Annotated in this window: 49 protein-coding genes, 1 tRNA gene and 3 rRNA genes (2 of these 53 cut by a window edge); 8 read left to right on the top strand and 45 right to left on the bottom strand. The window is 65.5% G+C overall.

Going from position 1 to position 57,671, the window contains the following annotated elements; translation table 11 throughout:
* The 4 genes from B841_RS06680 to B841_RS06665 form a co-directional block, all read left to right on the top strand.
* Positions 1-1,133: the 3' portion of a bifunctional alpha/beta hydrolase/OsmC family protein gene (locus B841_RS06680; RefSeq protein WP_041632163.1), read on the top strand. The gene continues 25 nt to the left of window position 1, outside the view; only the last 1,133 of its 1,158 coding nucleotides appear in the window; the start codon falls outside the window, past its left edge; the stop codon is at positions 1,131-1,133.
* The gene (locus B841_RS06675) at positions 1,133-1,537 is read left to right on the top strand and encodes a YchJ family protein (protein ID WP_020934723.1); all 405 of its coding nucleotides are present in this window, start codon (positions 1,133-1,135) and stop codon (positions 1,535-1,537) included. The genes B841_RS06680 and B841_RS06675 overlap by 1 nt, the downstream gene beginning before the upstream one ends.
* 85 nt (positions 1,538-1,622) lie before the next feature.
* Positions 1,623-1,699, top strand: a tRNA-Pro gene (locus B841_RS06670).
* 88 nt (positions 1,700-1,787) lie between these two features.
* Positions 1,788-2,834 (top strand): hypothetical protein, encoded by a 1,047-nt coding sequence (locus B841_RS06665; RefSeq protein WP_020934722.1) that lies wholly within the window; start codon positions 1,788-1,790, stop codon positions 2,832-2,834.
* Between the two features lie 93 nt (positions 2,835-2,927).
* Here the strand turns inward: B841_RS06665 and B841_RS06660 are convergent, their stop codons facing one another.
* Positions 2,928-3,806, bottom strand: coding sequence for a sucrase ferredoxin (locus B841_RS06660; protein WP_020934721.1), 879 nt, complete (start codon positions 3,804-3,806; stop codon positions 2,928-2,930).
* A gap of 58 nt (positions 3,807-3,864) precedes the next feature.
* Complete coding sequence (locus B841_RS06655) at positions 3,865-5,901, bottom strand: ABC1 kinase family protein (RefSeq protein WP_020934720.1); 2,037 nt, start codon at positions 5,899-5,901, stop codon at positions 3,865-3,867.
* Positions 5,902-5,976: 75 nt separating this feature from the next.
* On the opposite strand from B841_RS06655, the gene B841_RS13340 reads away from it, so the two are divergent.
* Positions 5,977-6,480, top strand: a complete 504-nt coding sequence (locus tag B841_RS13340) for a MarR family winged helix-turn-helix transcriptional regulator (protein ID WP_020934719.1) — start codon at positions 5,977-5,979, stop codon at positions 6,478-6,480.
* 1 nt (position 6,481) lies between these two features.
* On the opposite strand, the gene B841_RS06645 is transcribed toward B841_RS13340, so the two are convergent.
* From B841_RS06645 to B841_RS06630, 4 genes are read right to left on the bottom strand one after another with little or no spacing between them, the layout of a single operon-like run.
* Complete coding sequence (locus tag B841_RS06645) at positions 6,482-7,543, bottom strand: diacylglycerol/lipid kinase family protein (RefSeq protein WP_084481993.1); 1,062 nt, start codon at positions 7,541-7,543, stop codon at positions 6,482-6,484.
* Between the two features lie 19 nt (positions 7,544-7,562).
* Positions 7,563-8,534, bottom strand: a complete 972-nt coding sequence (locus B841_RS06640) for an alpha/beta hydrolase family esterase (RefSeq protein ID WP_020934717.1) — start codon at positions 8,532-8,534, stop codon at positions 7,563-7,565.
* The gene (locus B841_RS06635) at positions 8,531-10,288 is read right to left on the bottom strand and encodes an ABC transporter ATP-binding protein (RefSeq protein ID WP_041632158.1); all 1,758 of its coding nucleotides are present in this window, start codon (positions 10,286-10,288) and stop codon (positions 8,531-8,533) included. Before B841_RS06635 ends, B841_RS06640 begins: the two co-directional genes overlap by 4 nt.
* Positions 10,288-11,748, bottom strand: coding sequence for an ABC transporter transmembrane domain-containing protein (locus B841_RS06630; RefSeq protein WP_020934715.1), 1,461 nt, complete (start codon positions 11,746-11,748; stop codon positions 10,288-10,290). Before B841_RS06630 ends, B841_RS06635 begins: the two co-directional genes overlap by 1 nt.
* 36 nt (positions 11,749-11,784) lie before the next feature.
* On the opposite strand from B841_RS06630, the gene B841_RS06625 reads away from it, so the two are divergent.
* On the top strand, positions 11,785-12,597 hold the full coding sequence (locus tag B841_RS06625) for a class I SAM-dependent methyltransferase (RefSeq protein WP_020934714.1): 813 nt from the start codon (positions 11,785-11,787) through the stop codon (positions 12,595-12,597).
* Positions 12,598-12,607: 10 nt separating this feature from the next.
* Positions 12,608-12,964, top strand: coding sequence for a hypothetical protein (locus B841_RS06620; RefSeq protein WP_020934713.1), 357 nt, complete (start codon positions 12,608-12,610; stop codon positions 12,962-12,964).
* 31 nt (positions 12,965-12,995) lie between these two features.
* Here B841_RS06620 and der read toward each other — a convergent pair whose 3' ends face one another.
* The 35 genes from der to B841_RS06450 form a co-directional block, all read right to left on the bottom strand.
* Entirely contained in the window at positions 12,996-14,582 is a 1,587-nt protein-coding gene (der, locus tag B841_RS06615) for a ribosome biogenesis GTPase Der (protein WP_020934712.1), read from the bottom strand.
* Positions 14,579-15,259 (bottom strand): (d)CMP kinase, encoded by a 681-nt coding sequence (cmk, locus tag B841_RS06610; protein WP_041632156.1) that lies wholly within the window; start codon positions 15,257-15,259, stop codon positions 14,579-14,581. The genes der and cmk overlap by 4 nt, the downstream gene beginning before the upstream one ends.
* Positions 15,260-15,282: 23 nt before the next feature.
* The gene (locus B841_RS06605; RefSeq protein ID WP_041631798.1) at positions 15,283-16,215 is read right to left on the bottom strand and encodes a pseudouridine synthase; all 933 of its coding nucleotides are present in this window, start codon (positions 16,213-16,215) and stop codon (positions 15,283-15,285) included.
* A gap of 108 nt (positions 16,216-16,323) precedes the next feature.
* The gene (gene scpB / locus B841_RS06600; protein ID WP_020934709.1) at positions 16,324-16,884 is read right to left on the bottom strand and encodes an SMC-Scp complex subunit ScpB; all 561 of its coding nucleotides are present in this window, start codon (positions 16,882-16,884) and stop codon (positions 16,324-16,326) included.
* Positions 16,885-16,933: 49 nt separating this feature from the next.
* Positions 16,934-17,734: a segregation and condensation protein A gene (locus tag B841_RS06595; protein WP_020934708.1), complete on the bottom strand. Its 801-nt coding sequence runs from the start codon at positions 17,732-17,734 to the stop codon at positions 16,934-16,936.
* Positions 17,731-18,612 (bottom strand): ParA family protein, encoded by an 882-nt coding sequence (locus B841_RS06590; protein WP_041631797.1) that lies wholly within the window; start codon positions 18,610-18,612, stop codon positions 17,731-17,733. Before B841_RS06590 ends, B841_RS06595 begins: the two co-directional genes overlap by 4 nt.
* Before the next feature lie 119 nt (positions 18,613-18,731).
* Positions 18,732-19,793, bottom strand: coding sequence for a hypothetical protein (locus B841_RS06585; protein WP_020934706.1), 1,062 nt, complete (start codon positions 19,791-19,793; stop codon positions 18,732-18,734).
* 49 nt (positions 19,794-19,842) lie between these two features.
* Entirely contained in the window at positions 19,843-20,763 is a 921-nt protein-coding gene (gene xerD, locus B841_RS06580; RefSeq protein WP_020934705.1) for a site-specific tyrosine recombinase XerD, read from the bottom strand.
* The gene (locus B841_RS06575; RefSeq protein WP_020934704.1) at positions 20,760-21,422 is read right to left on the bottom strand and encodes an NUDIX domain-containing protein; all 663 of its coding nucleotides are present in this window, start codon (positions 21,420-21,422) and stop codon (positions 20,760-20,762) included. Before B841_RS06575 ends, xerD begins: the two co-directional genes overlap by 4 nt.
* A 10-nt stretch (positions 21,423-21,432) precedes the next feature.
* Positions 21,433-22,401, bottom strand: coding sequence for a copper transporter (locus B841_RS06570; protein ID WP_020934703.1), 969 nt, complete (start codon positions 22,399-22,401; stop codon positions 21,433-21,435).
* Positions 22,402-22,414: 13 nt separating this feature from the next.
* Positions 22,415-23,614, bottom strand: coding sequence for a putative cytokinetic ring protein SteA (steA, locus tag B841_RS06565; RefSeq protein ID WP_020934702.1), 1,200 nt, complete (start codon positions 23,612-23,614; stop codon positions 22,415-22,417).
* A 70-nt stretch (positions 23,615-23,684) separates the two neighbouring features.
* Entirely contained in the window at positions 23,685-25,412 is a 1,728-nt protein-coding gene (gene recN, locus B841_RS06560; protein WP_020934701.1) for a DNA repair protein RecN, read from the bottom strand.
* 10 nt (positions 25,413-25,422) lie between these two features.
* The gene (locus B841_RS06555; RefSeq protein ID WP_020934700.1) at positions 25,423-26,379 is read right to left on the bottom strand and encodes an NAD kinase; all 957 of its coding nucleotides are present in this window, start codon (positions 26,377-26,379) and stop codon (positions 25,423-25,425) included.
* Between the two features lie 2 nt (positions 26,380-26,381).
* Positions 26,382-27,206, bottom strand: coding sequence for a TlyA family RNA methyltransferase (locus tag B841_RS06550; protein WP_041631796.1), 825 nt, complete (start codon positions 27,204-27,206; stop codon positions 26,382-26,384).
* Positions 27,207-27,239: 33 nt separating this feature from the next.
* Positions 27,240-27,407, bottom strand: coding sequence for a hypothetical protein (locus tag B841_RS13985; protein ID WP_020934698.1), 168 nt, complete (start codon positions 27,405-27,407; stop codon positions 27,240-27,242).
* Complete coding sequence (locus tag B841_RS06545) at positions 27,407-28,393, bottom strand: HAD-IIA family hydrolase (RefSeq protein WP_020934697.1); 987 nt, start codon at positions 28,391-28,393, stop codon at positions 27,407-27,409. Before B841_RS06545 ends, B841_RS13985 begins: the two co-directional genes overlap by 1 nt.
* Positions 28,394-28,403: 10 nt before the next feature.
* On the bottom strand, positions 28,404-29,402 hold the full coding sequence (locus tag B841_RS06540) for a hypothetical protein (protein ID WP_020934696.1): 999 nt from the start codon (positions 29,400-29,402) through the stop codon (positions 28,404-28,406).
* A 183-nt stretch (positions 29,403-29,585) separates the two neighbouring features.
* Positions 29,586-29,703 (bottom strand): 5S ribosomal RNA (rrf, locus tag B841_RS06535).
* Between the two features lie 167 nt (positions 29,704-29,870).
* Positions 29,871-32,949: ribosomal RNA gene (locus B841_RS06530) — 23S ribosomal RNA — on the bottom strand.
* Between the two features lie 408 nt (positions 32,950-33,357).
* Positions 33,358-34,881 (bottom strand): 16S ribosomal RNA (locus B841_RS06525).
* Together the 16S, 23S and 5S rRNA genes form the textbook arrangement of a ribosomal RNA operon.
* Positions 34,882-35,697: 816 nt before the next feature.
* Positions 35,698-36,969: a tyrosine--tRNA ligase gene (gene tyrS, locus B841_RS06520; protein WP_020934695.1), complete on the bottom strand. Its 1,272-nt coding sequence runs from the start codon at positions 36,967-36,969 to the stop codon at positions 35,698-35,700.
* Positions 36,970-36,980: 11 nt separating this feature from the next.
* Positions 36,981-37,172, bottom strand: a complete 192-nt coding sequence (locus B841_RS06515; RefSeq protein WP_020934694.1) for a Trm112 family protein — start codon at positions 37,170-37,172, stop codon at positions 36,981-36,983.
* 364 nt (positions 37,173-37,536) lie between these two features.
* Positions 37,537-38,976: an argininosuccinate lyase gene (argH, locus tag B841_RS06510; RefSeq protein WP_020934693.1), complete on the bottom strand. Its 1,440-nt coding sequence runs from the start codon at positions 38,974-38,976 to the stop codon at positions 37,537-37,539.
* Between the two features lie 3 nt (positions 38,977-38,979).
* The gene (locus tag B841_RS06505) at positions 38,980-40,179 is read right to left on the bottom strand and encodes an argininosuccinate synthase (protein WP_020934692.1); all 1,200 of its coding nucleotides are present in this window, start codon (positions 40,177-40,179) and stop codon (positions 38,980-38,982) included.
* A 93-nt stretch (positions 40,180-40,272) separates the two neighbouring features.
* A complete protein-coding gene (locus B841_RS06500; RefSeq protein ID WP_020934691.1) occupies positions 40,273-40,749 on the bottom strand; it encodes an arginine repressor in 477 nt (158 codons plus the stop codon).
* Complete coding sequence (argF, locus tag B841_RS06495; RefSeq protein WP_020934690.1) at positions 40,750-41,712, bottom strand: ornithine carbamoyltransferase; 963 nt, start codon at positions 41,710-41,712, stop codon at positions 40,750-40,752.
* Positions 41,713-41,746: 34 nt separating this feature from the next.
* Entirely contained in the window at positions 41,747-42,934 is a 1,188-nt protein-coding gene (locus B841_RS06490) for an acetylornithine transaminase (protein ID WP_020934689.1), read from the bottom strand.
* Positions 42,931-43,872: an acetylglutamate kinase gene (argB, locus tag B841_RS06485; protein ID WP_020934688.1), complete on the bottom strand. Its 942-nt coding sequence runs from the start codon at positions 43,870-43,872 to the stop codon at positions 42,931-42,933. The genes B841_RS06490 and argB overlap by 4 nt, the downstream gene beginning before the upstream one ends.
* A gap of 30 nt (positions 43,873-43,902) precedes the next feature.
* Positions 43,903-45,060, bottom strand: coding sequence for a bifunctional glutamate N-acetyltransferase/amino-acid acetyltransferase ArgJ (gene argJ / locus B841_RS06480; RefSeq protein ID WP_020934687.1), 1,158 nt, complete (start codon positions 45,058-45,060; stop codon positions 43,903-43,905).
* Between the two features lie 19 nt (positions 45,061-45,079).
* Positions 45,080-46,123, bottom strand: coding sequence for an N-acetyl-gamma-glutamyl-phosphate reductase (gene argC / locus B841_RS06475; RefSeq protein WP_020934686.1), 1,044 nt, complete (start codon positions 46,121-46,123; stop codon positions 45,080-45,082).
* A gap of 185 nt (positions 46,124-46,308) precedes the next feature.
* Positions 46,309-48,825 (bottom strand): phenylalanine--tRNA ligase subunit beta, encoded by a 2,517-nt coding sequence (gene pheT, locus B841_RS06470; protein WP_020934685.1) that lies wholly within the window; start codon positions 48,823-48,825, stop codon positions 46,309-46,311.
* A 27-nt stretch (positions 48,826-48,852) separates the two neighbouring features.
* On the bottom strand, positions 48,853-49,899 hold the full coding sequence (gene pheS, locus B841_RS06465; protein WP_020934684.1) for a phenylalanine--tRNA ligase subunit alpha: 1,047 nt from the start codon (positions 49,897-49,899) through the stop codon (positions 48,853-48,855).
* A gap of 171 nt (positions 49,900-50,070) precedes the next feature.
* On the bottom strand, positions 50,071-50,556 hold the full coding sequence (locus B841_RS13335; RefSeq protein WP_020934683.1) for a TM2 domain-containing protein: 486 nt from the start codon (positions 50,554-50,556) through the stop codon (positions 50,071-50,073).
* Positions 50,557-50,691: 135 nt separating this feature from the next.
* Positions 50,692-50,967, bottom strand: a complete 276-nt coding sequence (locus B841_RS06455; RefSeq protein ID WP_020934682.1) for an NINE protein — start codon at positions 50,965-50,967, stop codon at positions 50,692-50,694.
* A gap of 6 nt (positions 50,968-50,973) precedes the next feature.
* The gene (locus B841_RS06450; protein ID WP_020934681.1) at positions 50,974-51,795 is read right to left on the bottom strand and encodes a TrmH family RNA methyltransferase; all 822 of its coding nucleotides are present in this window, start codon (positions 51,793-51,795) and stop codon (positions 50,974-50,976) included.
* A gap of 163 nt (positions 51,796-51,958) precedes the next feature.
* Here B841_RS06450 and B841_RS06445 point away from each other — a divergent pair, with 163 nt between their 5' ends.
* Complete coding sequence (locus tag B841_RS06445; RefSeq protein ID WP_020934680.1) at positions 51,959-55,363, top strand: bifunctional proline dehydrogenase/L-glutamate gamma-semialdehyde dehydrogenase; 3,405 nt, start codon at positions 51,959-51,961, stop codon at positions 55,361-55,363.
* Positions 55,364-55,527: 164 nt separating this feature from the next.
* Here the strand turns inward: B841_RS06445 and rplT are convergent, their stop codons facing one another.
* The 4 genes from rplT to B841_RS13330 all read right to left on the bottom strand — a co-directional run.
* On the bottom strand, positions 55,528-55,911 hold the full coding sequence (rplT, locus tag B841_RS06440) for a 50S ribosomal protein L20 (protein WP_020934679.1): 384 nt from the start codon (positions 55,909-55,911) through the stop codon (positions 55,528-55,530).
* Positions 55,912-55,960: 49 nt separating this feature from the next.
* Positions 55,961-56,155, bottom strand: a complete 195-nt coding sequence (rpmI, locus tag B841_RS06435) for a 50S ribosomal protein L35 (RefSeq protein WP_020934678.1) — start codon at positions 56,153-56,155, stop codon at positions 55,961-55,963.
* A gap of 46 nt (positions 56,156-56,201) precedes the next feature.
* Positions 56,202-56,786, bottom strand: coding sequence for a translation initiation factor IF-3 (infC, locus tag B841_RS06430; RefSeq protein ID WP_084481989.1), 585 nt, complete (start codon positions 56,784-56,786; stop codon positions 56,202-56,204).
* A gap of 211 nt (positions 56,787-56,997) precedes the next feature.
* Positions 56,998-57,671, bottom strand: partial view of a hypothetical protein gene (locus B841_RS13330; RefSeq protein WP_156844729.1) — the 3' portion only. The gene runs 223 nt beyond the window's last position; 674 of the gene's 897 nt are visible here — the last part of the coding sequence; its start codon lies off the right edge, out of view; its stop codon occupies positions 56,998-57,000.

Genomic DNA, 57,671 nt, shown 5'->3' with positions numbered 1-57,671 from the left:
CTTCGTCCACCGGTCTGAACATGGCCGGCACCATTGATTTTCCTTCCGCCCCGCCGCGGGCTTTCGCCGTCTTCGCCCATTGTTTCGCGGGCTCCCGGCACACCCCCGGCGCGTCCCGGGTGTCGAAACGGTTGACCGATTACGGGATCGCGACGTTGCGTTTCGATTTTCCGGGGCTCGGTCAGTCAGAGGGGGACTTCGCGGACACCTCCTTCAGCCAGAACGTCGAGGACGTCAAGGCAGCCTGTGAGTGGCTCGGCGAGAACTACGCTGCCCCGCAGTTGCTCATGGGGCACTCCTTAGGTGGCGCGGCGGCGCTGAAGGCGTCGACGCAGTTGCCTGAGTTGCGGGCGGTCGCCACGATCGGCGCGCCTTTCGACCCCGCGCACTCCGTGCTGCACTACGCGGATAAAATCGGCGAGGTCGACGCCAACGGCTCCGTCCCGGTCGTGCTCGGCGGCCGGGAGCTGGTCATCTCACGTGGTTTCCTGGAGGATCTCGCGGAGACGAACCCGGAGCTGTACCTGCCCCGGATCCGCCAGCCGCTGATGCTGCTGCACTCCCCCATCGACCAGACGGTGGGCATCGACAACGCGCAAACGATCTTCAGCGTCACCCGCTACCCGAAGTCGCTGGTGGCCCTGGATAAGGCCGATCATCTGGTCACCCGGCAAGGCGCCGCGGTGCGCGCCGCCGACGTCATCGGCGACTGGGTCCAGCAGTACCTGCTCCCCGAGCACACGCCGAACAAGCTCACCCCGGGCCAGGTCGAGACCCGCTCCGCCCGCGGCGTGAAATTAGGCACCGTCGCCCGCTCCTTCTTCGGCGAGCTGGACACGGACCGCCCCAAAACAAACGGCGGGCGGGACCGCGGCCACTCCGCGCTGGATCTGTTCATGATGTCGCTGTCCGCCGCCACCACCGAGGCCATCCAGGAAGCCGCCGCGAAGCAGCGTCTCACGCTTGTCGACGTCCGGGTGCGCATGGCGCACGTCCACGACGTCACGTTTGAGCGACGCATCGACATCGACGCCGAGCTCACCGACCAGCAGCGCGCCGGGCTGATGGCCGCGGCGAAGACCAGCGTGGTGGAAAAGATCGCCGGCCACGCCAACATCATGGACGTGGGCTGATGGCCGCGCTGCAGCCGATCCACCCCGACAAGCGCTGCCCGTGCGGCACCGGCCTGCCCTACGGGCAGTGCTGCCGGCGTTTTCACGTGGGGGCGCAGGCCCCGACCGCGGAGACGCTGATGCGGTCGCGCTTCACGGCGTTCGTCACCCGCGACGCCGAGTACCTGTTGCGCACCTGGGACCCGCGCACCCGCCCGGAGGAGCTCGAGGTGGGTGATCTGCCGTTCCGGTTCTACCGGTTGGACGTCCTCTCCACGACCGGCGGCGGGCCGCTGGATCAGACCGGCCGGGTGGAGTTCGAGGCGTTCTACAAGGGCGCGGCCACCGGCTCGCAGCGCGAGGATTCCACGTTCCGCAGGCTCGCCGACGGCGCGTGGGTCTACTGCGCCGGTGACGTGTCCTGATCTTCTCACCCCCTGTGGCCTGCCGATTGGCAATTGAGAAAGACGCTGATGTAATCTGAGGCGGTTACGTTCTCGGACGTGGCAACGGGCTGTGGCGCAGCTTGGTAGCGCACTACACTGGGGGTGTAGGGGTCGCAGGTTCAAATCCTGTCAGCCCGACCACATGACAGGCCAGAAGGAAAAACATTTTTCTTCTGGCCTGTTTTCTTTGTCTTCACGGGGCGTCGCTAGAGCAGCTAGGTTGACGGGTATGACGCTTGTCGATGCTCTGCTCACCGGCCCCCGCGGCAGAGACTTCCTCATGGAGGTGGTCCTGGCCTCGGAAGCCGAAGACGGACCATTGCATCGGGCGACCTGGCGGCTCGGCGACTACCTCGAGCGCAACCTGCGTAAGTTCGGAATCGCCCGTAGGCATTCCGCGCACGCCAGAGCCACGACGGCGGCCCCGACGCTGGAGCGGGTGCCGTTGGTGAAGCTGACCCCAGGCTTGGTCTACGACGCGCTCGAGCGCACCGTGTCCAGTGCGACCTACTGGCAACCTCCGATGGCGCGTGAAGTGTTCTTGTCAGCGTCACCGTTGCGCCCCGGGCTGCGGCGCATCGCCCGTCATGTCGCGGACTGCGCTGTAGCGTCCGGGTGGTCGGATATGTTTCGGCCTGGCCGACACACATCTGTGAGCTGGATGCGGCCAAATCTGATAGCGCCGACGCCGTCTGTGGTGCAGGCGCTTGAGTCTTGGCGGGAGGAAGCACAAACTGAAAGTCTGTGGTGGTCGACGCCTCCCCGGTCGATCATCGCCACCAGCCGTGAACTAGTCGATGGCACCCCGGGCGCCCTCCGTTTCGTGGAGGACGGATTCGGGTGGGTGTACGCGGCCACGGTGTCCACCGACGCCACGGTGTTCACCATTGACGGTCCTGCGGCGTGGGCTGAGCTGTGCCGGAGATTCCCGCTGGATGTGACTGCCAGTAAGGGAAAGGACTGGCGGTTGGCCACCGGTTATCCGCACGACTGGGTGACGCCGGATTTCGTGCAGGTCGCGCAGCATTATGACGCGCTGCACCTGAGCGTGCGGGGTTACTTCGCCGCTGCCGGGCGGATCATCCCGGTGGATGAGGGGTGCGCCGGCATGCTCGCCGGGTGGGATCCGGGGCAGGCCTTCTGGTTCAGCGGCGCTGTGGAGCTGGCCGAGACACCGGTGGTCTGGCGAAACCACGGCGACAGTGTCGTCGGCGGGTACGACTGGCGCCGGCAATCAGGAATAGAGAGTGACGCTCATGCCCACGGGAATCGATAGCCTCTGTGGGGAATGCCCGCGCAGCTGGCTGTCAGGACAACCCCAGATGAAGCCGGGACACGCCCGCCCGTGGAGGACTTTTCGGCCAGGAACTTACTCCATGGCCGTGACCTCGACCACCTCCCACACGGAGCCGGTCTTGGGCTCATCGCCGCAGGAGGAGACGACGCCGTCGACTTCGCGTTTGTCCATCGTCACGGTCCACGACCGGCCGTCGATGTGGGTCACCCGCCCGTCGTCGGCGCGTAGTTGTCCGTACTCGAGGCGCTCGCCGGCGTCGACAAGTCGGGTGGCCACCGCCAGCTCCGCCACCTGCCCGCGCGGGGAAAACAGGCCGCGGCCGCGGTTACCGGGCAGGAAATACCGCCCCGCCATCGCGTAGTTGACCATCGCCGACGCCGCCTCCTCATTGAGCCGGCCGAAGCTATACCCCCATGGCATCAGCATCAACGACGGGGCGAAGCGGTGCCCCTTGGTGTGCGAGGTCTCCCAGACCATCAACTCATTCGACTCGTTGAGATAGGTGTCCACCAGGGACTTGGCCACCGGCCGACCCTTGACCGCGCAGCACACGTCCCGCTTGCCGTGGGTGCACACCAGCACCAACGGGTGATCCACCTCCTGCGCCCCGTTGCGCCCCGGACCGGACAGATCCAGATTCAGGATGTCCTCCGGCCCGTCGACGAGCATCGTCTCCGCCACCCCGGACTCGGTGAAGACCAGGAAGAGACGGGGGCGATCGATCTTGCGGCCGTCCCGGCCCGGATGGCGGATCAGCTGCAACCCGGCGCGCTTTTTCAGGAAGGATTTGAGCTTGGCGGTCAGTTCTTCGCCGAAGGTGTCGCCGTCGAGGACGTCGCGGCTCCAGCCGAAGGGGTGTTCGTAGAGCACGTACACCGATTCCTGTTTGGCGGAGCCGGGCAAGGGTTCGACCTGGGCGTCAGAACAGCGAAGGGCGTCAATGTCGGACATGGCCCCCACCCTAGCGGTGCCCGCCCGGGTGTTCGGCCATGACGGTGAGGGGGGTCCGTCAACTTTTGTCGTCGCGGTACAAGACCATGGTCACGATCCGTAGCGCCATCATGAAGCCGGCGAAAAGCATGATGAACCCGACGGCCTGCAGCAGGGACATTTCTTCGGTCACGGGTGGCCCGCCGGTGCCGAAAGCCAGCAAAACGACGCCGCCGAGCAGGGTGAAGCCGGCGAGGATGGCGACGGTGAATTGTTGGAGCATGCCGGTGATGAATTTTCGGTCGTCGCGGTCGGAGAAGAACCGCATGTTGAAGGTCAATCGGCCTTCCTGGAGGTCCTCGACGACGGCATTGACGCGCCGGGGCAGGTGCCGGAACATCGGGAGGGTTTCTAAGACGGTGGCTTCCAGGGTTTCTTTGATGTGGCCGGGTTTCAGCCAGGCGCGGGCGAATGTGGCGCCGTGGGTGCGTGCCATCTCGATGATGTTGGCCTGCGGGTCGATGAGTGTGAGGGTGCCTTCCATGCTGGCCAGGCTGCGTAGGGCGGAAGAGACGGAGGCGGGGATGGAGAAGCGAAACTCGGTGACCATGGACATGACGTCGGCGATCATGCCGGCCACGGAGCGACTCAGGCCGCTGCCGTAGCGGGCGAGCAGCGTGCCGACCGCTTTTTCCAGTGCGGCCTCTTCCAGGGAATCCGGCCGCCCGAGCAGGGCCTTGAGGGCGTCGACGAGCAGGCGGGAGTCGCCGTTGTCGATGGCGGCGAAGACCACGGAGAGGTTGTGTCGGGTGTGCCGGTCGATGCGGCCGACGGCGCCGAAATCGAGCAGGCCGAGGTGCACGCCGCCTTCCCCGTCCTCGATGAGCGTGACGTTGCCGGGGTGGACGTCGGCGTGGAAGACGCCGTGTTCCATGATCTGGCTCATCACGGAGCTGAGCAGCTCCTGGCCGAGGGTCGAGCGCAGCTGCGGGTCGAGGTCGTCGAGTTCGGTTGCGGCGGCGCCGATCGTGGGCCCGGGCACGTAGTCCATGATGAGCATGCGGGAGGTGGAGTAGTCCGGGTAGGCCCTCGGCACGGTGATCGGCCCGCCGCGCAGGACGGCCCGGAGGTCTTCCATGTTGCGGGCTTCGACGGTGTAGTCGAGCTCCTCGCTGAGGGTGTCGGTGAACCCGCGCGCAAGATCGGTGAGGCCGATGTCCTCGCCCCAGGCGGTGGTGCGTTCCAGCCACGCGCAGATCTCCAAGAGGATGTCGCTGTCCTTGGCCACCTCCTCCCGGGTGCCGGGGCGCTGGACCTTGACCACCACTTCCGTGCCGTCAGCCAACCGGCCACGGTGGACCTGCGCGACGGAGGCCGCGGCCAGCGGCTCCGGGTCGAGCCAGGCGAGCACCTCGGCGGTGCGGCCATCTAATTCGGCGTCGATTTCCTTTTCGATCACCTCCCAGCTGGACGCCCGCGCCTTCGACTGCAGGGTGGACAATTCGTCGGTGAAGGCCGCAGGCAGCACGTCGGTACGGGTGGAGAGGTTTTGCCCGAGCTTGACGAAGGTGGTGCCGGCTTCTTCCAGGGCACGACGAAAGCGCACCGCGACTTCTGCGGTGGGATTGCCGCGCGGCCGACTGAAAGGCGCGGCCAGCCCGTTACGCACGAACACCCCGAGCACCTGCCGGTAACGGCGGTTGCGGTCGCGCCGGGAGCGGAAGGAGGTGGCCATGCGCAGCGGGCTGGGCAGTGCGCCGGTGGGCACGATCAGCTCCATCATCATGAGGATGGCGCTGCCGAAGCCGAGCATCCATAAGGTGGCGATGAGCAGCACGAGGACGCTGGAGGGCAGGTTGACGCCGGTGAAGTAGTCGTTGTCGGGGGCGGTGGCGGTGAGGTCCCATAAGGTTGCGCCGAAGATCCCCACCGTGGAGATGACGACCACCCCTGCGACGATGACGGTGCGGGGCCAGCCGACGGGGACGCCGAGTAGTCGGCGCATCACCGTCGCCAGCACCAGCGTGAGCAGACCCACCACCAGCAACGCCAAAAAGGCGCCGCCGATGATCGCCAGTGCCAGTCCTACGCCGCTGAGTGCTCCGGAAGAATCCATGGGCTTCAGGCTACCGAGTCTGTGTGTCGGGTCGGGTGGTTGACGGTTGAACAGGCGCCGCCTTAATCTCGGGCCATGTCGAGCCCCGACCCGTTGACGAGCAAGTTCGCCTACACCCAGTTTTTGCTGCGGCGCCATCGCCGTCACGCCGCGGAACGCCTCGATCCCATCACCGACCCGAGCCGCGGGCAGGGCCGGGTGCTGGCGCTGCTGAAGCTTCGCGATGGCCTCAGCACCCGCGACATCGCCACCGTCTTAGGGGTGCGAGTCTCCTCCCTCAACGAATTGCTGTCCAAAATGGATAAGTCCGGTTATCTCTCCCGCAGCCCCTCGCCACAGGACCGCCGCGTCAGCCTGGTGCACCTGACCGCCGCGGGCCGGGCCGTCGAGCAGCGGCTGCCGCCGACCCCGGCGCTCTTCGAGGATTTCACCGCCGCCGACCGCGACCAGTTCGAAGGCTACCTCGACCGCCTGATCGCGACCCTGAGACAAGGCATGCCCGACGACGAGGAGCAGCCGACGCCGACGCTGGCGCAGTTCACCGACTACGCGGATCTACGCCCCGGGCGGCGACGCTGACTCACTCGTCGCGCTCTATTCCCACGCCGGGCACCACATCGGTGTCGGAGGCGGCCTCCCCCGGCTCTTCCTGCGGCGCCGGGGTCTCCACCCGCACCGTCAGCCCCAGGTGATCCACTGTCACCGTAAAGGCGGTGACCTCCCCGACCTCGTCTCCGTCGATCTCGAAGAGCTCCGGGGCCTGCAGTTCCACGGCGAACTGCGTGCCGGTGACGTACTGCAGGGCCTTGACGTCCTGGTCCGTGCCGGTCACCCGCACGTCCCGGCGCATGATCTTGTGACGTAGCTTCTGCACCATCTGATCGGCCAGCCGCAACGCGATCTGCGCCCACCCGAACACTCCACGCGGACGCATCGCCACCACGTCTAAGATCCCGTCGTTGGCTTTCGCGTCCGGCAGCAACGCGACGTTGCCGACGAGCTCACCGCAATTTCCCACGATCACCGAGTGCACGCTCGTGCGGTATTCCTTCCCGCCGTCCATCCGGTGCAGCAGCTTGATGCGGTTGCCGCCGCGCAGCGACTTGATCACCGCCACCGCATACGCCAGGAAACCGAAACGCTTCTTCATCTGATCGTCGGTGTTGATGATCATCTGCGCGTCGATGCCGACCCCCGCCATCACCACGAAATCCAGCTGCTCCGTGGTTCCGTCCGCGCGGGTGAGCTCCGCGGTGCAGATGTCTATCTCATCGTCCTGCCCACCGAAGGCCACCTCGATGGCGTACTCCTGGTTCAACGGCAGCTTCAGGTTGCGCGCCAAAAGGTTGCCGGTGCCCTGCGGGACGATGCCCAGCGCCGCCCCGGAATCACGCAGACCGGCGGCGACCGCCCGGACCGTGCCGTCGCCGCCGCAGGCGACCACCATCTCCGCGCCCTCGGCGACCGCCTGCCGTGCCTGTCCCCCGCCCGGATCCGCCACGGAGGTTTCGAACCAGGACACGCTCTCCCACCCGTGGCTGTCCGCGGCATAGCTGACCAGCCGCGCGAGGCGCTCCGCGTCCGTTTTGACGGGGTTGTACACGACGGCCGCCCGGCCCCGCCGCTTCATCGGCTGATTCATGCTCCCAGACTAGCCTGCCTCACATCCGCCAGCCGACGCCGAAGAACTCCAACACCCGGTAGGTCGCGAAATCCTCGGGCACCGACACGTTCGGATCCTCCCGTCCGCCCGGCCAGGTGTGTCCGCCGCCGCCCACCCGAATGTGCTGCAGCCCGGCTTCACAGCCGGGCCACCGAAACTCCAGCACCTCGGTGCTCTCCCGCATGATCTCCGCCCCCTCGTCACAGCCGTTGCGCTCCGCGGCCGCCGCCAGCACCTCCGGCACCGAGGAATACACCGTGTCGTGGCGTGTGCCGCCGTAATACTCGATGATGGAATCCGCCGTGCCGTGGACGTCCAGATGTGGGACGGGCACCTCGGCGCAGTCGTGGTGGACGTCCTGATAGTACGCCGCCGAGATCGTCGCCACCGCCGCGATCTGCTCCGGCGCCTGGCACCCCAGCAACGTGGCGAACCCGCCGCCGTTGGACAGGCCCACCGCGTTGACGCTCGCGTCGTCGATCAGATAATGCTCCCGCACCCAGGCGAGTACGGCCTCGACGTAAGCGATGTCCTCCGCCACGCTCGTCGTCGCGTACGGCGCCGGGGACCACGCCTGATCCACCCCTTCCGCATAGACCACCACCGCCGCGGCGGTGTCTAACCCGGTGTAGTCGTGCATCCACTCGGCCTTTTCCTTCCACCCGTGGAACGCCAACACCACCGGCCACGGGCTGTGGTTGGTGTAACCGTCCGGCACCGACAGCACAAAGCTCCGCTCCCGGCCGTCCACGTCCACGGTGATGCGCTCCGTGGAATCCGCCGCCACCGGACCACTCTCCGGAGCCGTCGTCGCCGGCGCCGTCGACGCCGCCGGGGTGGCCAGCGGCCCCGGGACGGCCGCGTTCGACGCCTGTCCCGGCGACACAGTCGCAGAATCCTGCGCCGTGCAGCCGGCCACCGCCGCCGCCATCGCGCACAACACCGTCACCGCAGCGATCTTCAGCCTCATCGGCCCACACTCCACGCCCGCCACAGACGCGTATACCGGCCGCCCGCCGCCACCAGATGTTCGTGCGGGCCTTCCTCGACGATCTCGCCGCCGTCCATCACCAGCACCCGGTCGGCCCGGGCCGCCTGGTCCAGCCGGTGCGCCACCACCAGCGCGGTCCTGTCGCGCGCCACTTCTTCTGCGGCCGCCTCCAGGTCCCCGGCGCCCGAGGAGCCGGCCTCCGCGGTCGCCTCGTCCATGATCACGACCTTCGGGTCCAACAGCACGATGCGTGCCAATGCCACCTGCTGCGCCTGCACCGGCTCCAGCTGCTGGCCGCGCGCACCCACCACAGTGTCCAGCCCCTCAGCGAGGTCATCGAACCAGTCGGCGCGCACCCGGCGCAGCGCGGCCACGATCTCCTCGTCGGACGCCTCCGGCTTCGCCAGGTTGAGGTCATCGCGCAGCGTGCCCGAGAACACATGCACCTCCTGCGAGACCATCGCCAACCGGGCGACCCGCTCCGCGTCCGACAACGTCGACACTTCCACCCCGTCGATGAGCACCCGGCCAGAATCCGGCACCCGCAACCCCGCCAACAGCGCGGCCACCGTCGACTTGCCCGCACCCGAGGCGCCCACCAAAGCGACCGTCTCCCCCGGCGTCATGCGCAGATCCAGGTCGCGGACCGCCCAGCCGCCACCATAAGAAAAGGACACGGACTCCATCAGCACCTCGCCACGCGGGGCAGGCGCGCCGGAGTCCGGCACCGGTTGCGGCGGGTCGACGGTGACGCCGACGATGCGTGCCAGCGAGGCGTAGCCGGACTGGATGGTATCCAGCACCCGCATGATCGAGGTCACCGGCCCACGCAGCCTGATCAACAACAGCATCGCCGCGGTGACTGCGCCGACGGTCAGGTCCCCGTCGCGGACGGTGATGAATCCGACGGTCAGTCCTGCGACGATGAGCACGAAATCCGCGGCGGTGACCTTGATCTGCAAGGAAATCATGGACATCCGGGCGAAGAACCCTTTTTCCACCACGTCCCAGGAGGCTTCGTGGATGCTGTCGTGCATGACCTGCTCCATGCGGTAGGCGCGCACGGTCTCTCGGCCGTTGATCGCCTCCAGCACCCGGCGGGCGCGCTCCGCCATGCCCGCCCGTTCCGCGGCGTACCGGCCCGGGGCGTGGCGCAGGTAGGTGCGCGCGGAGAAGAAGTAGATCGGTAAGGTGACCAGCGGAATCAGCAAAAACTGCCAGTCCAGGGTCACCAGTGTGACCACGGTGGCCAGGATGGTGAACGTCGAGTTCGTGATCAGCGGGATAGTCTCGGTCACCGCGCGGGACAACTCGGAGACGTCGTCCGTGGAGCGCGACACCAGGTCGCCGGAACCGGCGTCTTCCACGCGGTGGACGGGCAGGCCCAGGGCCGTGCCCACCATGTCCTCGCGCAGATTGGCGATGACTCGTTCACTGACCCGGGCCACCAGATAGAAACCGATCGCGGACAGGCCCGCCGCGGCCACCGCCGCGACGATCAGGCCGAACAGGATCAACAGCAGGTCGCGCATCACCGTGGGCGACGCGGAGGTGACCAGGTCGACGATGCGCCCGAGCTGCAGCGGCACCGCCATGTTCGCGGCCGCGCCGACCGCCAACAACACCACGGCGATCAGCAGCTGCCGCCCGGCGCCCTCGCACCGGCGCAGTTGGCTGCCGAACTCGCGGCGCACCTGCGGGAAAGTGGCCAGCGGAAATCTGAGGTCCTGCATCATCGCACGGCCTCCTCATAGGTGGTGACGACCCGGTCGGCGACGGCTTTCCACGCCGGCGCGTCGGCGTAGACCACGGTGACCTTCTCTGCCCGGGCGGCGGCCACACCTGCGGCGATGGCCTGTTCCGTCACGGAGTCGACGGCGGTCGTCGGGTCTTGCAGCACCAGGATCTCGGGGTCGGCGGCCAAGGCCCGGGCCAGGGCCACGCGTTGACGCTGCCCACCGGAGAGGTTGCGCCCGTATTCGCCGACCGTGCGCTCCGGGCCACCGGGGATGTCGCCGGCGGACGCCGTGCGCAGCGCCCCGCGGGCGCGCTCCTGGTCCGGGTGGACGTTGTCGTAGACGCTGCCGTCGAAAAGGTCGGCGGAGTGCGGGGCGACGACCACCCGGTGGCGCGGGGCCTGGACGAGCTCCTCCGGGGCCGGCCCGGTGACCACGGTGACGCCGGCGGGCAGATCCGGCACGGTCTCGTGCTCCGCGTCGAAGCGGGCGGGGGCGGCCAGCACCGCGACGATGCGTTCGGCGGAAGCCTGGGCGGGCGCCCAACGCACCGCGAAATTCCGGCCCAGCATGGTCATCGGCATGATCGTGAACTGCGTCAGGCCGATGGCGGTGATCAGGTCGCCGACGCTGATCATGTCGTTCAAGGCCAAGAAACCGGCGGCCACGGCGACCACGATCACATACACCGCGCCGATGGACTCGGTGGTCGCGTTCAGCCGGGCCTGGGCGGCGTTGGCCTGCACCGTGCGCCCATAAGCGTGGTCGGAGAACCCGCCGTAGCGCCCGCGGACGGTGTTGACGGCGCCGAGCCCCTTGATGATGCGCAGCCCCTGCACCACGTCCGTGGCCACGGCGGCGGTCTGGGCCAGCGCCGCCTGCCGTGCCGAGCTGCGGCGCCGCAGCGGCGTCGACGCCTTCAGCGAAATCCAGACCACCAGCGGGCCGCCGATCAGCACCGCAATGCCCAACGGCACATTGATCAGCATCATCATGACCCCGACATACAGCAACGAAACGACCTCTGCGACGGGAAACACCGTCATGAACACCGCGTCGGCGACTTTCTGGGTGTCGGAGGTGGCAATCGACAGCAGCTCACCGGCCGTGCGCTTCTTTCCGCCCAGCCCCTTGGGGTGCTGGATGCGGTCGGTGACCTCCATGCGCACGTCGTGGCCGACTTCGAGGATGGCCCGGATCATCAGGCGGCGGCCGAAGAAAGTGGCGACGATGTTGACGGCGAAAATCAGCACGAACACGCCGATCCACAGCAGCAGACGTCGCCAGTCCTGCGGGGCGATGGCGGTGTCGATGGCCAATCCCAGAATCACCGGCGTCAGACCGTTACACAAAAAGCCGACGGTCATCAGGACCGCCGCCGGGTGGGTGGCCCGCCAGCGGGACAGGACAGTCTTGATCAGCCACCGCTGATCGGTGGCTGCAGGTAGTCTGCTCATGAAGGAAAAGTATACGGCAGGTAGATTTCTGTCCTGATGACTAAACAGACCCCTGCCCCGCATCCCGCCGTCTCTTACCGCCCGGCGTCGCAGAAAACGGCCCCCGGCTTCCGTGACGACGCCCACCGCCGCTCCCGGGCCGCGGCGTTTTCCGACGGCGCCGACGTCTACGAGGACGTGCGCCCCGGCTACCCGCGGGAGGTCGTCGAGCTGCTCGCCACGGCCAAGACGGTGGTCGACGTGGGAGCCGGCACGGGCAAACTGACCCGTGATCTGACGGCGCCCGGCCGTGACGTCTTGGCCACGGACCCTTCAGCGGACATGGTGCGCACACTGTCCCGGCTGTTCGACGTGCCGGTGTGGCGGGCCACCGCGGAAGCCACCGCGCTGGCCGACGACAGCGTGGACGCGGTCGTGTGCGCCCAGACGTGGCACTGGGTGGACGTGGCCGCCGCCAGCGCGGAGTTCGATCGCATCGTCCGCCCCGGCGGGCAGGTCGTGCTGGTGTGGAACACGATCGACGTCTCCGACCCGTGGGTGCTGCGTCTGGCGCGCATCATGCATTCCGGGGACATCCAGAAGGAGGGTTTTCTCCCCGACGTCGGCGCTCCCTGGGAGGTGGCGGAGGAACTGCGGTTGACATGGACGGATTCCTTGACCCCCGCCCAGGTGCATCGGCTGACGCAGACGCGTTCGTATTGGCTGCGCTCGGACGAGAAGATTCGACGGCGGGTGAGCGACAATCTGCGGTGGTACCTCTTCGAGCACACCGGCCTGACCGAGGATTCCGTCATTGCACTGCCGTATCGCACGGACGCCTTCGTGTTGCGGCGGGCGCGCGGTCGGTAGGCTGGCGCGCATGAGCACGACTGAGAGCCCGAACATCGCAGAGCTTGTCGACGACACCCTCGACTGGGTCCACTACGGCGAGCCCAACTCGACCGATTTGATCGAGCTGGCCACGCTCACCTTCGACCTGGCCGCCCAGGACCTGGGTTTTCGCGGCAACGACGCCCGCATCGTCTCGGCCACCGAATTCCGCCGCGACGGATCCACGCAACCCTGCCTGGTGGAGATCTTCTCCACCCTCGCGGACGGCCGCGCCGTGCCCGACGGCATGACGGTGACCATCGGCGAGGACAAGCACACCTTTGCCACGCATAAAGAGGGCCTGACGGCCTTCTACACGTGGTGCGACACCGGCAGCACGCCCTGATCACCGACGGCGGGCGCACCGCCCCGCCGGACTATTTCTTACGGGTGGTGCGCTCGCGCACCCGCACTGCGATCTTGACCGGGGTGCCGTGGAAACCGAACGTCTCCCGGAACCGGCGTTCCAGGTAACGGCGGTAGCCGCCGTCGAGGAAGCCGGTGGTGAACAACACGATGGTCGGCGGACGCGTGCTCGCCTGCGTCGCGAACAGCACGCGCGGCAGGCGGTTGTTCTTCATCGGCGGCGGGTTCGCGGCGATCGCCTCGCGCAACCAGTTGTTCAGCTGGCCGGTGGACACGCGCTGATCCCAACCCTCGAGCGCCTGGATCATGGCGGGCTCGAGCTTCTGCAGGGCGCGGCCCGTTTCGGCGGAGATGTTGATCTTGCTCACCCACGGCACGTGCGTGAGCATCTCGTCGAACTCGCGGTCGAAGAAGTACCGGCGGTCCTCGGTCATCAGATCCCACTTGTTGAAGGCGATGACCAGGGCCTTGCCCGCCTCCAGCACCATGTTGAGCACCCGCTGATCCTGCTCGGTGATCGGCTCGGACGCGTCGATGAGCAGCACGCAGACCTCGGCCGCCTCGATGGCGTTGCGGGTGCGCAGGGAGGCGTAGTACTCGTGGCCGGAGGCGTTCTTGACCTTCTTGCGCAGCCCGGCGGTGTCCACGAAACGCCACGTCTGCTGATCCAGCTCGACGATCGAGTCCACCGGATCCACGGTCGTGCCGGCGACGTTGTCCACCACGCTGCGCTGCTCGCCGGTGAACTTGTTCAACAGGCTGGACTTGCCCACGTTCGGGCGACCCACCAGGGCCACCCGGCGCGGGCCTTGCGTGATCGACTTCTTGCGCGGCTCGTCCGGGAAGACCCGCAGCACCTCGTCGAGCACGTCGGCGCCGCCGCGGCCGTGCAGCGCGGACGTCGGCCACGGGTCACCGAGGCCCAGGGCGTAGAACTCGGCCATGTCCGCGTATTGGGTCTCGGACTCGAACTTGTTGGCCACCAGGATCACCGGGACCTCGGCGCGCTGAAGACGCTTGGCCAGCATGGCTTCGGTCTCCGTGACGCCGACCTTGGTGTCGACGACCATGACGATGACGTCGGCTTCCGCCATGGCCGTCTCCGCCTGGCGTGCGATCGCCTCGTGCATCCCCCTGACGCTCGGGTCCCAACCGCCGGTGTCCTGCACCCAGAAGCGGCGTCCGTTCCAGTCACCGATGTAGGACACCCGGTCACGGGTCACACCCGGGAAATCCTCGACGACGGCTTCCCGACGTCCGATGAAACGGTTGACCAGGGTGGACTTGCCCACGTTCGGACGACCGACGATAGCGACCGTCGGCAACGCCTCTTCGATGACGTCCGGACGCTCGATGCCGTACGTGTCCTCGACCTCGGCCCAGTCCTCCTCCGAGAAGTCGTCGAACTCCTTGTCCTCCAGATCCTCCGAGAACTCGAAGCCGAAGTCATCGGCGTCAAAGTCGTCGGCGGCCCAGCCACCGCCGGGCACCTCCTCGATCTCATCGCGGAAGACGCCCCGGGCGTCCATTTCTCCGCCGGAGGTGTGAAAAACGAATTCGGTCTCCGTCTCCGGCCGTTCATTGTGCTTGTCGCTCATCGGGAGCTTCCTTCCACCAGGGAGATCAGGCGGGCCTGAACCTCGTCGGGACTCATGTTTGAAGTGTCAATGACGTCCGCGTCGTCAGCCGGTTTCAGGGGGCTGGCGGCACGCGAAGAATCCGCCTCGTCGCGGCGGATGACGTCGGCCAAGACGGCGTCGAAGTCGACGTCCCGGCCGGCGGCGACGTCTTGGTCGTAACGGCGCTGGGCGCGCACCTGCGCGGAGGCCGTGAGAAAAGCTTTCGCGGGGGCGTCGTCAAGCACCACGGTGCCGATGTCGCGGCCCTCCACGATCGACCGGTGGGCGCGTGCGGCCAGGGTGCGCTGCAGAGCCACCAGGTTCTGGCGGACTTCCGGGATCGCAGAGACGGCGGAGACGTGCGCGGTGACCTCTTTGTCGCGGATGACCGCGGAGACGTCCTCGCCGGCGAACATCACGGCGGTGGCGTCCGGGTCGGAGTTGACCTCCAGCGGCAGGTCGGCGGTCGCCGCGATCACTGCGTCGGTGTCTTCCGGATCGACGCCCGCGCGCAGCACCGCCAATGTGGCGACGCGGTACATGGCGCCGGTGTCGACGTACTTGGCGTCGAGCTTTTTCGCCAACGCCCGACACGTCGTCGACTTGCCCGTGCCGGAGGGCCCGTCCACGGCCAGCAGCAGCCCGCCGTCCGGCATGTTCGTCAGAGTGCTCCAGTCGGTCACAGTCCCACCACCTTGTACAGGGCCGTCAGTTCAGAGTCGTTGAGCGCGCGCAAAGAGCCCGGCTTCTGGTCCCCGAGCTGCACCGTGTGCACCTTGGTGCGCACCAGCCGCTGGACTGGGAATCCCGCGGCCTTGAGCATGCGGCGCACGATGTGCTTGCGGCCTTCGTGGATCTCGACTCGCAGCAGGGACTGCCCCTGGTTCTTGTCGACGATCTGCACGTAGTCCGCCTTGGCGACGCCGTCATCAAGTTCCACGCCTTGACGAAGCGTGTTGATGAGCTTGGTGCCGGCCTCTCCCAGCACGAACGCCAGGTAGGTTTTGCTCACCTCGTACTTCGGATGCATCAGGCGGTTGGCCAGCTCACCGTCGTTGGTCAGCAGCAGCAGGCCCTCGGTGTCCGCGTCGAGGCGGCCGACGTGGAAGAGTCGCTGCCCGGAGGCCGTCTGCTCGGCGACGTAGTCGCCCACGCAAGGCCGGCCCATGTCATCCGACATCGTCGACTGCACGCCGCGCGGCTTGTTGAGGATGAAGTACTCGTTGTTCTCGTTGACGTTCACGCGCACCCCGTCGACGCGGATGACGTCGACGTCCGGGTTCACGCGGGTGCCCTGACGACGCACGACGGTGCCGTTGACTTCGACGCGCCCGGCGTCGATCATGACCTCCGAGTGGCGGCGCGAGGCGACGCCCGCACGCGCGAGCACCTTCTGCAGACGCTCGCCGCGCGGCTGGTCGTCCCCCTCCCACCAACGGTCCTCCAGCGGGTGGTCCCCCTGGTTCGCGGCGCGGTCGCGGGGGTTGACGTTCTGGCGTTTGGCTGGGCGGGCGTTGGACAGCAGCACTTCACTGTCCTTGGTGTTCGGCGCCTTCTGCGCATGCGGCGGGCGCTTGTCCGGTGTGCCGTCTCGGCGAGCGGGTGGGGTCACGGTGATCGTGTCCTGTTCTTGGGTAGAAAGTATGCAGTTGAAAAATCCGCTCCCCAGCGTACCGCACGGCGCCGCGAACAAACCAACGCGCGACCTACGGCGGCGACGTCAATATTCTTCCTCGATGGACTCCACGTCCGGCAGCAGCGGGGCCAGGTCCGGCAACCGCTCGAGCGAGTCGATTCCGAGCAGCTCCAGGAACAACTCCGTGGTGACGTAGCGGTGCGCGCCGGTGCTCGGCTCCACGTCGACCTCCGCGACCAGCCCCCGCAGTTGCAGGGTGCGCATGACGCCGTCGACGTTGACGCCGCGGACCGCCGCCACCTGTGAACGGGTCACCGGCTGACGGTAGGCCACCACCGCGAGCGTTTCCAGCGCGGCCCGCGACAACCTGGTCTGGGTGCCGTCGAGGAGGAAAGACTCCACGGCGCCGGCGTTGTCTCGCCGGGTGTAGAACCGCCACCCGTCCCCCGTTTCCCGCAGCTCGATCCCGGAGCCGCGGTCGTCGAGCTCCTCGGCGATCTCATCGAGGGTCTGGGCCACCGCCGGCTTATCCACGCCCAGAGTGCGGGCTAGGGCGGCCACGGTGATCGGGGCGTCGATGACCAGCAACACCGATTCGATGCGGGAGCGCAACTGACTGATCAGCGGAAGAGAAAAACTGTCCATGTGTCCTTAAAACTGTGTCGCGATAGGGCGGGGTCAGCGGAATCGGGGCTTAGTCCCAGTTGGCGGCGGCGACCACGGCGGGATCGACCTCTTCCCCGGTCCAGGTGACGGTCAGCTCGCCGAGCGATTCGGGTTGGTCGGCGTCGATGGCCTTGGCCTTGTACAGCTCCAGCAGCGCCAAGAACCGTCCGACGACCTCCATGGACGTGGCGCAGTCGTGGGTCAGGGAATGGAAGCTGAGCCACTGGCCGTGGCCGAGGAGGCGGAGGGTGTCCAGGATCCGTCCCGCCTGCTCCGGCACCGACACCGCCACCTCGTGCAGGTGGTCCGTGCCGACCTCCTCCGGGGGCCGGGGGCGAAAGACGCTGGCGGCCAACTCGGCGAAGCTGTCCGGGCCGTGGCCCAGCACCACCGGCGGAAGCAGCTCCGCGAAACGATCCTCCATGGCCACCGCCCGCGGGTAGCGACGCTGCGCGGTGCGTTGCCAGTCCGCGAACAAGTCCGCGACCTGTTTGTAGGCCCGGTACTGCAGCAGTCGCGCGAACAATAAGTCGCGCGACTCCAGCACCGCGAGGTCCTCCTCGTCCTGGACTTCACCGCGCGGCAAGAGGCGGGCGGCCTTGAGGTCCAGCAGCGTCGTCGCCACCACGAGGAATTCCGTGATCTCGTCCAGCTCCGCGGTCCCGCCGAGGGCCTTGACGTGCGAGATGAACTCGTCGGTGACCTCCGCCAGCGCCACGGTGGTCACGTCGAGCTTCCTCGCGCTGATCAACTGCAGCAGCAGGTCGAAGGGGCCCTCGAAGTTGCCCAGGGAGAGCGTGAACCCCGCATCGGAGACGGGGTTGGTCACAGCTGGACGGTGGTGCGGTGGATGACCTCGTGGGCGAGGTCGCGGTACTGCGTGGCGCCCTGCGACTGCGGGGCCCAGGTGGTGATCGGCTCGCCGGCGACCGACGTTTCGGGGAACCGCACCGTCCGGGTGATCACGGTGTCGAAGACCTTGTCCCCGAACACCTCGATGACCCGGCTCATCACCTCCCGGGCGTGTGTGGTCCGGCGGTCGAACATGGTCACCAGGATGCCGATGACCTCCAGGTCGAAGTTGATGCGGTCGCGCACCTTCTCCACGGTGTCCGTCAGCAACGCCAGACCGCGCAGCGAAAAGTACTCGCACTCCATGGGGATGATCACCCCGTCCGAGCACGCCAAGGCGTTGACGGTCAACAGTCCCAACGACGGTTGGCAGTCGATGATGATGTAGTCGTAGTCCCGCCGCACCGGCCGCAGGGCGCGGCCGAGCGTCTGCTCGCGACCGACTTCGTTGACCAGTTGGATCTCGGCCGCGGACAGGTCGATGTTGGCGGGCACCACGTCCAAGCCTTCGACGTTGGTGTTGCGGATGGCGCCGTGGATGCTGGTCTGGTTGTCCAGCATCATGTCGTAGACGGTGACGTCGTCATCGTCGACCCGGATGTCGAGCCCCGCCGACAGCGCCCCCTGGGGGTCGAGGTCGACGAGCAGGACTTTGCGTCCTTGCTCGGCCAGGCAGGCGCCCATGTTGATGGTCGTGGTGGTCTTGCCCACCCCGCCTTTCTGGTTGACCATGGAAATGATGCGGGCGGGCCCATGCCGGTCCAGCGGCTGCACGTCCGGCAGCTCACGTATCGGACGGCCGGTCAACCCCAGCCGGGGCCTCCCCGGAGTGTCTTTCCGGTCCTGTTCGCTCACAGTCCCACCCTTCCCGGTTTTTCCTGTCGCGCTGCGGGACAGCGAAAACACACCGTTGTCATGTTCATCCAGTCTATATGCTCGACGCATCCAACACTTTTCAAGTCCAGAGACTTGACCTACGGACGCCGGCGGCGGCGCCTGATGACGGTCACCGCCGCGACAGCGGCGACGACTGCGATGATACCGAGGCTGAGCCAGAGCAGGGGGAACCCGGTCCCCATTGAGGCGGTTTCCGTCGCCGCCGGGCGGGCGAACTCCGCCGGGGCCTGACTGCCCTGTTGTGGTTGCGCGACCTGCCGGGACTCGTCGATCAAGCGGACGACCAGCACTGATTCATCGCCACGCACCACTTGCAGGATAAAGGGGTTGTCCGGCGTCTGCCCCTCCGGGTACGTCAGGGTCAGAGTGCGGGAAGCGACGTCAATGTCGCGCTGGACGCCGTCGATGATCTGGCCGTTGGCGTCCAGGTAGCGCAGGGAGACCGAGTCTTCGTCCAGGTCACTGAACTGGCGGTAAAGGCTTGCAGCTTGACCCAGCCCCAGGGAGGCCACGATGGAGCGTCCCTCAATGGTCGCGGGCAGGTCGAGATACTCCGTATTCGTGGCGTCCACTTTCGAGGCCTGCTCCCGCTCCGGGGTGGGCTGGCCCGTGGGCACGCTCTCCCCCTCCGGAACGGACGCCTGTCCGGCGCCGTCGTGTGGGCCATCCGGTGCGGCGCCGGGACCGTCCGCTGATTCCGCGTCCGGAGAATCATCCGCGCCGGCGTCCGGGCTCGCAGGCGCAGACGGGTCCGCCGGACCCGAGTTCGAATCCGGCGACGTCGGCGCCCCGGCTTGGCCCGTGGCGACCAACGTGATGGTGGCCGACTGTCCGAGGGCGCTGGCCGGGACGGAGGCCTGCGCCCCCGGCTCCGCGGGCGCGGTCACCGTCACCGACGTCCCCGCCGAGGACACCGACCATCCGCCGCCCGAATAGGAAGCGCTCACCGGCACCCCGACGTCGACGGTCACGGTTTCTCCGGCGGGCACGTTGATGGGCGCCGCGACGGCGGCGCGGGCGTCCTCCACCGTCACCCCGCCGGGAAGCTGCGCTGAGGCGGCCGGGGTGGCGACCATGAGGGCCAGCGCGCTGGCGCCCACGGCGATCAGTCGGCGGCCAGAATTCTTCGATAGGCGCACGAGGGGTTCCTCCGAAATAGTCAAGGATAAAAATGGAGCCGGATGAGCTTTAAGCACGCGGATGTGCCTCACGCCAGACCTGCCGGAGACTCTCCGCGCTGACGTGAGTGTAGATCTGGGTCGTCGTCACCGACGAGTGTCCCAGCAACTCCTGCACGGTGCGCACGTCCGCCCCGCCTTCCAACAGATGGGTGGCGTAGCTGTGGCGCAGGGTGTGCGGTGAAATCTCTGCGCTGATCTTAGCCCGTTCAGCGGCTGTTTTGATCGCCGCCCACGCACTTTGACGCGACAGCGCCCCACCTCTGGTATTCAAGAGCAGGGCGTGGGTCTTGCCCTTCGACATGGCCGGGCGGGCCCGGACCAGATAATCTCCCACCGCCGCAGTCGCTTTCGACCCGACGGGCACCAGCCGCTGTTTTCCGCCTTTGCCCGTGATGATCAACGTGCCGTCGGTCTCGGCGGCGTCATCGACGACGAGCCCGGTGATCTCCGAGATGCGCGCACCCGTGCCATAAAGCAGCTCCAGCAGCGCCTTGTCCCGCAGGTCCACCGGGGTGGCGGCCTCACCCGCCGGAATCGCGTCCAGCAGTTGCTCCACCTGCTGGACGGTCAGGATATCCGGCAGGTGGGTGCCCGTCGCCGGGGGCGAGACGCCTGCAGCGACGTCGACGGTGAGTTCTCCTTCCGACAGCCCGAACTTATGCAGCCCCCGGGCCACGACCAGCGCGCGCCCCGCCGACGACGCCGCCAATGGTTTTCTCCCCTCCCCGCCCCGGCGCAGGTCGGCGACATAAGATTCCACGTCGCCGGAGCCGACCGCAGACAGATCGGTGAGGCCCGCCTCCTCCAGCCAGGTCAGGTAGCGTTCCACGTCCCGCCGGTAATTGCTCAAAGTATTGGTGGACAGCCCCCTCTCCACCGCGAGATGGTTGAGCCAGGTTTCGGCGAGTTCGCGGGGATCGACGCTCATCGGCCCAGCCGTTTCATGTCCGGAACCACGCCGTTTCGCTGGCGGCGCTGTGCCAGGCTGGTTGGCCGCAACGGAAAATCAGCGTGCGCGTCCCGCGCCTGTCCCCTGCCGGAAAGCACCTCGCTGGCGGCGAAAATGCCCGCGATGGCGATGGAGTTGATGATCTCCCCCCGCAACACGGATCGGCGGGCGTCGGCGAGGTCAACCCACTCAAACCCCATGTCGGCCTCCTCGTACTCCCCCGCGGGGCGTTCCACCGCTGTCAGGTCGGTGGCCAGGTAGACGCGCACGGCCTCGTCGCAGAAACCGGGCGAGGAAATCAGATCGAGCAACAGAGACCAGGAATCGGCCTCGAGGCCGGCTTCTTCCACGAGCTCGCGCCGTGCGCACACCAACGCGTCTTCCCCCGCCATATCCAACAGACCGGCGGGCAACTCCCATAGTCGGGCGCCGACGCTGTGCCGGTACTGGTGCACCATGGCCAACCTGCCCCGGCCGTCGACGGCGACGACCGCCGTCGCCCCGAAATGTTCGATGACTTCACGGCTGGCGACGCCCCCGCCCGGCATCGTCAATCGGTCGCGGCGCAACCCGAGGATCGGTGACTCGAAGAGCAGCTCAGAGTCGAGGGTCGTGAATTCGTGGGATCCGGCAGTCATGACGGACAGTTTAGGCGGGCGGCTCCGGCAACGGGGCCTGCGCCTCCTCCGCCGCGCCGTACGCTCCGGCTTCGCCTGCGAGCTGCTCAGCCACGCCCAGCACGGTTGCCCCGCGCCCCACCTCCAGGTCGACGGAATCGACGGTGGTGATGTTGTCGTCGTACGCGTCCTGCGCACGGACAAGCCCGATCGGGCCCTGCTCCCCGGCCGCCGTCAGCCGCCCAGCCAGCACCGCGCCGGCGCCGCGGCCATCCACCGCTGCGGTGAACGACGCCAGCGTGCGGGCGGCGAAAGCACCGTCCGTGGAACCGTCGTCGTCGCCGGTGATCACCACTATGACCTGCGCGGGAAGGATAGTGCCGTCTTCGTAGTCGATGAATCCGGCCTCGCGCAGCGACTGCAGTAACTGGGCGCGTTCTTCGACGCCCGACTGCTGCTCGCCGGTCTCCGGATCCAGCATCAGGGCCGTGCCGAACGCCTCCCCTGCCTGGGCGCCGGGGTTCGGGGCATCCTCCGCCGCTTGGCCGGACGCTTGGTCCGGGAAGACGTCGGCGATGACGCCGGTGAGTTCCTCCGCAGAGTCCTGCGCCAAGAATCGCTCGGTCAAGGTGAGCGTTCCGGCGTCGCGGGCGTCCGCGGCCTCCAGCAGCCACGTCACGGCGTCGACGTCGCTGCCGGCGGCGTCGTCCGTGGCCACCACCAGCACCGGGTGCCCGCTGAGCGTGCCGTCGACGAGGTCGGGGATCAGTTGTGCGAGGGCGTCGTCGGAGGCGGCGATATGCAACTGGTCCCGCTCACTGCCGGCGGACGCTTCCGTCGATTCCTCCGCCGGCTCTGCGACGACAGTCTCGTCCTGGCCGCTCTGGTTGCCCGGCATGTTCGGGCCCAAGGCGATGACCCCGAGGACGACGCCTGCGGCGACGCCGAACCCGAGACCGGCCACGACGTAGCCGCCGCGTCCCGTAGCTGTCCTGGCCATGTCGGCGCCTTTCTTAGTTGAACCAACCCTGGACGGTCAGGGCGATGCCGTTCCAGGTGTCGATCAGGTTGTCGGTGAAAGACTCGTCGCCGCCCAGGCCCACGACGAGGATGATCGCCGCCAGCGCCACGAGAACGCCCAACAGGGCCCACAACCACGCGGTGCCGCGACCGGAGGAGACCGTGTAAAGGGTGACGATCACATCGGCGTCCACCAGCTTCGGCCCCACCTTGGCGCGGGTGAGCAACGCCGCCGGGGTGGCGTTTTTCTGGTCATGGAACATGCCGTCCAGATCCACCCGGGTGCCGGCGGCGACGATGATCTCCGCTTCATGGTAGTTCGCCATCAGCAGGGCGAGGTCAGTCGGCGAATCCGTGGCGGCGGGGAAAGTCATGGCGCCGACCCCCAGTTCCTGGATGCGCTCCAGCCCCGTGGCGTGTCCCTCCGGATCTGCCGGGAGAATCACCCGCGCTCCGCTGCGCAGCGTCTCCGCCGCGATGTTCACCGGGTTGCCGATCACGAAGTCTGGACGATACCCCAGGTCAAGAAGGGTATCAGCGCTGCTTTCCACCCCGATCAACACCGGGTCGTACTCGCGGATGAAGTTGCGCAGATCATCCACCTGCCGACGGTGCTCCGGCCCGGGGCTGACCACCAGCACTTTGCGGCCGCGAATCTCGTCCTCCACGTCGGGGATGCCCAGCCCGTCCACCAGCAACGGCGATTCCGAGTGCATGAATTCGACGGCGTCGCTCAAGTTCGATTCCATCCGGCCGAGGAACGAGCGCTGCGCCTCGGTGAATCCGGCCTCCGCGGCCTCCTGGCTGAAGGGCTCGGCTTTACCGATGACCTTGACGCCGTTGTGCAGGGTGCCGTCCACCACGACGGAGCCTTTCTTGGCGCCGTCCCGGAATCCGTCGGTCACGCCGGGGCCGGCGTTGTCGAAGAGCGGAATGCCTTCCCGCAACAACATCAACGGCCCGTAGTTCGGCACAGTGCCGGTGGTGAACCGGGACATGTTGACCACCGCCACCGGCTCAGCGTCGATCAACGTCTGCGCCTCGCGGCTGGTCAGGTCGGCGGAATCGATGACGGCGATATCGCCTTTACGGATGCGCTTGCGGCCTCGGCCTCCGACCGTGCAGTCGCGGAGGGCACCCTCGATGGTCGCGGCAGTGCTGGTCTGCTCGGCGGGGCGGGTGGTTTCACTCATGCTTGCCATTGTGGTGGGTCACCGTCGACAAGTGGGTGAGGCGCGCGGACTGGAACTTCGTCGCTTTTCGCTACGACCGCAGGTCGGCGGCCTCGCTCTGTGCCCGCTCCAGCAATTCGCTGGCGTGCGCACGGCCGGTGTCCGTGTCCTCCAGCCCCGCGAGCATGCGAGACAGCTCCTCCACGCGCTCCCCGTGACTGAGCACACGCACCCCAGAGGTGACGGTGACATCGCCCACGGTCTTGGCCACGTGCAGGTGCGTGTCCGCATACGCCGCGACCTGTGGCAGGTGCGTGACCACGATGACCTGGTTGCCCACCGCCAGTCGGGCGAGGCGGCGACCGATCTCCACCGCGGCATGCCCACCGACCCCGGCGTCGACCTCGTCGAAGACCAAGGTGGCGCCACGGGTGCCGGCGGAAAGAATGACTTCCAAGGCCAGCATCACCCGCGACAACTCGCCGCCGGACGCAGACGACGCCAGGGGTCGCGCCTCCATCGCGTCGTTGGCGGCCAGCCGCAGCTCCACGGCGTCGATGCCGTGTCGGGTGGGTTCGACAGTCTCGACGTGGGCCTCCAACCGAGCCTTCGGCATGGCCAATCCCTGCAGCTCTTCGGTGACCAGGCCAGCGAACTTCTTCGCCGCTTTTCGACGGGCCGCGCTCAGCTTCTTCGCCGCCGCCCGCATTTTCTGTTCCGCTTCCGCCACCTGGCGGGTCAGTTGTTCCAGCGTCTCGGAGGAGGTGTCGATTTTAGCCAGCCGACGGCGGGCCTTGTCGCGCCACGCAATCACCCCGTCGACGTCGGGGGCGTACTTACGGGTCAACGACTTGAGCTCCTGCTGTCGCTGCAGCAGGGCGTCCAACGCCTGTGGATCGGCGGGCAGGTCCGCCAGATAACTGCCGAGCGCCCCCGAGACCTCCGACAACCGACTCGTCAAGTCGTTGAGGGTCTCCCCCAGCTCCTTGAGGACAGGATCGTCGGAGCCGTGCAGGGAACCGGCGGCGTGGCCGAGCTGGGTCGCGGCGGGATTCGCGTCGTCGGAATAGCCGCCTAAATCCTCGGGCCCGTCAATGGCGTTCAACGCCGTCGTGGCGGCCTCCCGCAGCTCATCGACGTCCTGCAGCCGTCGGATCTGATCGACGAGGTCGGCGTCCTCGCCGGGCTCCGGGGCGATGGCGTCGATCTCGTCGAGGGCGAAATTCAACCGGTCGACCTCCTGCGCCAACTCGCGGCGCGAGCGGGTGCGTTCGGACAAATCTTTCGCCAGCGCCCGCCACGTGCGGTATTCCCCCCGGTACGCCTCAGCCAACGGCGCGATCTTCGGGTCAAAGCGGTCGAGCGCGGACAGTTGTTGATCCGGACTGAGCAACCGCAGCTGGTCGTTCTGGCCGTGAATCGTCAGCAGGTGCGAGGAAAAATCGGCGAGCGTCGCCGCCGGCACGCTACGGCCGCCGAGGTGCGCCCGAGAGCGCCCCTTCGCGCTGACGGTACGGCAGACGAGGTATTCCCCGTTCTCGTCGGTCTCGGCTCCGGCGTCGTCGGCCAGGGAAGCGAGCGCCGAACGGGAGTCGTCGTCCATGTCGTCGACGTGGAAGCGTCCCTCTACCAGTGCCTTGTCAGAGCCGGTGCGCACGCGGGAGGCGTCGGCGCGGCCGCCGGTCAGCAGTCGTAGGCCCGTGACCATCATGGTCTTGCCTGCGCCGGTCTCACCGGTGAGCACGGTCAATCCACCGGCGAACTCCGCTTGGGCACTCGCGATGACGCCCAAATTGGCGATGGTGATGTCAGCGAGCATGCGTCTCAGATTACCTGTCGGTCGGTTTCGGACCGCGCCACCCCGCCACCGGCAGGCGCAGCTTTGTCACCAGCCGGTCCGTGAAGGGCTGGTCATCGAGGCGCACCCACCGGACCGGGCGGTCCCCGGTGACCGCTTCGACGCGGGATCCCGGAGGCATCGGAATGTTGCGGAAACCGTCGAAGACGACCATCGCCGACGACGTCGTGGACCGCGACTCCACCGCCACCGTGGAGTGCGGGGACACGACCAACGGCTTGGTGAACAAAGCATGCGCGTTATTGAGGACCACGAGCATCGCGTCGAGCTCCGGCCACAGGATCGGGCCGCCGGCGGAGAACGCGTACGCGGTGGAGCCCGTCGGCGTGGAGATCAGCACCCCGTCACAACCGAAGGAGGACACCGGGCGGAAATCGACCTCGAGGATCGCATCCAGGACGCCGCGGCGGTTCAAGTTTTCGATGCTGACTTCGTTGAGCGCCCAGTTATGCCCGATGACCTCATCGTCGGAGTCGTAGACGGTGACGTCCAGGGTCATGCGGTCCTCCACCCGGTACGTCTTGTCGATGACCCGCTGGATCGCGAGGTCGAGCGACTCGACCTCCCACTCCGCCAGAAACCCGACGTGTCCCAGGTTGATGCCCAGCACCGGCAGATCCTGTGCCCGCGCCAGGTCAGCGGCGCGCAGGAAAGTGCCGTCGCCACCGAGCACGAGGACCAGCTCACAGCCGGCCGCGGCCTCCGGGCCGTGCGTCACCCGCGGGAGATTTCGCAGTGAAGGGTGTTTATCCAACGCGCGGGTGTCGTGGTGCGCTAGCACACGCACCACGATGTCGGCGCCGCCCAGCACCTCTGCGGTGCGCGCGGCCGCCGCGATGTTCTCCTCCCGGCCGGTGTGCGGCACCAGAAGGATCTCCCGAGGCTTCTCGCCGGCGTTCGAGGTCTTCGACGTCTGCTCTTCACCCATTGTCACTGCGGCCCTTCCTTCACGGCACGATCAATCATCTCGGCTAACTCTTCACCGGCGGGCGCGGCGGCGCCACCATCTTTGACCAGCCACAAGAAATACTCTACGTTGCCGCTCGGCCCCGGCAGCGGGGAGGCCACCACGGCCTTACAGCTCAACCCCAGCGTCCCGGCGAAGTCTGCGACTTCCCTGGTCACCTCAGCGCGCAATTGGGGGCTGCGCACCACTCCGCCCTGCCCCAGCCGATCCTTGCCCACCTCAAACTGAGGTTTGACCATCGGCAGCAGGTCAGCCCCCTCACGCAACGACGCCGCGATCGCGGGCAGCGTCAACCGCAAAGAGATAAACGACAGGTCACCAACCATCAGATCGCAGGCGCCCCCGCACATCTCCGGGGTGAGATGACGGATGTTGGTGCGGTCCAGCACCCGGACCCGGTCATCATTTTGCAGACGCCAGATCAGCTGCCCGTACCCGACGTCCACGGCCACGACCTCAGAAGCGTCGCGCCGCAGCAGCACATCAGTGAACCCGCCGGTGGAGGCGCCGGCGTCCAACGCCTTCTTCCCCGCCACCGACAATCCCAGCGGCTCGAAAGCCGCCAACGCCCCGAGCAGCTTATGCGCGCCGCGGGAGGCCCACCCGTCGTCATCCGATTCCTCGACCTTGATCGAGGAGCCCGGTTCCACGACCGTCGCCGGCTTCGTCGCCGGGAAACCACCGACGACCACTCGCCCGTCCTTGATCATCTCGACGGCGTGTTCACGTGATCGAGCGATCTTCCTGCGGACCAGTTCCGCATCCAGTCGTCTCCGCCCTGGGGCCATGAGAAGGGTGTGTCCTTTCGTTCGCCTGACGCTCTAATTTTTCTGCAGTGCCCGGTGCAGCACGTCGTGCGCCGCCTCCAGCTGCGCAGTCTCCGCCGCCAGATCCGAAGCCGGTTCCGCCAAGACGTCGGACAGTTCCGCGTCGACGTCCGCCGGCGTGACCTGCGGTTGACGCGGATCCCGCGGTTTCGGGGAGGACACTAGCGCCACCAGCCGTCGGTGGCGGCCTCGGCTTCCGCGGAGCCGGGACGGATCAGCTCCGGCGGCTCGGGCATCGCCCAGGCGACCTCGAGCACGGTGCGCAACGCCTCCACCGAGGTGGCGCCCGCATGCCCGCGCTCCAACAGAATGTCCCGCCGGTTGATGCGGGCGGTGAACCCTCCCTGGGCTCCCGGCAGCAGCTGGTGGGCGTTCTTCTTCAAATCCAGCATATTTTCCGCGAGATAGGTCGGACGTTGCTCCTTCGGGGCCTCCAGCAGCGCCAGCGGGCCGGACACTCCGGTCAAGACGTGGAAGGTGGGAAAGCCCGCGGCATTCGCCCCCTCGATGTCGGTGTTGAGCCGATCGCCCACCGCCAGTGGCTTCGTGGCACCGAGCTTCTGCACGGCCTGTTGGAACATCACCGGCTGCGGTTTGCCGGCCGCCGCCGGGGCCACGCCCGTCGCCGAAATTACGGCAGCGACCATGGAGCCGTTGCCGACCGCCAGGCCCCGTTCCATCGGCAACGTGGTGTCCAGGTTCGTGGCGATGTACGCGGCCCCGCCGGCGATCGCCAACGTCGCCTCCGTCAGCTGCGCCCACCCGGTCTCCGGGTTATGCCCCTGCATCACGACCTCGGGGTTGTCTTCGGCGGAGTCGACCACCTCGAAACCGGCGGCACGCGCCAGGTCCCGGAAGGATTCCGTGCCCAGGATCAGAACTTTCGTGCCTGCCGGGAAGTCCTGCCGCGCCAACGTCACCGCCGCCTGCGACGACGTCAACACCAACTCTTCACTGGCGTCGACGCCGATTCCACGCAGCTTCTCCGCCACTTCCTGTGGCGCGCGGGCGGCGTTGTTGGTGATGTACATGCACGCCAGGCCAGATTCATGGATCGTCTCGACGGCGCCGGGGATCGCCCGGCCACCTTCCCAGACTGTTCCGTCGAGATCCAGCAGCAGGGCGTCATAATAATCCAGCAGACTCATGTATGAAATACTATCCCAGCTCGGTGAGACGCTCCGCAGCGTCCGTGAGTTCTTCTCCGTCCATCTCCACTGTGTGAGTGAACCATTCTTTGGCTTCCTCGGTGCGCCCCGCCAAGGCCAGCGCATTGGCGTAGGCATAGGCCAGCCGGACGGCGGACATGCCGCTGCCGTTGCTGTCCGGGTTGACCCGCTCCAAGGTCAGCACCGCCGAATCATGCTGATCCAGGTCCTGGCGGGCGCCGGCGATCACGATCGCCAGCTCAATCCGCGACTCCTGATCCAGCTGACGGGCTTCTTCGCTGCGGCTTAATTCGATGGCCTTCTGCGGTCGACCGAGACCTCGTTCGCAGTCAGCCATCAGGGCCATCAGCCCCGGGCCGCCACCGATGCGACGGGCCGCGCGCAGTTCCGCGAGAGCTTCCTTCCACTCGCCGTTGCGGTAGGCGGCGACGCCGTTGATCTCTCGGGCGACGGCCACACGTCCGGCGCGGCCTTTAGCTGCCCGGGCGTGAGCGAGCGCCAATTCCGGGGAATCGTCGATGAGGTCCGCTGCCATCAGAAGATGCTTTCCGACGGCTTCGGCATTGCCTTTGGACAGCACCCGTAGATCCTGCCAGACCAAGGGATCGAGCTCAGCGACGTCGAGCCCCTCCGGCAAATCCGGGTCGTTTTCTTTGCGCTCCATGCGCTCTTCTCGGTAGCCCTGGCGGCGCGGAGCTGAACGGAAATGTTTGCTGTTGCGGCTCTGCTTTTCTTCTTCCTCGAAACGCCCGCGAGAGTTGGACCGGTCGGCGCCCCGTGCCCCGCGCTTGTTGCGGTCGTCACGGTCGCGACGGTCAGTGCGTTCGTCGCGACGGCCCCGGTTATCCCGCGGGTCGCGTGAGCCGTCTCGCTTGGAGTAGCTGCGCCCCTCGCCCGATCCGGTGCGCCCACGAGAGCCGGAATGATTGCGGCGTTCTCCGGAGCGGTCATTCTCACGGCGATTGTCACGTGCGAAGTGTTCTGACATGGGGCGAGGCCTCTCTACTTATTTTTCGTCACTGTTTATCGTGGCAATCCGCGGGGCGGGTTGCGTCCGGCATGCAGCCGAGGATACGGCTGTTTCCGGAAATGACGAAAGGGAGCGGGGTTGACGAGGAGACAAATGCTCTACTCATCAACCACGCTCCCTGACGTTCACTGTGAAATTTTTGGTCGGCGGTGTCTTACTCTCCCACACCCTCCCGAGTGCAGTACCATCAGCGCAGGTAGGCTTAGCTTCCGGGTTCGAAATGGGACCGGGCGTTTCCCTACCGCTATCAACCACCGACACACCCAATCAGAACAACACCACCGCAACCCTCCCGTACAGGAAGGCCGGTGTGTGTGTCCTGGGCAACCATCCCCACTGGGGGTGGTGTCGTGTCAGACACTGCATAGTAGACGCGAGTTATGTTTCTCATATCGTTGTTGTTTGTGCGGCAAAACGATCACAAAGGGTGTGTGTTAGTCGGTAAATTAGTACCAGTCACCTCCGCACATTACTGTGCTTCCAGATCTGGCCTATCAACCCCATCATCTTTAGGGAACCTCAACAGAAACCTCATCTCAAAATAGGCTTCCCGCTTAGATGCTTTCAGCGGTTATCCCGTCCGTACGTAGCCAACCAGCCCTGCTCCTGGCGGAACAACTGGCACACCAGAGGTACGTCCGTCCCGGTCCTCTCGTACTAGGGACAGCCTTCTTCAAGTTTCCACGCGCGCGGCGGATAGAGACCGAACTGTCTCACGACGTTCTGAACCCAGCTCGCGTGCCGCTTTAATGGGCGAACAGCCCAACCCTTGGGACCTACTCCAGCCCCAGGATGCGACGAGCCGACATCGAGGTGCCAAACCATCCCGTCGATATGAACTCTTGGGGAAGATCAGCCTGTTATCCCCGGGGTACCTTTTATCCGTTGAGCGACACCACATCCACACGTTGGTGCCGGATCACTAGTCCCGACTTTCGTCCCTGCTCGAGCTGTCACTCTCACAGTCAAGCTTCCTTGTGCACTTACACTCACCACCTGATTACCAACCAGGCTGAGGAAACCTTTGGGCGCCTCCGTTACCATTTAGGAGGCAACCGCCCCAGTTAAACTACCCACCAGGCACTGTCCCCGACCCAGATCATGGGCCAAGGTTGAGACATTCAATCCGACCAGAGTGGTATTTCAACAACGACTCCACAACCACTGGCGTGGCTGTCTCATAGTCTCCCACCTATCCTACACAAGCCGAACCGAACACCAATACCAAGCTATAGTGAAGGTCCCGGGGTCTTTTCGTCCTGCCGCGCGAAACGAGCATCTTTACTCGTACTGCAATTTCACCGGGTCTGTGGTTGAGACAGCAGGGAAGTCGTTACGCCATTCGTGCAGGTCGGAACTTACCCGACAAGGAATTTCGCTACCTTAGGATGGTTATAGTTACCACCGCCGTTTACTGGGGCTTAAATTCTCAGCTTCGAGGACTTACGTCCCCTAACTGGTCCTCTTAACCTTCCAGCACCGGGCAGGCGTCAGTCCGTATACCTCAACTTAATCGTTTTCGCACGGACCTGTGTTTTTGATAAACAGTCGCTTCCCTCTATTCTCTGCGACCCACCACAGCTCCCACCGTAAAGGTGTTCACCGTGTTGGGCCCCCCTTCTCCCGAAGTTACGGGGGCATTTTGCCGAGTTCCTTAACCACAGTTCACCCGACCGCCTTAGTATTTTCTACCTGACTACCTGTGTTGGTTTCGGGTACGGGCCATGTGCATACATCGCTAGAGGCTTTTCTCGACAGCACGGGATCACCGACATCAACACCAAAGTGTCTACGCATCACGTCTCAGACATATGAGGTACGGATTTGCCTATACCTCGTCCTACACGCTTACACCACAATCCAATAAGTGGCACGGCTACCCCACTGCGTCACCCCATCACTTGGCTACTACCAGTTCAGGCCCCACGCACGCACCATCACCAGACCCGAAGGCCCAGACAATGGGTTGTGGGTGGTTAGTATCACTGATTCACCACTGGGCGCATACACACGGGTACGGGAATATCAACCCGTTATCCATCGACTACGCCTGTCGGCCTCGCCTTAGGCCCCGACTCACCCTGGGAAGACGAACTTGACCCAGGAACCCTTAGTCATCCGGCGGTAAGGATTCTCACCTTACTCTCGTTACTCATGCCTGCATTCTCACTCGCACACAGTCCACCACCCCTTACGGTATGGCTTCACCCCATGCACGACGCTCCCCTACCCAATATCCCCAAGGGATATTGCCGCGGCTTCGGCGGTGTACTTGAGCCCCACTACATTGTCGGCGCACAACCACTCGACCAGTGAGCTATTACGCACTCTTTCAAGGGTGGCTGCTTCTAAGCCAACCTCCTGGCTGTCTTCGCGATCACACATCCTTTTCCACTTAGTACACCCTTAGGGGCCTTAGCCGGCGATCTGGGCTGTTTCCCTCTCGACTATGAAGCTTATCCCCCACAGTCTCACTGCCGTGCTTATACCTTCACCGGCATTCGGAGTTTGGCTGACATTGCTAAGATTGTAGTCCCGCTCAACCAACCAGTAGCTCTACCTCCGGGAAGAAACACACGACGCTGCACCTAAATGCATTTCGGGGAGAACCAGCTATCACGGAGTTTGATTGGCCTTTCACCCCTACCCACAACTCATCCCCTCAGTTTTCAACCTAAGTGGGTTCGCGCCTCCACGACGTCTTACCATCGCTTCACACTGGCCATGGGTAGATCACCCCGCTTCGGGTCCAGGACATGCCACTAAACACACTCGTTAGTATTCGCTTTCGCTACGACTACCCCACACGGGTTAACCTCGCGACATGCCGCTGACTCGCAGGCTCATTCTTCCAAAGGCACGCCATCACACATAAGAAGTGCTCTGACGGCTTGTAAGCGCACGGTTTCAGGAACTATTTCACTCCCCTCCCGGGGTACTTTTCACCATTCCCTCACGGTACTATCCGCTATCGGTCATACTGAGTATTCAGGCTTACCGGGTGGTCCCGGCAGATTCACAACAGATTTCACGAGCCCGTTGCTACTCGGGCACCACAACAACACAGCACACATGGCCTTCATGTACGGGACTCTCACCCACTTCGGTAGCCCATTCCAAGGCACTTCCACTAACCACACGCGTCTATGCTCCCAGCCGGCAGACCAGGATATGTTGCGAGCCCACAACACCGCATGCACAACCCCTGCCGGGTATCACGCACACACGGTTTAGCCATCCTCCACGTTCGCTCGCCGCTACTAGCAGAATCATTGTTATTTTCTCTTCCTGCGGGTACTGAGATGTTTCACTTCCCCGCGTCACCCCCGCACACCCTATGAATTCAGATGACGGTCACCACCCATAACGGTGATGGGGTTTCCCCATTCGGACATCCTCGGATCAACGCTTTGTTGGCAACTCCCCGAGGCATAACGCAGCCTCACACGTCCTTCATCGGCTCAGTATGCCAAGGCATCCACCGTACGCCCTTAAAAAACACACACAACAACACCCAAAGGTGTTGCCTGTGGTCTTACACGTACAAAATCACAAACAATAAAGAAATCACACACACCACCTTTGATGGTGTGTACGATGCTCGCGTCCACTATACAGTTCTCACACAACACAACCCCCACCCACCACAACCCAGCCCGAACGAGCACAGATCATGACGATGTGAACGGTTTACCCAGGACCATGTTGTCCCAGACACCCAACAGTGTGCCAACCACCACCCACCATAGGGGCAGCGCTTTTGCTTCGTGACGACCATGACCCCGACGCACATTCTTGTGCGACAGGCGGTGTTCCACTCCATACTACGGTGGCAGACACACATACGGCGTCTCAACCACCAGGCGCACACCACGGCTACTGCCGCGGGTGACTGACAATAAAATCTCCTTAGAAAGGAGGTGATCCAGCCGCACCTTCCGGTACGGCTACCTTGTTACGACTTCGTCCCAATTGCCGATCCCACCTTCGACGGCTCCCCCCACAAGGGTTGGGCCACCGGCTTCGGGTGTTACCAACTTTCATGACGTGACGGGCGGTGTGTACAAGGCCCGGGAACGTATTCACCGCAGCGTTGCTGATCTACGATTACTAGCGACTCCGACTTCATGGGGTCGAGTTGCAGACCCCAATCCGAACTAAGGCCGGCTTTAAGGATTAGCTCCACCTTGCGGTATCGCGACCTGTTGTACCGACCATTGTAGCATGTGTGAAGCCCTGGACATAAGGGGCATGATGATTTGACGTCATCCCCACCTTCCTCCGAGTTAACCCCGGCAGTCTCTCATGAGTCCCCACCACAACGTGCTGGCAACATAAGACAAGGGTTGCGCTCGTTACGGGACTTAACCCAACATCTCACGACACGAGCTGACGACAACCATGCACCACCTGTACACCAGCCACAAGGGAAGGACTATCTCTAGCCCGGTCCGGTGTATGTCAAGCCCAGGTAAGGTTCTTCGCGTTGCATCGAATTAATCCACATGCTCCGCCGCTTGTGCGGGCCCCCGTCAATTCCTTTGAGTTTTAGCCTTGCGGCCGTACTCCCCAGGCGGGGCGCTTAATGCGTTAGCTACGGCGCAGGAACCGTGGAAGGTCCCCACACCTAGCGCCCACCGTTTACGGCATGGACTACCAGGGTATCTAATCCTGTTGGCTACCCATGCTTTCGCTCCTCAGTGTCAGTGACTGCCCAGAGACCTGCCTTCGCCATTGGTGTTCCTCCTGATATCTGCGCATTTCACCGCTACACCAGGAATTCCAGTCTCCCCTACAGCACTCAAGTAAGCCCGTATCGCCTGCAATCCCAGCGTTAAGCGCTGGACTTTCACAGACGACGCGACAAACCACCTACGAGCTCTTTACGCCCAGTAATTCCGGACAACGCTCGCACCCTACGTATTACCGCGGCTGCTGGCACGTAGTTAGCCGGTGCTTCTTATCCCACTACCGTCACCCCGAAGGGCTTCGTCGTGGGCGAAAGGAGTTTACAACCCGAAGGCCGTCATCCCCCACGCGGCGTCGCTGCATCAGGCTTGCGCCCATTGTGCAATATTCCCCACTGCTGCCTCCCGTAGGAGTCTGGGCCGTATCTCAGTCCCAATGTGGCCGTACACCCTCTCAGGCCGGCTACCCGTCGACGCCTTGGTAGGCCATTACCCCACCAACAAGCTGATAGGCCGCAAGCTCATCCCACACCGATAAATCTTTCCACACCCCACACAAAAGGGGCGTGAATATCCGGTATTAGACCCAGTTTCCCGGGCTTATCCCGAAGTGCGGGGTAGATCACCCACGTGTTACTCACCCGTTCGCCACTCGAGTACCCCTGCAAGCAGGGGCCTTTCCGTTCGACTTGCATGTGTTAAGCACGCCGCCAGCGTTCATCCTGAGCCAGGATCAAACTCTCCACAAAAAATCTGTCAAAGATTTCAAGCTCGTGAAAAGCCTGTACTCCCAACAAACAACATAAACAACCAGCACACCACCACACGTGGTGGCGTCACTCGTTATCCAAAACTTTTACCGACAAATGTCAGCACAAAACTCACGCCACTTCCTCAACCCTTGACGGGGCACATCAAGGAAGCGGCCATCTATGTGAGATTGTCTCTGCCGGCACCAGCAACACCCACACGATCAACGCGCAGGCCAGCTTTTAAGGATGAGGACTCCGTCACTGGGAGGAGCCCATCACCCGGCACCACCACCACACCCCAACCATCAAGGCCAGGACGTGAGGGCAGACACAATCGTCACGACCACCCACCACACCAAAAAGGCACGGCACGTGGCACTAAACAAAAGTACATTGGCACACTATTGAGTTCTCACACAACACACGCACACACGTCCTGCGGAACCGATCGTGCTGATCGTGTTCGTTAGTCTGTGTGGCTGGAAAACTTACTTTACAAGAGCCACTCTCGGAGTGTCAACTCGGTGTTTGTTTTCCGTATTTGTTTTGTTTTCACACTGTCTCCGTGTTCGTAACCTCTCGGTCACTGTGTCGCGGCGACTTGATCTACATTAGTCAGAGCATGCCCGCAGACGCAAATCACGCCCACAACCGTGTTCGTTTCCGCAGATCAGGGTACGTTTTCACCATCACCACCATCACACACAACCCGCCCATCGCAAGCAGAGTCTGCGACACACATGAAAAATCCCCGGCCAGTGTGCACCGAGTGATGCGCACTGACCGGGGATGCCCCTTGCCTCGACAAGCGGGTTAAGAGACCTTGACGCCGGCGAAGTTTTTCTTGCCTCGGCGCAGCACGAGCCAGGAGCCATGCAGAAGATCTGTGTCGGCCGGCTCCCAGTCGTCGGATTCCACGCGGACGTTATTGACGTACACGCCGCCTTCCTTGATGGAACGACGGGCGGCGCCCTTCGATTCCGCCAGGCCAGTGCCGATGAGAAGATCGACGATCGCACGCGACTCTTCCTCCGCCACCTCAAAGACAGCGGTCTCAGAGACGGCGGACGCCAGCGTCGCTTCGTCCAGGTCAGCGAGTTCTGCGCGGCCGAACAGTGCCTGCGACGCCAACTCCACGGCCTTCGTCGCCTTTTCACCGTGAACCAGGTCTGTCATCTCCTTGGCCAGGCGACGCTGTGCCTCCCGCTTGAAGGGACGCTCCTCCACCTCGACCTCGAGCTCTGCGATCTCTTCCTGGGTGAGGAAGGTGAACCACTTCAGGTAATCGATGACCACGGCGTCGCCGGCGTTGATGAAGTACTGGTACCAGGAGTACGGGCTGGTCTTCTCCGCGTCGAGCCACAGCTTGCCGCCGCCGGTGGACTTGCCGAACTTATTTCCTTCGGCGTCCGTGACCAGCGGGACCGTCAGCCCGTGGGCCTTCGCACCGTCCATGCGTCGGTTGAGGTCGACGCCGGAGACGATGTTGCCCCACTGGTCGCCGCCGCCGATCTGCAGAACGCACTCGTAGGTGCGGCGCAGCTGCACAAAGTCATGCGCCTGCAGCAGCATGTAGGAAAACTCCGTGTAGGAGATTCCGTCCGTCTCCAGACGTCGCTTGACGGTGTCCCGGTCGAGCATGGTGTTCAGAGAGAAATTCTTGCCTACGTCGCGTAGGAAGTCGATGACGTTCATGTTCATCGTCCAGTCGGCGTTGTTGACCATGACACCGTCGTTGTCTGCACCCACGTCGAACTTGACGAAGCTACGCAGCTGGCCCTTGATCGACTCCATGTTCGCTGCGACGTCCTCGTCAGTGAGCATCGTGCGCTCCCCCACGTCACGGGGGTCACCGATCATGCCGGTTGCGCCGCCGGCCAGAGTGATCGGGCGGTGGCCGAATTCCTGGAAGCGGCGCAGCATGATCATCGGCACCAGATGGCCGGCGTGCAGAGAATCGCCTGTGGGGTCAAAACCGCAGTACAGGCTGATCGGCTCTTGGCAGGCTTCACGCAGCGCTTCCAGATCGGTGGACTGGTTGATCAGGCCACGCCAGGACAGTTCGTCGATGATGTTAGTGCTCATGGGCTTTCCTCCTAGTTGCTCTGTGCGTCGGATGCGGGCCAATCGATGGCTTCGTCGATCAACATCACGGGGATGTCGTCTTCGATGCGATAGGCGATGCCGAGGCGCTCGTTGACCAAAACCTGTTCTTCCTCCAGGTAGGTCAGCTGCCCCTTGTCCTTAGGACAGGCGAGTACGTCAAGCAACTTCGGATCAAGACTCATGGTGGATAATCCTACCCCGACGACTGATCTTCGCCGGACTGCAGTCCCGGCGTGCGGTCGAAGTGCAACCGCCTCGCGCGGGTGGCCGTGCTTCGAGGCACTCGGGGGATTGTCGACCAGCCCCAGCCAAAACTCTCACATGGCGGCGTCCGCCGACACGGGACGCTTGCCGAACAACCGGCACAAGGCATCGTCCGAGACGGCCTTCCATATTTTCTGAGAGGGGCATGTCCTCTGGAGGCGGTGTGCTCGTCCTGTCCCCGCAACGACGACGAGGAGGGCGAGTCCGATCTGTACTGACCGGACTCGCCCTCCTCGTGCGTCGTTTCCTGAACTTACACGTCAGGTTAGCCGGGAATTCGCCTTAGCGCAGCGCAGTGCGTGCCCACTCGCGGTATTCCGCCGCGGCTGTGCGCACCCGCTCACGCTGTTCGGCGACGCGCACGCCGGCGGTGCCGCCGCGGGTGGTCCGTGACGCCACGGCGCCGTCGATGGTCAGGACTTCCCGCACCGCCGGGGTGAGTCGCTCGTCGACGCCCGCCAGCTCCTCGTCGGTCAGTTCATCGAGGCCGACCCCACGGGTTTCCGCCAGCCGGACGCACTCGCCCGATGCCTCATGGGCCTCGCGGAACGGCACTCCCTCCCGGACCATCCATTCCGCCAGGTCGGTGGCCAGGGTGTAGCCCGCCGGGGCGAGTTCACGCATGCGTTCCTCGTTGAAGATCAACGTGGAGACCATGCCGGTCATCGCCGGCAGCAGCAGCCGTAGCTGGGCCACCGAATCGACGACCGGTTCCTTGTCCTCTTGCAGGTCGCGGTTGTAGGCCAGCGGCTGAGCCTTCAGCGTCGCCAGCAAGCCGGACAGGTTGCCGATCAGACGGCCGGTCTTGCCGCGGGTCAGCTCGGCGATGTCCGGGTTCTTCTTCTGCGGCATGATCGACGAGCCGGTGGACCAGGCGTCATCGAGGGTGATGTAGTCGAATTCCGGGGTCGCCCAATAGACCAGCTCTTCGGCCAGGCGGGACATGTCCACGGCCAGCTGAGCGAACACGAACGCCGCTTCGGAGGCGAAGTCGCGGGAGCTGGTGGCGTCGATGGAGTTGTCCGCGGCGGAGTCGAAGCCGAGTTCCTCGGCGATGGCCTCCGGGTTCAGCTGCAGCGAAGAGCCCGCCAGGGCGCCGGAGCCGTACGGCGACACTGCCAGACGCTTGTCGAGGTCGCGGAGCCGGTCGAGGTCGCGCACCAGCGGCTGCGCATGCGCGAGTAGCTGGTGGGCCAGCAGAACCGGTTGCGCCGCCTGCGAATGGGTCTTACCCGGCATGATCGCGTCCGGGTGCGCTTCCGCCTGGTCGGCGAGGGCGCCGATCAGGTCCACGACATCAAGGGTCGTGTCGCGGACCGCGTCCCGCAGCCACATCCGGAAGAGGGTGGCCACCTGATCGTTGCGGGAACGACCGGCACGCAGTCTCCCACCGACCTCCGGCCCGACCCGCTCGATCAGACCGCGTTCCATCGCGCCGTGCACGTCTTCGTCGGTCGGGGCCGGAGCGAAGGTGCCGTCAGCGACGTCCTTGCCCAGTTGCTCCAGGCCGGCGAGCATGGTCTCCAGATCCTCGTCGCTCAGCAGGTCAGCGGCGTGGAGAACCTTGGCGTGCGCCTGGGAGGCCAGCACGTCATAAGGGGCCAGGACCCAGTCGAAGTGCGTGGACACACTGAGCGCGAACATCGCTTCAGAGGGGCCGCCGGAGAAGCGTCCGCCCCAGAGGGCACCCTCGTTGGTGCCGTGCTTGGTGTTGTCCGTCATCGCTTAGTTCGCCTCGCGGTCACGCTTGTTGGCGATTTCGGAGGACAGGCCGTGCAGCTGGACGAAGCCCTTGGCCATGGTCTGGTCGAAGGTGTCGCCGGTGTCGTAGGTCGCCAGGTTGAAGTCGTACAGCGACGTGTTGGAGCGGCGGCCGTTGACGGTGATGGAGCCAGCGTTCAGAACCAGGCGGATGTCGCCGGTGACGTACTCCTGGGTCGAGTCGACGAAAGCGTCGAGGGAGCGCTTCAGCGGGCCGAACCACAGACCGTCGTAGACTTCTTCGGACCAGCGGGCGTCGACGAGACGCTTGTAGCGGGCGAGCTCGCGCTCGAGGGTGACGTCCTCCAGGGCCTCATGCGCCTTGATCAGGATCATCGCGCCCGGCGCTTCGTAGATTTCGCGGGACTTGATGCCGACCAGACGGTCCTCGACCATGTCCAGGCGGCCGACGCCCTGCGCGCCGCCGCGGCGGTTGAGTTCCTCAATGGCTTCGAGCACGGTGACCTTGCGACCGTCGATGGCCACCGGCTTGCCGGCCTCAAAGGAGATGATGACCTCGTCCGGGGCGTTGCCCATGGCCGGATCCTCGGTGTAAGAGTAGATGTCCTTAGTCGGGGCATTCCACAGATCCTCCAGGTAGCCTGCCTCGACGGCACGGCCCCAGACGTTCTGGTCCACGGAGAACGGCGAGGAGGCGGACTGCTCGATCGGCAGGTCGATCTCCTCGGCGAAGGCGATGGCCTTGTCGCGGGTCCAGGCGTAGTCACGGGCCGGGGCGATGATTTCCAAGTTCGGGTTCAGGTTGCGGAAACCGACCTCGAAACGGACCTGGTCGTTGCCCTTGCCGGTGCATCCGTGGGAGACGTGCGTGCCGCCGTGCTCTTCCGCTGCCTTGATCAGGTGCTTGACGATCAGCGGGCGCGAGATCGCGGAGACCAGCGGGTACTGCTTCATGTACATGCCGTTGGCCTTGATCGTGGGCAGGCAGTACTCTTCAGCGAACTCGTCGCGGGCGTCGACGACGATGGACTCGACGGCGCCGGAGTCCAGGGCGCGCTGGCGGACGGACTCCATGTCTTCGCCGCCCTGGCCCAGGTCGAGGGACACTGCGACGACTTCGCCGCCGGTCATCTTGGACAGGTATGGGATGGCGACGGTGGTGTCGAGGCCGCCGGAGTAGGCGAGCACAACGCGTGCAGTCATGTGATTGCTCCTTTAAGGGAAAGTAACTCGTGGGTTGTCGGGAAAACGCGCCCGGCACTCGGTATCCAACGATACCGGGCCGGGGCCGCGGCTTTATGTGCGGGTGAATAGTTGTGCCAGCCCAGCCCCGTCGAGGGGCGCTCGGGCGAGCACGAAGATGGTGTCGTCGCCGGCGATGGAGCCGACGATCTCGTCCAGGCCGACCCGGTCGATGAAACTGGCCAGGTATTGGGCCGCCCCGGGCGGGGTGCGCAACACCGTGATGTGGCCGGAATGATCGACGGAGACGACCAGCTCGTCGGCCATGCGCCGCAGCTTTTCACGCGGGCCGCCGAGGTGTTCGCTGACCGCCACCTCGACGGGGCTGACCGAGTAGTAGGCCCGGCCGCCGTCCGGGCGGACCTTGCGGGCCCCCAGCTCATCGAGGTCCCGGGAAAGGGTCGCTTGCGTGATGTCGATGCCCTCCTCAAGCAGCAGCTCGGAGAGCTGCACCTGCGAAGAGACCCGGGTTTTGCCGAGGATGTCGACGATCTTCGCCTGCCTGGCAGTGCGCGATACTGGTTGCGTCATTTACTGTTCCGGCTGGTTCTCCAGGAGCCACGCCAGCAACGCCTTTTGGGCGTGCAGACGGTTCTCCGCCTCGTCGAATACCCGGGACTGCGGTCCGTCAATGACCTCGGCGGTGACTTCGTTGCCGCGGTAGGCCGGCAGGCAGTGCAGAAAAATGGCGTCGTCGTCCGCCTGTCCCATGATCTCCTCCGTCACCTGGTACGGCAGGAACGGCGTGCGGCGGTCTTTGCCGTCGTCCTCCATCCCCATCGACACCCAGGTGTCGGTGATCACGACGTCGGCGCCGGCGACCTCTGCCACGTCATCGGTGACGGCGACGGTCGCGCCGGTTTCCGCCGCCCGCTCCTGGGCGCGGTCCACCCACTTTTGTTGCGGCTGGAACCCGGTCGGGGCGATGATGGAGACATCCATCCCCGCCGTGGCGAAACCGATCATGTAGGAGTTCGCCATGTTGTTGTCGCCGTCGCCGAGGTAGACCGCCTTCTTCCCCTTCAGCCCGGCCGGCCCCTGCTCCGGGCACAGGTTTTCCACGCAGGTCTGCAGGTCCGCGAGGATCTGGCAAGGGTGCAGGTCGTCGGTCAGCGCGTTGACGATCGGGACGGTGGCGGTCTCCGCCATGTCGTGGAGGTTTTGGTGCGCATAGGTGCGCCAGACGATGGCCTCGACGAAGCGGCTCATCACGGCGCCAGTGTCCTGGTAGCTTTCGCCCTTACCCATCTGGGTGCCCTTCGTCTCCGAGACGATGGCGTGCCCGCCGAGCTGGGCGATGCCGGCGTCGAAGGAGAAGCGCGTGCGGGTGGAGGTCTTGTCGAAGAGCACCGCGACGGACAGCGGCCCTTCCAAGGGGCGCTTGGACAGGGGGTGGTGCTTGAGCTCTGCCGCGAGCTCGAGGACCTCGGCCTGCTCCGCGGGCGTCAGGTCGTCGTCCGCGAGGAAATGGCGGACGTTCACGGGTGTGGTCATGTCTTCTTCTTTCAACTCGAAGGGGCGTCGCGGGTCAGCTGCGCAGCGTTTCGAGGACCGTCGCCAAGCGCTGGCAGGCGTCGTCGATCTGCTCGTCGGTGATGATCAGCGGCGGGGTCAGGCGGATGACGTCGCCGGCCGGGGCGTTGAGGATCAGGCCGTGCTCATGACCGGCGGTCACTGCGTCTTTCGCCACGGCGGAGTCCAGCACGACACCGAGCATGAGCCCGCGGCCGCGGACCTCCACGACGCCGGGTATGGCGGTGAGTTTCTCGATGAACCGCTCCCCCTTGGTTTTCACGGCGGCGATCTTCTCGTCGTCGAGGACGTCGAGGACGGCGTTCGCGGCGGCGCAAGCGACCGGGTTGCCCCCGAAGGTCGTGCCGTGGGCGCCCGGGGTGAACAGCTCCGCGGCGCGGCCGTGCGCGAGCACCGCTCCGATCGGCAGTCCGCCGCCGAGCCCCTTGGCCATGGTCACGACGTCGGGCAGGACGTCTTCGTGCTGGTGCGCGAAGAAGTCGCCGGTGCGTCCGACGCCGGTCTGCACCTCGTCGGCGATCATGAGGATGCCGTGCTTGTCGCACAAGGCGCGCACGTCGGCGAGGAATCCGGCCGGGGCCGGAATCACGCCGGTTTCCCCCTGAACGGGTTCCAGGAAAATCGCGGCGGTGTCGGTGGGGTTGGTCTCGACCAGCGTGGTCAGGTAATCGATGTCGCCGTAGGGGTAAAACTCCACGCCCGGCACCAACGGCTCGAAGGGAGCACGCTTGTCCGGCTGCCCGGTCAACGCCAACGAGCCCATGGTCCGTCCGTGGAAGCCGTGGTGGGCCGCCAGAACGCGCCGGCGGCCGGTGAGGCGGGCGATCTTGAAGGCCGCCTCATTGGCCTCTCCACCGGAGTTGCAGAAGAAGACGCGCGTGGACTCCCCCGCCCCTAGACGATCCTTGAGTTTCGCTGCGGCGTCGACGACCGGTTGGGACACGAAAAGGTTGGACACGTGCCCCAGCGTGGAGATCTGCGAGGTCACCGCGTCCACGATCGCCGGGTGCGCGTGCCCCAGGGCGTTGACCGCGATGCCGGCGAGCAGATCGATGTACTCCTTGCCGTCGGCGTCGGTGACCATGGCGCCGTCACCGGCGACGAGCTCCACCGGCGGGGTGCCGTAGGTGTTCATGATGACTTGGCCCCACTGATCGCGGGCCGAAGTGTCGTTCTGGCTCATTGGGTCTCGTCCTTTCTGAAGACGGTGCCGTCGGGATAGTTGACGCGGTCGTAGTCGTCGGGCAGCACCATCGTGCCGACGCCGCCCATGGTCAGCAGTTCCAGAAGGACCGCGTGGGAGATGCGTCCGTCGATCACGTGGGCGGCGGAGACTCCGCCGTTGACCGCCCGCAGGCAAGACTCCATTTTCGGGATCATTCCGGCGTCGAGGGTCGGCAGGGTCTCCGCCAGTTGCGAGGTCTGGATCTTGGACACCAGCGAGTCCTTGTTCGGCCAGTCGGTGTACAGGCCTTCCACGTTGGTCAAGATCACCAAGCGGTCTGCTCCGATCGCCTCAGCGAGCGCGCCGGCCGCAGAATCGGCGTTGATGTTGTAGACGTCGCCGTCGACGCCCGGGGCGATGCCGGAGACCACCGGGATCCTGCCCGCGTCGATCAGGCCCATGACGGCTTCCGGGTTGACGTCGACGATGTCACCCACCAGCCCGATGTCGGTCGGTTCCCCGCCGACGTCGACGTAACGCTTCTCCGCGGTGAAGAGACCGGCGTCTTCGCCGGAGGTGCCCACGGCGTACGGGCCGTGTGAGTTGATCAGGCCCACCAGGTCGCGGCCGACCTGGCCGAAGAGCACCATGCGCACGATTTCCATGACCTCTGGGGTGGTGACGCGGAATCCGCCCTTGAATTCCCCTTCCAGGCCCACCCGGCGCAGCATGTCCGTGATCTGGGGGCCGCCGCCGTGCACGACGACCGGCTTGGCCCCCACGGTGCGCAGGAAGACCATGTCGGCGGCGAAGGCGGCCTTGAGGGCGTCGTCGACCATGGCGTTGCCGCCGTATTTGACCACCACGATTTTGTCGCGGTAGTGCTGCAGCCACGGCAGCGCTTCTGCGAGCACGTTGGCGCGCAGTTCGCTGGTGAGGTTCGCGGTGACGTCCATGACGTTCAGGCACCGACCTTTCTGGGTTTTTTAGGTGGAGTACGCGGAGTTGATTTCGACGTAGTCATGGGACAGGTCGGTGGTGCGTACCGTCGCAGTGCCTTCTCCCCCGGCGCCCAAGTCGATGAGGACCTCGACGTCCGCGCCAGACAGGTCGACGTCGCGGGCGCCGGGCGCGCCGGTCGAGTCGACGCAGACGGGCTGGCCGTTGAAGTGCACGCTGATGCGTTCCGGGTCCATGTCCGCTTCGGCCATGCCCACGGCGGCCAGCACCCGGCCCCAGTTCGGGTCGGAGCCGAACATCGCGGTCTTGAACAGGTTGTCGCGGCCGACGGTCCGGGCGGCGTTGAGCGCCTGGGCGTCGTCGCCGGTGCCGGTGACGGTGACCTTGACTCGCTTGGTCACGCCTTCGGCGTCGGCCTGCATCTGGTCCGCGAGGTTCGCGCAGGCGGCCAAGACGGCGGCGTCGAGCTCGGCCTGGCGCGGTGTGACGCCGGAGGCGCCGGAGGCGAGCAGGAGCACCGTGTCGTTGGTGGAGGTGGAACCGTCGATGTCGAGGGTGTTGAAGGTCGGGGCGACCGCCTTGTGCAGCGCCTCGTCGAGCATCTCAGGGGTGGCGGAGGCGTCGGTGGTCAGGCAGACCAACATCGTCGCCAGTGACGGGGCCATCATGCCCACGCCCTTGCCCATGCCGCCGACGGACCAGCCGTCCGCCTCAATGAGGGTTTCTTTGGCCACCAGGTCGGTGGTCATGATCGCTTCGGCGGCGGCGCTGCCGTGGTCGCCGAGGGAGCTCGCCAACGCGTCGACGCCGGCGGTGATCTTGTCCATGGGCAGGAGTTCGCCGATGAGTCCGGTGGAGCAGACCGCGACGTCTTCCGACAGCACCCCCAGGGCCTCGGCGGTGCGCTGGACGGAAGCGGCGGCGTCCTTGTCTCCCTGGACGCCGTTGCAGGCGTTGGCGTTGCCGGCGTTGTACAACACCGCCTTGACCGTGCCGTCGGCCACCGCGGCGCGGGTGGCCTTGATCGGTGAGGCGACGACCCGGTTGCGGGTGAAGACGGCGGCGGCGTTGTGCTCGGGGCCGTCATTGACGACGAGCGCCATGTCGAGCTTGCCGGAGTGCTTGATCTGCGCGGCGGTGGCGGCGGCGGTGAAGCCGGCCGGGGCGGTGATGCCTGTACTCATGGTGGTGGTCTCCAGACGGTTAGGGAGCGACCGCGGCCAGCGGCAGTCCGTCGGTTTCGGGGTAATCGAGGGCGATGTTCATGCACTGCACGGCGGCGCCGCCGGTGCCCTTGGTCAGGTTGTCGAGGGCGGAGGTCAGCAGCAGTTTGCCCGACTGCTCGTCGACCTCGACCTGCACGTGGCACATGTTCGAGCCGACGATGTGCTGCGTCTGCGGTTGCTGGCCTTCCGGCAGCAGGTGCACGAAAGGCTCGTTTTCATAGAAGGCCCGGTAGGTCTTGGTGGCGATGTCCTGGGTGACGCCGTCCACCAGGGGCGCGATGGCGGTGGTGAGGATGCCGCGCGGCAACGGAGCCAGCACCGGCGTGAAGCTGACGTTGACGTCGGCATCGGTGTACTTGGACAGGTTCTGTGCCATTTCCGGGGTGTGGCGGTGCTTTCCGGCGGTGTTGTAGGCCTTGAGCGAGCCCATCGTTTCCGCGCCGAGCAGGGCCACGGAGCCCTTTTTGCCGGCGCCGGAGACGCCCGTGATGGCGGTGATCGAAATGTCCGGGACGATGAGCCCGCCCGCGACGGCGGGCAGCAAAGCCAGGGTGGATCCCGTGGGGAAGCAGCCCGGGACGGCGATGCGCCGGGCCCCGGCGATCTCCTCCCGGTGCCCCGGCATCTCCGGGATGCCGTAAGGCCAGAAGCCGGCGTAGTCGCCGCCGTAGTACTTCTCCCAGGCGGCGGAGTCGGTGAGTCGGAAGTCGGCCGCGCAGTCGATGACGAGGGTCTCCTCGGACAGCTGCTGGCCGATCTCGGCGGAGTGTCCGTGCGGCAATCCCAGAAACACGACGTCGTGTCCAGACAGGACCTCGACGGTGGTGTCCTCGATGAGGCGATCCGCCAGCTGCGGCAGGTGGCCCATGAGCTCGCTGACGCGCTGTCCTGCGTTGGAATGTCCGGTCAGAGCGCCGATTTCGAGCTCGCCGGAGAGATATTTCGGGTGGCTGAGGAGCAGGCGCAGAATTTCTCCACCCGCATATCCCGTGGCACCAGCTACAGCTACCTTGATCGTCATGTCCGCCAGTATAGCGTTTATGCGCTTGGCTGCAAATTATACATTCGGGCGCAGTTGTCCCGATTCTGCCACAACGACGGCCCCGTCCGCAGCCGCCGGCCAGAGACGAAAACCGCCGTACCCGACTCACGGGTACGGCGGCACGGGAAGGCGGCGACACGTTCAGCACGAACGTGTCCCACCCACTATGCGCGCATCTGGGCGCCCAGCTTCTCCTTCGCCGCCTCTGCTGCGGCCAGACGACGTTCGTTGGCCTCCTCGTCGGTCAGCGTACGGTCAGCCGCCCTAAACAGCAGCTGGAACGCCAGCGACTTCTTGCCGTCACCCAGCTGATCGCCGCGGAAGACGTCGAAAAGCTCGACGGCCTCGAGCAGATCGCCGGCGCCTTCCTCGATGGCGGCGCGGACGTCCGCCGCCGGGACGGACTCGTCGACGACCAGGGCGATGTCCTGGTGCAGCGCCGGGTAGGCGGAGAGCACCGGCGCAGGCAGGAGCTCGGTGGCCGGGAGGGCGTCGACGTCGATCTCCATGGCGCAGGTGCGCTCCGGAAGCCCGAGCGCCTCCAGAATCTGCGGGTGCAGCTCACCGGCATAGCCGACGACCTCACCACCCACCTTCAGCGCGGCACACCGGCCCGGGTGCCACGGCAAGACGTCCGCGTTCTCCACCTCGAGCTCGACCCCGGCGGCGCGGGCGACGAGGCGAGCCGACTCCACGGCGTCCGCCCAACCGTAGGCGCGGCCCTTGCCCCACGGCCCGGTGTAATCGATTTCGCCGACGCCGACGGTGGCGGCGTGCAGCGGCTGCCGCGGCAGAGTCTCCAGCAGTTCCCGCACGGTGTCTTCGTCCGGGCGGCGGGAGACGTCGGGCATCGGGGTCTTTTCCGCCCGCTGGAAGGCCACCTGTTGCAGACTGAACAGGGTCAGGTCCTTCCGGCCGCGGGCGACGTTGCGGGAGACGGCCTCGAGCATGCTCGGCAACAACGTCGTGCCCAGCACCGCATAATCGCTGTCCAGCGGATTCTGGACCCGCACCACCTGGCGGCGGGGGTCGTCCTCCGCCAGTCCCCAGGCGTCGAAGACGTCGTTGGCCATGAACGGGGACGGCAGGATCTCGGCGTAGCCCTGATACGCCAACGCATGCCCGACGGCGCGGTTGCGCTTCTGCACGGGGCTGAGCCCACGGCCGCCGACCGGGGTCGGCAGAACCAGGGGGATGTCGTCGAGGCCCTCGAGGCGGACGATCTCCTCGATGAGATCCTCGGCCATGGAGAAATCCGTGCGCCAGGTCGGCGGGGTCACCGCCAGGATCTCGCCCCGATCGACCACGCGGCAACCGACCTCCTCCAGTCGGGACACGACGGTCTCGCGGGAGTAGTCGACGCCGATCAGTTCACTCGGGTGGCTGACCCGCAGGTCGATCGGGTCGGCCAGGGAAAACTCGCCGACCAGGGTGCGGCCAGTCTCGACGGCGCCACCGGCGATGTCGACGAGCAGCGCGCAGGCGTAATCCAGGGCCGCCTCGACGACCGCCGGATCCACGCCGCGCTCGAAGCGGCGAGAGGACTCGGAGGTGAGCTTGTGGCGGCGCGAGGTGCGCGCCACCGTGATCGGATCCCACGTCGCCGCCTCGAAGTAGACGTCGGTGGTGGTCTCCGAGATTTCGGAGCGGGTGCCGCCCATGACCCCGGCCATGGACTGGATGCCCGTCTCGTCACAGATGACCACGTCCTCGGCGTGCAGTTCACGCGTGACGTGGTCGAGGGTCTCGAACTTCTCCCCCGCCTCGGCGTTGCGCACCGTCAGGCCACCGGTGATCTGACCGGCGTCGAAGGCGTGCATCGGCTGGCCGAGCAGCAGCATGACGTAGTTGGTGACGTCGGTGGCCGCGTTGACGGGGCGCTGACCGGAAAGCATCAACTCACGCTGCAACCAGAACGGGGACTCCGCAGCCGGGTCGATGCCGGAGACCTGGCGCAGCCCGAAACGCAGGGCCTTGGTCTCGGGGCGCACGTCGACATCGATGAGCTCGCCGTCGACGGCCGGCACCGTAGACAGATCCAGCCCGGCCACGGACGGCTCGGCGGCGAGATCGGTGTAGGTCAAGCCAAAGGCACTGGCCAGCTCACGGCTCAACCCGCGGGCGGACAGAGCGTAACCGCGATCCGGAGTGACGTTGACCTCGAAGGCCGTGTCCTCCAGCTGCAACAGGGACTTCGCGTCGTCGCCGGGGACGCCGTAATCCTCGGCCAAGGTGATGATCCCGGGGTTCTGCTTGTCCGTCAGACCGAGTTCGGCGGCGGAACAGATCATGCCGTTGGAGATGCGGCCGTAGGTTTCCCGGGCGGAGATCTCGAAGCCGCCCGGCAGCTCCGTACCCGGCAGCGCGACGACCACGAGGTCGCCTTCGACGAAGTTACGGGCGCCGCAGATGATGCCCTGCGGCTCACCGGTGCCGTTGGCCTGGCCGACGTCGACCTGGCAATAACGGATCGGCTTCTTGAACTCCGTCAGTTCCTCGATGTCGGTGACCCGGCCGAGCACCAGGGCGCCGCGGGTCTCCTCGATCCGCGCGTAGCCTTCCGTCTCAAAGCCGACGCGGACAAATCCGGCGTCGAGCTCCTCCGGGGTGACGGACCAGTTCTCCTGGGCCGGCGCCATGGCGCGCAACAGGCCGGTCAGCCAGTTCTGGGCGATGAACATCTATTTATTCCTTCCTGGTTACCGGGGTTAAGCCTGCACGCCGAACGGCAGGGTGAAACGGACGTCGCCTTCGACCATGTCGCGCATGTCGCTCAAGCCGTTGCGGAACTGCAGGGTGCGCTCCAGCCCCATGCCGAAGGCAAACCCGGTGTATTCCTCCGGATCCACGCCGACGGCGCGCAACACGTTCGGGTTGACCATGCCGCAGCCACCCCACTCAATCCAGCCGGCGCCGCCCTTCTTGTTGGCGAACCAGACGTCGACCTCGGCGGAAGGCTCCGTGAACGGGAAGTAGTTGGTGCGCATGCGCGTCTTGGTCTCCGGCCCGAAAAGCACCTTGGCCAGGTGATCCAAAGTGCCCCGCAGGTGCGCCATCGTCAGGCCCTTGTCCACCGCCAGCCCCTCGATCTGGTGGAAGACCGGGGTGTGCGTGGCGTCGAGTTCGTCGGTGCGGAACACCCGGCCCGGGCAGGCGATGTAGACGGGCACGTCGCGCTCGAGCATCGTGCGGACCTGCACCGGGGAAGTGTGGGTGCGCAGGAGCTGATGGGAACCTTCGGCGCCGATGTGGAAGGTGTCCTGCAGGGTGCGCGCCGGGTGGTCCGGTTTGAAGTTGAGGGCGTCGAAGTTGAAGTACTCCGCCTCGACCTCGGGGCCTTCGGCGATTTCCCATCCCATGCCGACGAAGATGTCGGACACCTGCTCCTTGAGCGTGGTGATCGGGTGCATGGCGCCCGTCTGCCGGCGGGTGGTCGGCACCGTCACGTCGACGGTTTCGGCGGCCAGCTGCTCGGCCTTTTCCTTGGCCTCGATGCGGTCGTGCACTTCGGCGAAGTGTTTTTCGACGGAGCCGCGGGCGATGTTCACCATCTTGCCCGCGTCCTTGCGCTCCGTTTTCGGCAACGTGCCGATGGCCTGGCGGGCGCGCGGAATGAATGCGCTGTCCCCCAGGTGCTCCCGGCGTGCCTCCTGGAGCTCCGCCAGGCTGGGGGCTGCGTCAAAGGCAGCGACGGCCTGCTCTGCTGCGGCGTTCAGCGACGCCTCGGTCAATTCAATGTCGGGCTGATCAGACACGTTGCGTTCTTCGACCCTTCGTAATCGCGCTTGGTTCGGACTCGATCCAGCATACCGGCGAGCGTCGGAGCCACCATGGATGAGTCCGTCGAAACACAGACATGGGCCTGTCTGGGCAAAAAATAACACCCGCACACGACGGTGCGGGTGAAAAGTAGGGTCAGGCGGGCGCTACCACGTGGTGGGCACGCCGTCGGAGTCGGTGGCCATGTATCCTCCGCCCGCTATGATGAGGATAAAATCGATCAAGACCCAAATAGATAAGGCTACCAGCAGGAAGACGCCGATAAAGATAATAGTGAGGAGAGTGCCTACCCCCAGCAGGATCAACTTGTTGATCCCGGCCTTGGTCTGCCCGTAGTAGAAGTTGTGGACGCCGAGGGAACCCAGGAAGAAACACAGCAGCAACGCGACGATGCGGGACTTCGGCTTCGATTGCACGCCGTGGTGTGGGGCCGATCCATACTGCGGCGCGGCACCGTACTGCGGGGTTACACCGTACTGGTTGGGGTGGTAGTTCGCCGGCGGCTGCGCATTGGGCTGCTGGCCGTAGCCGAAACCGCTGTGCGGCTGGGGCGACTGGGAATGGCCGGGGTAGCCGAAGCTGTTGTTCGGGTCGCCCTGGTGGGGATCCGGTTGTGCGAACGGGTTGGACACGGGCTGGGCCTTTCTCATCGTGTGCATGGCCGGAACAAGGCGTCGCAGCGTCACACGCAGTCACACGCGGCGCCGACCATATCTGGCGTTGAGCTTAGCGGGCGGGAGCCCGCATGTCGACCAGCGGAAACGGGCTCACCACTTCAACGGGATGTCGTGCCGGTCCGTTTTCATGTTGCCGACCCCGAACGCGATCATGATCGCCTCGAGGATCACCCACAAGCCGGCAAGGAAGAGCAGGGCCTGCCCGACGGCGAGCAGGCTCATGGCGATGCCGAAAGCGTTGAGCGCGATCTTGGCCAGGCCCAGGGTGTTGTGCCCCATGTAGAAGTTATGGACGCCGAGCCCGCCGAGCAGCAGGGCGAGGATGATGGCCAGGATCTTGGATTTTTGCGCGCGGGTTTCTTCCACCCTAATTTATTCTCCTTTCGCCCGGGCCTGGCCCCGGGCAGATTCGTAGAGGCAGATGGCGGCGGCGGTGGCCAAATTAAGGGATTCCGCACGGCCGCGGATGGGCACGCGCACGCGGTGGTCCGCCTTCGCCAGCACGTCTTCGCCGAGGCCGTGGGCTTCATTGCCGAAGAGCCAGGCGGTGGGGCGCGCCAGCAGGTCATCGGCGTCTTCGAGGTCGACTTCTCCGTCCGCGGCGGTGGCCAGGATGGTCAAGCCCTTGGCGCGGACCTGGCCGAGGACGTCGTTGACGTCGGCATGTCGGGCGACCGGGACGTGGAACAGCGAGCCGGCCGAGGCGCGGGCGGCTTTGCCGGACTGCGGGTCGACGGTCTCCCCGGCAAAGAGCACGGCGTCGGCGCCCATCGCGTCGGAGACGCGCATCAGGGTGCCGGCGTTGCCCGGCTCGGAGGTCTGCACCGGGACGGTCACCAGTTTCGGGGTCTTGCCCAACGCCTTACCGACGCTCCACAGCACCGGCGTACACACCGCGAACAGTCCGGTGGTGGTCACCGTGTCGGTCAGTGCGCGGGCGGCTTTCTCGTCGATGGCGTGGGTGTAGACGTTCATGTATCCGGCGGCGGTGACGATGTCGGAGAATCGCTCCGCGGCCCGCTCCGTCACGAACAGGTCGGTGGCCGACCCGGTGGACACCGCCGCATCTACGGCGTTCTCCCCCTCCACGAGAAAACGTTCCGCTTTTCGCCGCCCGGCGGAACGCAGCAGTTTTGCGGCGTTGACCACCCGCGGCGTCCGTTCCGTGAACGGCTGGGAAAAATCGAGGCTCATACGCGTCAGGTTATCAGCGCACTCCCCCTGCCAGGTGTACCAGATCCGGAAAGGTCGGACAGGACCCCGTCAGTTTCCATACACTGGCGACAGTAATTGAACGTGCCACAACTTGGGGGCGCGGGCGTGGCCCCGCCCCCACGACACCGAGGAGGCGGACGCCATGACAACCCCCACCCCAGACACCACGCTGGACGATTCCGTTGACACGGTTGTGAAGCAGGCACGTGCATGGCTCGCCGCCACCGAAGGCGAGCAGGACGAGGCCGCGCAGATGCTGGGACAACTGATGCAGGATCCCGCCGGCGTCGATTTCACGATGGATTTCGTGGACCGCGTCGCCCGCCCGGAGGACGACCACACCGCGGCGCAGGCGCTGCGCAAGATTCCCGAGGCCCCGGGCTTCCTCAGCGGAGTCGACCGCCTTCTGCTCAACGCGGGCACCAAGCTGGCCGGGGCGATCCCGCAGGTCGTCATGCCCGCCGCCCGCAAGCGCATGCGTCAGCTCGTCGGTCACCTGGTGCTCGATTCTGAAGGATCCACGTTGGATTCTCTGCTGGATGACGCCGCGGAGAAGGGACAGGAACTCAACCTGAACCTCCTGGGCGAAGCGGTCCTGGGCGATGACGAGGCCGCGGACCGCGCCCGACGCACGCTCGAGCTCATCGAAAATCCCCGCGTCACTTATGTCTCCGTCAAGGCGACGTCCCTGTGTGCCCAGCTCAACCACTGGGACGTCGACGGCAACGTGGAGCGGCTGAAAGAGCAGCTGCGTCCCCTCTACCGGGCCGCCATCGAGCAGAGCCCACGGGTGTTCATCAACCTCGACATGGAGGAATACAAGGACCTGCGGATGACCATCCGGCTGTTCACTGAGCTGCTCGACGAAGAGGAGTTCCGCGACTATGAGGCCGGCATCGTTCTCCAGGCCTATTTGCCGGACTCTTTCGATGCCCTGCAGGAGCTGGTGGAGTTCGGCCGCGCCCGCGTCGCCGCGGGTGGGGCCCCGATCAAGATTCGCCTGGTCAAGGGCGCAAACTTGTCCATGGAAAAGGCCGAGGCCGAGGTCCACGGGTGGAAACAGGCGCCTTATGACACGAAATCCGAGGTCGACGCCAATTATCTGCGGCTGCTCGACCATGTCCTGGTCCCGGAGAATCTGGGCGCGGTACGCATCGGCGTCGCCAGCCACAACCTCTATTCCTTGGCCGCCACCAAGGAAATCGCGGAGCGTCGCGGGGTCATGGAGCTCGTCGACGCCGAAATGCTGCAGGGCATGGCCCCCGCGCAGGCGCGGGCGGTCAAGGACTCCTTCCCTAACCTGATCCTCTACACCCCCGTCGTGGCCGCCAGCGATTTCGACGTCGCCGTCAGCTACCTGGTGCGCCGCCTGGAGGAAAACAGCGCGGACGAAAACTTCCTGCACGCGCTGTTCACCGTCGGCGACGCCGGTGAGCAGGCGATGGATGACCAGGAAGAGCGCTTCCGCAAGGCGGTCGCCGACCGCAAGGAAGTCTCCGCGGAGCCGCAGCGCCAGCAGAACCGGGAGGTCGATTCGGGACTCGGGTCAGGCACCCGCCCCGGCCGGTTCCGCAACGAACCGGACACCGACCCCGCCCTGGTGGCCAACCGCCGGTGGGGTGTGGAAGCACTGAGCACGGATCCCGGCCCCGTGTCGGCCCCGGAGGTCTCCGACCCGAAGAAGGTGGACGCAAGCGTCGAAAAGGCCCGTGATCTGGCCGTCGCCTGGGGCGCCACCGCCGGCGAAGGCCGGGCGGACGTCCTGGACGTCATCGCCGAGTCGCTGGCGAATCGGCGACAGGAACTGGTCTCCGCGATGGCGTGGGAGGCGGACAAGGCCATCGGCCAGGCCGACGTCGAAGTGTCCGAGGCCGTGGATTTCGCCACCTACTACGCCGAATCCGCACGCGCCCTGGGCACCGGTTACTCCACTTTCGTGCCAGATGGTCTGGTCGTGGTGACCCCGCCGTGGAACTTCCCCGTCGCCATCCCGGTCGGTGGCGTGTTGGCCTCGTTGGCCGCCGGCAGCGCCGTGATCATCAAGCCCGCCCCCCAGGTGGTGCGCTGCGCCGAGGTCGCCGTCGACGCCATCCGCGACGGGCTGGCCGCCGCCGGGGAGAACCCGGACCTGGTGCAGTTGATCCGCGCGGACGAGGGCGACGCGGGCAAGCGACTGATTTCGCACCCCCAGGTCGATCACGTCATCCTCACCGGCGCCTCGGAAACCGCCCAGCTGTTCCGCTCCTGGGACCCGCAGATGTCGATCTCTGCGGAGACGTCGGGTAAGAACGCCTTGATCATCACCGCCTCCTGCGATCCGGATCTGGCGATCGATGACTTGGTCGACTCCGCCTTCGGGCACGCCGGCCAGAAGTGCTCCGCCTCTTCCCTGGTCATCTTCGTCGGCCCGGCCGGTAAATCGAAGAGGCTGCGCACCCAGCTCTACGACGCGGTGCGCACCCTGAAGATCGGACGCGGCATCGACGTCTCCACCCGCATGAACGGACTCATCGAGCCGCCCGGAGAAAAGCTGGAAAAGGGGCTGACCACCCTGGAGCCAGGCGAGGAATGGTTGATCGAGCCGAAGCAGCTCGATGAGGACGGCACGCTGTGGTCCCCCGGTGTGCGCGACAACGTGCAGCCGGGTTCCTGGTACCACAAGACCGAGTGCTTCGGGCCCGTCCTGGGCATCATGTACGCCGACACCCTCGAAGAGGCCGTCGAATGGCAGAATCAGACCGGCTTCGGGCTGACCGGCGGCATCCATACTCTAGACACCGACGAGATCGCCTACTGGCGCAAGCACGTCGAGGTGGGCAACGCCTACATCAACCGCGGCATCACCGGTGCGATCGTGCAGCGCCAGTCCTTCGGCGGCTGGAAGAACTCGGCGATCGGGCCGGGCGCGAAGGCCGGCGGCCCGAACTACGTCGGCACCTTCGGCACCTGGGTCGACAATGACGCCCTCGCCTCCCCGGAGGTCAGCGTGCAGCCGCGGATCAACCGGATGCTGGAGAGCTGGACCGGGGAACTCGATGAGGGGGATCGTGAGTGGCTGTGGCGCGCGGCGGAACTGGACCAGCACGCCTGGGACACCGAGTTCGGCCGCGAGCACGACCGCACCGGTCTTCGCTACGAGACGAACATCTTCCGCTACCTTCCGTTGCTGGAGCCGCTGCTCGTGCGCATCGGCACGGGGGCCGCGCGCCGCGACGTCTATCGTCTGCTGCTGGCGGCCGCCCGCACCGGCTCCCCCGTTCGTTTCACCGCGCGACCCGAGGTCGCCGGCGATTTCCCCTTCGCGGAAAACATGACGGACGAGGATTTCGCCCGCCTGGTGACGGAACGGAACAACGCCCGTGTGCGCACCGTCGGCGCGGTCGATGACGCCCTGTATGAGGCTGCCGTCGAGTCTGATTCGGTGGTCATGGATTCCCCGGTGCTGGCAGACGGTCGGCGTGAGCTGCTCCCCTGGCTGCTGGAGCAGACGGTGAGCACCACGACCCACCGGTTCGGCATCATCCGGGAGCCGATGACCCGCTTCTGACGGCACGCGGCGCGTCCCGCGCCGGTCCCGGAAGGGCCATGGAGTCCTTCCGGGACCGGTGTTTTTCTGCGGTTCATACAGGCAAGGGCCTAGAAACGAAAAACCGTCGGTTCCCCTGTTGAACAGGGAAACCGACGGGTGTGCGTCGAAGACGCGAAGGCTGCTTAGGCGGCCTTCGGGGCGTTGACGTCCTCCGGCAGGCCGGCCTTGGCGGCCTCGCACAGCGCGGAGAAGGTAGCGAAGTCGTTGACGGCCAGGTCCGCGAGGATCTTACGGTCGACATCAATCTCGGCCAGCTTCAGGCCGTGGATCAGACGGTTGTAGGTGATGTCGTTCATGCGGGCAGCGGCGTTGATGCGCTGGATCCACAGCTTGCGGAACTCTGCCTTGCGCTTACGACGGTCGCGGTAAGCGTAAGTCATGGAGTGCAGCCACTGTTCCTTGGCCTTACGGTACAGGCGGGAGCGCTGACCGCGGTAGCCCTTGGCGGACTTCAGAATCGCGCGGCGCTTCTTCTTGGCGTTAACAGAACGCTTGACACGTGCCATTGTGTATCTTCCTTATTTCGTTGAGGGTTTTCTGGGCGGACAGGCGTTCTTATGCCCGGCCGAGGAGACGCTTCATGCGCTTGGTGTCTGCCGGGGAGACGTCCTTGGTGCCCTTCAGGCGACGGGTGCGGGTGGACGGCTTGCCCTCCAGCAGGTGACGGCGGTTGGCCTGCTCGCGACGCAGCTTGCCGGAACCGGTGACCTTGATGCGCTTAGCGGTGCCCTTGTGGGTCTTCTGCTTCATGGGTGATAAGTCCTTATTCCCGAATAGCGGTTGACGGTTGTCTGATCTACTTTTTGCCCTTGCCGCGGACCGGGCCGACGACCATCGTCATGTTGCGGCCGTCCTGCTTCGGCTTGTTCTCGACGACGCCGAACTCGGCGATCTCCTCGGCAAGACGATCCAGCAGTCGGAAGCCGAGCTCCGGACGCGACTGCTCGCGGCCGCGGAACATGATGGTGACCTTGACCTTGTTGCCCTTCTCCAGGAAGCGGATCACATTGTTCTTCTTCGTCTCATAATCGTGATCGTCGATCTTGGGACGGAACTTCTGCTCCTTGACCACGGTCTGCTGCTGATTCTTACGCGACTCACGGGCCTTCTGGGCCTGCTCGTACTTGTACTTTCCGTAATCCATGATCTTGGCGACGGGCGGCTTGGCGTTCGGGGCGACCTCGACGAGATCGAGGTTCGCCTCGTAGGCGACCTTGCGTGCGTCGTCGGTACGGACGACGCCTACCTGTTCGCCGGACGGGCCGATCAAACGGACCTCCGGAACACGGATTCGCTCATTAATGCGAGCTTCAGCGCTGATGTGGGGCTCCTCAATTAGCAGTGTGTAGTGATTCGCTACCGTGTCACACGCGAGGTTCATCCCTTGCAGCAAAAAACCGCGGCACCTTGGAAGGTACACGCGGATATGCCACATCAATCATGAAGGCCTGAAGCCTTCCCGACTGACCTTTACCCGGAACCAACCTGACGGCGGCATGGGGTGGGATGTTCTCCGCTTGCGACCCGGCGCCCTGAAGACGACTCGGGTGGTAGTGACAACTACCCTAACAAGATCTCCCTAACACTGCAAATCAGATGGCCGTGCAGATTGTCGCGGCGGGGAGCAAGTCAGCCTCCACCATCTCCTCTAACCCGGCGGCCAGATCACCCACCATCTGCACTGCCGTCGCGTGCTCACCGTCTTCCGGATGGACGAGCACGGCCATGCCGATGACCCCGCCCAGAGTCTCCAGCGCCCCCATCTGCCGGTAGGTGTACGGGCGCGATCCCCCGTCCTCCTCTGCGCTCCACCCGCCTTTGAAGTGCATCCCCTCAATAGACCCCAATCCGTCGACCTGCCACGGAACGATCTCTCCCATCGCCCGGTAGACCACCTCCGCATCGGGCAGGCAGGGAAGGTAGGAGGAAAATTCCGCCTGCCCCGCCAACGGCCAGGCGATCAGGCCAATGGGGGTCGGCGAAAATTCTGTGGCCAAAGACAACGCGTCGATTCCCCCGTAGGGGGCGAGCAGGTCCTCGAGCTGACGGGCGGCAGATGTCCCGCCGCCGAGCGACTGCCACAATTCCGCGGCAGGCATGTTCTCCGAGCGGGTGATGGCGGCCTCGATGAGTGCGTCCACGTCGGCGTTCCCGTCGAGCTCCGCCGCGGCCGTGGCTGCGGCGACGGCAATCGGCACCTTCACCGTCGACCAGGCGTGCCACCGGCCCGGATCGCCGGCCTGTACTACGCCGTGGCGGGTGGCCA

Origin of the sequence: Corynebacterium maris DSM 45190, assembly GCF_000442645.1 — a bacterium.
Taxonomy (GTDB): Bacteria; Actinomycetota; Actinomycetes; order Mycobacteriales; family Mycobacteriaceae; genus Corynebacterium; species Corynebacterium maris.
Note: the sequence above shows the minus strand (reverse complement) of the source record. Positions and strands in the feature narration are given on the sequence as shown.

Excerpts from the sequence above, each read along its gene's own strand:
- B841_RS06665 (WP_020934722.1), top strand. The coding sequence starts at position 1,788 with ATGACGCTTGTCGATGCTCTGCTCACCGGCCCCCGCGGCAGAGACTTC.
- argH (WP_020934693.1), bottom strand. The coding sequence starts at position 38,976 with ATGACGGACAACACCAAGCACGGCACCAACGAGGGTGCCCTCTGGGGC.
- rplT (WP_020934679.1), bottom strand. The coding sequence starts at position 55,911 with ATGGCACGTGTCAAGCGTTCTGTTAACGCCAAGAAGAAGCGCCGCGCG.
- B841_RS06575 (WP_020934704.1), bottom strand. The coding sequence starts at position 21,422 with ATGACTGCCGGATCCCACGAATTCACGACCCTCGACTCTGAGCTGCTC.
- der (WP_020934712.1), bottom strand. The coding sequence starts at position 14,582 with ATGAGCGACAAGCACAATGAACGGCCGGAGACGGAGACCGAATTCGTT.
- rpmI (WP_020934678.1), bottom strand. The coding sequence starts at position 56,155 with ATGAAGCAGAAGACCCACAAGGGCACCGCTAAGCGCATCAAGGTCACC.
- B841_RS06540 (WP_020934696.1), bottom strand. The coding sequence starts at position 29,402 with ATGTCAGAACACTTCGCACGTGACAATCGCCGTGAGAATGACCGCTCC.
- B841_RS06660 (WP_020934721.1), bottom strand. The coding sequence starts at position 3,806 with ATGTCCGACATTGACGCCCTTCGCTGTTCTGACGCCCAGGTCGAACCC.
- B841_RS13340 (WP_020934719.1), top strand. The coding sequence starts at position 5,977 with ATGTCGAGCCCCGACCCGTTGACGAGCAAGTTCGCCTACACCCAGTTT.
- scpB (WP_020934709.1), bottom strand. The coding sequence starts at position 16,884 with ATGGACAGTTTTTCTCTTCCGCTGATCAGTCAGTTGCGCTCCCGCATC.
- infC (WP_084481989.1), bottom strand. The coding sequence starts at position 56,786 with ATGAACCTCGCGTGTGACACGGTAGCGAATCACTACACACTGCTAATT.
- B841_RS06640 (WP_020934717.1), bottom strand. The coding sequence starts at position 8,534 with ATGAGGCTGAAGATCGCTGCGGTGACGGTGTTGTGCGCGATGGCGGCG.
- pheT (WP_020934685.1), bottom strand. The coding sequence starts at position 48,825 with ATGTTCATCGCCCAGAACTGGCTGACCGGCCTGTTGCGCGCCATGGCG.
- steA (WP_020934702.1), bottom strand. The coding sequence starts at position 23,614 with ATGAGTGAAACCACCCGCCCCGCCGAGCAGACCAGCACTGCCGCGACC.
- argF (WP_020934690.1), bottom strand. The coding sequence starts at position 41,712 with ATGACCACACCCGTGAACGTCCGCCATTTCCTCGCGGACGACGACCTG.
- argJ (WP_020934687.1), bottom strand. The coding sequence starts at position 45,060 with ATGAGTACAGGCATCACCGCCCCGGCCGGCTTCACCGCCGCCGCCACC.
- B841_RS06500 (WP_020934691.1), bottom strand. The coding sequence starts at position 40,749 with ATGACGCAACCAGTATCGCGCACTGCCAGGCAGGCGAAGATCGTCGAC.
- argC (WP_020934686.1), bottom strand. The coding sequence starts at position 46,123 with ATGACGATCAAGGTAGCTGTAGCTGGTGCCACGGGATATGCGGGTGGA.
- B841_RS06630 (WP_020934715.1), bottom strand. The coding sequence starts at position 11,748 with ATGAGCAGACTACCTGCAGCCACCGATCAGCGGTGGCTGATCAAGACT.
- B841_RS06635 (WP_041632158.1), bottom strand. The coding sequence starts at position 10,288 with ATGCAGGACCTCAGATTTCCGCTGGCCACTTTCCCGCAGGTGCGCCGC.
- cmk (WP_041632156.1), bottom strand. The coding sequence starts at position 15,259 with ATGCCGGACGGCGGGCTGCTGCTGGCCGTGGACGGGCCCTCCGGCACG.
- B841_RS06450 (WP_020934681.1), bottom strand. The coding sequence starts at position 51,795 with ATGAGCCTCGATTTTTCCCAGCCGTTCACGGAACGGACGCCGCGGGTG.
- B841_RS06570 (WP_020934703.1), bottom strand. The coding sequence starts at position 22,401 with ATGGCCAGGACAGCTACGGGACGCGGCGGCTACGTCGTGGCCGGTCTC.
- B841_RS06675 (WP_020934723.1), top strand. The coding sequence starts at position 1,133 with ATGGCCGCGCTGCAGCCGATCCACCCCGACAAGCGCTGCCCGTGCGGC.
- B841_RS06505 (WP_020934692.1), bottom strand. The coding sequence starts at position 40,179 with ATGACTGCACGCGTTGTGCTCGCCTACTCCGGCGGCCTCGACACCACC.
- argB (WP_020934688.1), bottom strand. The coding sequence starts at position 43,872 with ATGGACGTCACCGCGAACCTCACCAGCGAACTGCGCGCCAACGTGCTC.
- B841_RS06555 (WP_020934700.1), bottom strand. The coding sequence starts at position 26,379 with ATGGGTGAAGAGCAGACGTCGAAGACCTCGAACGCCGGCGAGAAGCCT.
- xerD (WP_020934705.1), bottom strand. The coding sequence starts at position 20,763 with ATGAGCGTCGATCCCCGCGAACTCGCCGAAACCTGGCTCAACCATCTC.
- B841_RS06545 (WP_020934697.1), bottom strand. The coding sequence starts at position 28,393 with ATGAGTCTGCTGGATTATTATGACGCCCTGCTGCTGGATCTCGACGGA.
- B841_RS06645 (WP_084481993.1), bottom strand. The coding sequence starts at position 7,543 with ATGAATCAGCCGATGAAGCGGCGGGGCCGGGCGGCCGTCGTGTACAAC.
- B841_RS06445 (WP_020934680.1), top strand. The coding sequence starts at position 51,959 with ATGACAACCCCCACCCCAGACACCACGCTGGACGATTCCGTTGACACG.
- B841_RS06655 (WP_020934720.1), bottom strand. The coding sequence starts at position 5,901 with ATGGATTCTTCCGGAGCACTCAGCGGCGTAGGACTGGCACTGGCGATC.
- tyrS (WP_020934695.1), bottom strand. The coding sequence starts at position 36,969 with ATGAGCACTAACATCATCGACGAACTGTCCTGGCGTGGCCTGATCAAC.
- B841_RS06625 (WP_020934714.1), top strand. The coding sequence starts at position 11,785 with ATGACTAAACAGACCCCTGCCCCGCATCCCGCCGTCTCTTACCGCCCG.
- B841_RS06515 (WP_020934694.1), bottom strand. The coding sequence starts at position 37,172 with ATGAGTCTTGATCCGAAGTTGCTTGACGTACTCGCCTGTCCTAAGGAC.
- B841_RS06550 (WP_041631796.1), bottom strand. The coding sequence starts at position 27,206 with ATGGCCCCAGGGCGGAGACGACTGGATGCGGAACTGGTCCGCAGGAAG.
- recN (WP_020934701.1), bottom strand. The coding sequence starts at position 25,412 with ATGCTCGCTGACATCACCATCGCCAATTTGGGCGTCATCGCGAGTGCC.
- B841_RS06620 (WP_020934713.1), top strand. The coding sequence starts at position 12,608 with ATGAGCACGACTGAGAGCCCGAACATCGCAGAGCTTGTCGACGACACC.
- B841_RS06490 (WP_020934689.1), bottom strand. The coding sequence starts at position 42,934 with ATGAGCCAGAACGACACTTCGGCCCGCGATCAGTGGGGCCAAGTCATC.